Annotated in this window: 47 protein-coding genes and 2 riboswitches (1 of these 49 only partly in view); of the genes, 34 read left to right on the top strand and 13 right to left on the bottom strand. The window is 41.2% G+C overall.

Features of this window, described 5'->3' with window-relative positions; genetic code table 11:
- The 5 genes from DZC72_RS16190 to DZC72_RS16170 form a co-directional block, all read right to left on the bottom strand.
- On the bottom strand, positions 1–1,565 hold a 1,565-nt coding region (locus DZC72_RS16190), incomplete at its 3' end, for a PhoX family protein (RefSeq protein WP_125223963.1).
- Between the two features lie 138 nt (positions 1,566–1,703).
- A complete protein-coding gene (locus DZC72_RS16185; protein ID WP_125223962.1) occupies positions 1,704–3,170 on the bottom strand; it encodes a NupC/NupG family nucleoside CNT transporter in 1,467 nt (488 codons plus the stop codon).
- 17 nt (positions 3,171–3,187) lie between these two features.
- Entirely contained in the window at positions 3,188–3,817 is a 630-nt protein-coding gene (locus tag DZC72_RS16180) for a bifunctional nuclease family protein (protein WP_125223961.1), read from the bottom strand.
- Between the two features lie 85 nt (positions 3,818–3,902).
- Complete coding sequence (locus tag DZC72_RS16175; RefSeq protein ID WP_125223960.1) at positions 3,903–4,868, bottom strand: electron transfer flavoprotein subunit alpha/FixB family protein; 966 nt, start codon at positions 4,866–4,868, stop codon at positions 3,903–3,905.
- A 37-nt stretch (positions 4,869–4,905) separates the two neighbouring features.
- The gene (locus DZC72_RS16170; protein ID WP_125223959.1) at positions 4,906–5,646 is read right to left on the bottom strand and encodes an electron transfer flavoprotein subunit beta/FixA family protein; all 741 of its coding nucleotides are present in this window, start codon (positions 5,644–5,646) and stop codon (positions 4,906–4,908) included.
- A 278-nt stretch (positions 5,647–5,924) separates the two neighbouring features.
- On the opposite strand from DZC72_RS16170, the gene DZC72_RS16165 reads away from it, so the two are divergent.
- From DZC72_RS16165 to DZC72_RS16150, 4 genes are all read left to right on the top strand, one after another.
- A complete protein-coding gene (locus tag DZC72_RS16165; RefSeq protein ID WP_125223958.1) occupies positions 5,925–6,902 on the top strand; it encodes a pyruvate dehydrogenase complex E1 component subunit beta in 978 nt (325 codons plus the stop codon).
- 104 nt (positions 6,903–7,006) lie between these two features.
- Positions 7,007–9,508: a DUF5686 family protein gene (locus DZC72_RS16160; RefSeq protein WP_125223957.1), complete on the top strand. Its 2,502-nt coding sequence runs from the start codon at positions 7,007–7,009 to the stop codon at positions 9,506–9,508.
- 67 nt (positions 9,509–9,575) lie between these two features.
- Positions 9,576–10,103, top strand: a complete 528-nt coding sequence (locus DZC72_RS16155; protein WP_125223956.1) for an inorganic diphosphatase — start codon at positions 9,576–9,578, stop codon at positions 10,101–10,103.
- Between the two features lie 104 nt (positions 10,104–10,207).
- Positions 10,208–12,631: a sodium-translocating pyrophosphatase gene (locus tag DZC72_RS16150; RefSeq protein WP_125223955.1), complete on the top strand. Its 2,424-nt coding sequence runs from the start codon at positions 10,208–10,210 to the stop codon at positions 12,629–12,631.
- 69 nt (positions 12,632–12,700) lie between these two features.
- Here DZC72_RS16150 and DZC72_RS16145 read toward each other — a convergent pair whose 3' ends face one another.
- On the bottom strand, positions 12,701–13,402 hold the full coding sequence (locus DZC72_RS16145) for an energy transducer TonB (RefSeq protein ID WP_125223954.1): 702 nt from the start codon (positions 13,400–13,402) through the stop codon (positions 12,701–12,703).
- 97 nt (positions 13,403–13,499) lie between these two features.
- Between DZC72_RS16145 and DZC72_RS16140 the strand changes: the two genes are divergently transcribed.
- Positions 13,500–14,588: an App1 family protein gene (locus tag DZC72_RS16140; RefSeq protein WP_317127167.1), complete on the top strand. Its 1,089-nt coding sequence runs from the start codon at positions 13,500–13,502 to the stop codon at positions 14,586–14,588.
- 11 nt (positions 14,589–14,599) lie between these two features.
- Here DZC72_RS16140 and DZC72_RS16135 read toward each other — a convergent pair whose 3' ends face one another.
- Entirely contained in the window at positions 14,600–15,214 is a 615-nt protein-coding gene (locus DZC72_RS16135) for a deoxynucleoside kinase (RefSeq protein ID WP_125223953.1), read from the bottom strand.
- A gap of 334 nt (positions 15,215–15,548) precedes the next feature.
- Between DZC72_RS16135 and metK the strand changes: the two genes are divergently transcribed.
- From metK to DZC72_RS16040, 19 genes are all read left to right on the top strand, one after another.
- A complete protein-coding gene (gene metK, locus DZC72_RS16130; protein ID WP_125223952.1) occupies positions 15,549–16,805 on the top strand; it encodes a methionine adenosyltransferase in 1,257 nt (418 codons plus the stop codon).
- 103 nt (positions 16,806–16,908) lie between these two features.
- A complete protein-coding gene (locus DZC72_RS16125) occupies positions 16,909–18,849 on the top strand; it encodes a CocE/NonD family hydrolase (RefSeq protein WP_125223951.1) in 1,941 nt (646 codons plus the stop codon).
- Positions 18,850–19,234: 385 nt separating this feature from the next.
- A riboswitch (SAM riboswitch) is annotated at positions 19,235–19,351 on the top strand.
- A gap of 143 nt (positions 19,352–19,494) precedes the next feature.
- Positions 19,495–20,781 (top strand): O-acetylhomoserine aminocarboxypropyltransferase/cysteine synthase family protein, encoded by a 1,287-nt coding sequence (locus tag DZC72_RS16120; protein WP_125223950.1) that lies wholly within the window; start codon positions 19,495–19,497, stop codon positions 20,779–20,781.
- A 54-nt stretch (positions 20,782–20,835) separates the two neighbouring features.
- Complete coding sequence (gene thrA, locus DZC72_RS16115) at positions 20,836–24,222, top strand: bifunctional aspartate kinase/homoserine dehydrogenase I (RefSeq protein WP_125223949.1); 3,387 nt, start codon at positions 20,836–20,838, stop codon at positions 24,220–24,222.
- A gap of 164 nt (positions 24,223–24,386) precedes the next feature.
- Positions 24,387–25,550 (top strand): trans-sulfuration enzyme family protein, encoded by a 1,164-nt coding sequence (locus DZC72_RS16110; RefSeq protein WP_125223948.1) that lies wholly within the window; start codon positions 24,387–24,389, stop codon positions 25,548–25,550.
- Positions 25,551–26,277: 727 nt separating this feature from the next.
- Positions 26,278–26,811 carry a YybH family protein gene (locus tag DZC72_RS16105; RefSeq protein ID WP_125223947.1) on the top strand — a complete coding sequence of 178 codons (534 nt, stop codon included), beginning with the start codon at positions 26,278–26,280 and terminating at the stop codon, positions 26,809–26,811.
- Positions 26,812–27,120: 309 nt separating this feature from the next.
- Positions 27,121–27,720: a hypothetical protein gene (locus DZC72_RS16100; protein WP_125223946.1), complete on the top strand. Its 600-nt coding sequence runs from the start codon at positions 27,121–27,123 to the stop codon at positions 27,718–27,720.
- Positions 27,721–27,729: 9 nt separating this feature from the next.
- The gene (locus DZC72_RS16095) at positions 27,730–28,308 is read left to right on the top strand and encodes a hypothetical protein (RefSeq protein ID WP_125223945.1); all 579 of its coding nucleotides are present in this window, start codon (positions 27,730–27,732) and stop codon (positions 28,306–28,308) included.
- 275 nt (positions 28,309–28,583) lie between these two features.
- Positions 28,584–29,174, top strand: coding sequence for a hypothetical protein (locus tag DZC72_RS16090; protein WP_125223944.1), 591 nt, complete (start codon positions 28,584–28,586; stop codon positions 29,172–29,174).
- A 152-nt stretch (positions 29,175–29,326) separates the two neighbouring features.
- On the top strand, positions 29,327–30,091 hold the full coding sequence (locus DZC72_RS16085; RefSeq protein ID WP_125223943.1) for a DUF6090 family protein: 765 nt from the start codon (positions 29,327–29,329) through the stop codon (positions 30,089–30,091).
- A 187-nt stretch (positions 30,092–30,278) separates the two neighbouring features.
- Complete coding sequence (locus DZC72_RS16080; RefSeq protein WP_125223942.1) at positions 30,279–30,809, top strand: GNAT family N-acetyltransferase; 531 nt, start codon at positions 30,279–30,281, stop codon at positions 30,807–30,809.
- 153 nt (positions 30,810–30,962) lie between these two features.
- On the top strand, positions 30,963–31,478 hold the full coding sequence (locus DZC72_RS16075; RefSeq protein WP_125223941.1) for a DUF4304 domain-containing protein: 516 nt from the start codon (positions 30,963–30,965) through the stop codon (positions 31,476–31,478).
- Positions 31,479–31,836: 358 nt separating this feature from the next.
- Positions 31,837–32,304 (top strand): DinB family protein, encoded by a 468-nt coding sequence (locus tag DZC72_RS16070; RefSeq protein WP_125223940.1) that lies wholly within the window; start codon positions 31,837–31,839, stop codon positions 32,302–32,304.
- Positions 32,305–32,523: 219 nt separating this feature from the next.
- Entirely contained in the window at positions 32,524–33,813 is a 1,290-nt protein-coding gene (locus DZC72_RS16065; protein ID WP_125223939.1) for a TraB/GumN family protein, read from the top strand.
- A 512-nt stretch (positions 33,814–34,325) separates the two neighbouring features.
- Positions 34,326–35,435, top strand: coding sequence for a DUF6920 family protein (locus tag DZC72_RS16060; RefSeq protein ID WP_125223938.1), 1,110 nt, complete (start codon positions 34,326–34,328; stop codon positions 35,433–35,435).
- Between the two features lie 156 nt (positions 35,436–35,591).
- Positions 35,592–36,068: a hypothetical protein gene (locus DZC72_RS16055; RefSeq protein WP_125223937.1), complete on the top strand. Its 477-nt coding sequence runs from the start codon at positions 35,592–35,594 to the stop codon at positions 36,066–36,068.
- Between the two features lie 228 nt (positions 36,069–36,296).
- Entirely contained in the window at positions 36,297–36,881 is a 585-nt protein-coding gene (locus DZC72_RS16050; RefSeq protein ID WP_125223936.1) for an NAD(P)H-dependent oxidoreductase, read from the top strand.
- Positions 36,882–36,959: 78 nt separating this feature from the next.
- Complete coding sequence (locus DZC72_RS16045) at positions 36,960–37,649, top strand: uracil-DNA glycosylase family protein (RefSeq protein ID WP_125223935.1); 690 nt, start codon at positions 36,960–36,962, stop codon at positions 37,647–37,649.
- A 100-nt stretch (positions 37,650–37,749) separates the two neighbouring features.
- Positions 37,750–38,298, top strand: coding sequence for a GNAT family N-acetyltransferase (locus DZC72_RS16040; RefSeq protein ID WP_243641764.1), 549 nt, complete (start codon positions 37,750–37,752; stop codon positions 38,296–38,298).
- A 13-nt stretch (positions 38,299–38,311) separates the two neighbouring features.
- On the opposite strand, the gene DZC72_RS16035 is transcribed toward DZC72_RS16040, so the two are convergent.
- The 4 genes from DZC72_RS16035 to DZC72_RS16020 all read right to left on the bottom strand — a co-directional run bounded on the left by DZC72_RS16035 (position 38,312) and on the right by DZC72_RS16020 (position 44,036).
- The gene (locus DZC72_RS16035; protein WP_125223934.1) at positions 38,312–40,558 is read right to left on the bottom strand and encodes a xanthine dehydrogenase family protein molybdopterin-binding subunit; all 2,247 of its coding nucleotides are present in this window, start codon (positions 40,556–40,558) and stop codon (positions 38,312–38,314) included.
- A gap of 33 nt (positions 40,559–40,591) precedes the next feature.
- Entirely contained in the window at positions 40,592–42,868 is a 2,277-nt protein-coding gene (locus DZC72_RS16030; protein WP_125223933.1) for a xanthine dehydrogenase family protein molybdopterin-binding subunit, read from the bottom strand.
- Positions 42,869–42,879: 11 nt separating this feature from the next.
- On the bottom strand, positions 42,880–43,344 hold the full coding sequence (locus DZC72_RS16025; RefSeq protein ID WP_125223932.1) for a (2Fe-2S)-binding protein: 465 nt from the start codon (positions 43,342–43,344) through the stop codon (positions 42,880–42,882).
- A gap of 239 nt (positions 43,345–43,583) precedes the next feature.
- Positions 43,584–44,036 (bottom strand): nuclear transport factor 2 family protein, encoded by a 453-nt coding sequence (locus tag DZC72_RS16020; RefSeq protein WP_125223931.1) that lies wholly within the window; start codon positions 44,034–44,036, stop codon positions 43,584–43,586.
- Positions 44,037–44,249: 213 nt separating this feature from the next.
- On the opposite strand from DZC72_RS16020, the gene DZC72_RS16015 reads away from it, so the two are divergent.
- The gene (locus tag DZC72_RS16015) at positions 44,250–45,155 is read left to right on the top strand and encodes a helix-turn-helix domain-containing protein (RefSeq protein WP_125223930.1); all 906 of its coding nucleotides are present in this window, start codon (positions 44,250–44,252) and stop codon (positions 45,153–45,155) included.
- Positions 45,156–45,266: 111 nt separating this feature from the next.
- On the opposite strand, the gene DZC72_RS16010 is transcribed toward DZC72_RS16015, so the two are convergent.
- Both DZC72_RS16010 and DZC72_RS16005 read right to left on the bottom strand, forming a co-directional pair.
- Positions 45,267–47,498, bottom strand: a complete 2,232-nt coding sequence (locus tag DZC72_RS16010; protein WP_125223929.1) for a xanthine dehydrogenase family protein molybdopterin-binding subunit — start codon at positions 47,496–47,498, stop codon at positions 45,267–45,269.
- A gap of 26 nt (positions 47,499–47,524) precedes the next feature.
- Positions 47,525–47,992, bottom strand: a complete 468-nt coding sequence (locus DZC72_RS16005) for a (2Fe-2S)-binding protein (RefSeq protein ID WP_125223928.1) — start codon at positions 47,990–47,992, stop codon at positions 47,525–47,527.
- 226 nt (positions 47,993–48,218) lie between these two features.
- On the opposite strand from DZC72_RS16005, the gene DZC72_RS16000 reads away from it, so the two are divergent.
- The 9 genes from DZC72_RS16000 to DZC72_RS15960 all read left to right on the top strand — a co-directional run.
- On the top strand, positions 48,219–48,650 hold the full coding sequence (locus tag DZC72_RS16000; protein ID WP_125223927.1) for an RrF2 family transcriptional regulator: 432 nt from the start codon (positions 48,219–48,221) through the stop codon (positions 48,648–48,650).
- 179 nt (positions 48,651–48,829) lie between these two features.
- Positions 48,830–49,093 (top strand): DUF2061 domain-containing protein, encoded by a 264-nt coding sequence (locus DZC72_RS15995; protein WP_125223926.1) that lies wholly within the window; start codon positions 48,830–48,832, stop codon positions 49,091–49,093.
- Between the two features lie 7 nt (positions 49,094–49,100).
- Positions 49,101–49,724, top strand: a complete 624-nt coding sequence (locus tag DZC72_RS15990) for a phosphoadenosine phosphosulfate reductase domain-containing protein (protein ID WP_125223925.1) — start codon at positions 49,101–49,103, stop codon at positions 49,722–49,724.
- Positions 49,725–49,733: 9 nt separating this feature from the next.
- Positions 49,734–50,672 (top strand): sulfate adenylyltransferase subunit CysD, encoded by a 939-nt coding sequence (cysD, locus tag DZC72_RS15985; RefSeq protein ID WP_125223924.1) that lies wholly within the window; start codon positions 49,734–49,736, stop codon positions 50,670–50,672.
- Positions 50,673–50,754: 82 nt separating this feature from the next.
- Positions 50,755–52,002, top strand: a complete 1,248-nt coding sequence (locus tag DZC72_RS15980; protein ID WP_125223923.1) for a sulfate adenylyltransferase subunit 1 — start codon at positions 50,755–50,757, stop codon at positions 52,000–52,002.
- 116 nt (positions 52,003–52,118) lie between these two features.
- The gene (locus DZC72_RS15975; protein ID WP_125223922.1) at positions 52,119–54,209 is read left to right on the top strand and encodes a HEPN domain-containing protein; all 2,091 of its coding nucleotides are present in this window, start codon (positions 52,119–52,121) and stop codon (positions 54,207–54,209) included.
- Position 54,210: 1 nt separating this feature from the next.
- Positions 54,211–55,047, top strand: coding sequence for a uroporphyrinogen-III C-methyltransferase (gene cobA / locus DZC72_RS15970; RefSeq protein ID WP_125223921.1), 837 nt, complete (start codon positions 54,211–54,213; stop codon positions 55,045–55,047).
- Between the two features lie 60 nt (positions 55,048–55,107).
- On the top strand, positions 55,108–56,169 hold the full coding sequence (locus tag DZC72_RS15965) for an NAD(P)/FAD-dependent oxidoreductase (RefSeq protein WP_125223920.1): 1,062 nt from the start codon (positions 55,108–55,110) through the stop codon (positions 56,167–56,169).
- Positions 56,170–56,308: 139 nt separating this feature from the next.
- Positions 56,309–56,434: riboswitch (SAM riboswitch) on the top strand.
- A gap of 93 nt (positions 56,435–56,527) precedes the next feature.
- Positions 56,528–57,417 carry the 5' portion of a homocysteine S-methyltransferase family protein gene (locus DZC72_RS15960; RefSeq protein ID WP_125223919.1) on the top strand. The gene runs 115 nt beyond the window's last position, so the window shows 890 of its 1,005 coding nt (coding positions 1–890); its start codon is at positions 56,528–56,530; the stop codon falls past the right edge of the window.

Genomic DNA, 57,417 nt, shown 5'->3' with positions numbered 1-57,417 from the left:
GTATATCCCGTTCCTGGGGAGTTACAACTATCCATGGTGGAAGCGGCATATCCGTCCCCATCGGCATCTAGGTACCACGTAGTCGCTTCAAAAACATCTGGGTTTGTATCGTCGCAATCCGTGGTAGGCAATACATTTAGAGTATATCCGGGGCCTGGACTAGTGGGACTTTGAACTATGGGAAGAACGGCATAACCATCTCCATCCGCATCAAGATACCAATTATTTATAGTGACCGAAGAACCTAAATTATCTTTTAAGGCAATGACCAGTGTTGTGGCCCTGTCAAAAGCAATTTCCGCGCCAGCGGCATCAGTTTGTGTACTGCTATTATTGTTGGGTGAGGGATGTTGAATGGACATGAACAGGAACCTGTAGTCTGGAGAAAACGTAATCCCCGTGGGTTCTGCCCCATTTGGAACTATCCCGAATATTTCGACCTTTGGGTTACTTTGGGAATGTCCATTTTTAACTACCCAAATGTAGTTATTGTCCCCATCCTGCATTACCCAAAGATTGCCCTCCCCATCAAAAGCCAAATTATCATTTCCATAACCCCAATTCACATTGGTAGTGCCATTTTGGTGTGATATCGAGTAGGTGGTATTACCCACATATGTTTCCATATTGGCCACCGTTGTTCCAGTGATGGGATTGGAGTCAAGGAATCTATACACCCTGTCCTCATTTTTTACGGCGAAATACACATAACCATCCGGTCCTATTTCCACATCCTCAATCCCACTAAATACCGTTGCACCAATAGCCGCACTTTGGGCATTGGTGGAATTTCTTTCTTGTGGGGTGGTATTATCCAAAAGCACCCATTCACCAGAGCCGTTTTTTGATCCGCGATATACATAAAGTTTCCCGCTACTAAGGTCTTGTGGCATATCCGCCACGAATTTGAACAAATAACCTACTGTGGCATCGGCCCCTTGGTAGGCAGTCCTTTGATTATTATGTATTACCAAATTTTCATGCTTGAAATTTCCAAGAGCCCATCTCTTGTCGATAACGGTCTTGGTCACAGGGTCTATTTCCACTGCCCATCCAAAGTCATCATATCCATCAGCATTACTATCCCTAGGAAAAGGATATTGGTTGGCAATCTCTTGGGAGGTATATTCTTCACAGCTTATAATAGTATTCCATGGTGTAACAGTCCCTGAGCAATTGGCTATAGTTCCTGCCACCGGCGAAAAGTCAACTGCCATGGAATAGGAGGTGGACCATAATTTTGTATTGGGATTAAAGCTGATATCTAGAATGGAATTTGCTCCGGGTACATTTTCGTGATTGATGCTCAAATAACCATTTTCATTGCTGCCGGAAATAGGTACATATCCAGTGAAATCAGTATTTCTTGGTAATACGCCTCCGGCCGTTAGTGCATCACCTTCCAAAATTATTTTTTGGAAGGTATGTGAAGATGGTATGACAAAATTCGAGTTTTGGACAGTAGGTTCAACGGATTGAAAGTCGGCAATATTTTGACCAAAGCTTGTTTTCGAGCAAAAAAGGAGAACAAGCAAGGTAAGCTTAATATAGATTTTAATTGCCATGAGAACGTAAATTTTGATTAAGTACCTCTTGCCAAGGTAGTTAATTTAGTGTTCGATGGTCAAACATGTGGGCTAAACTGCAGTATTTATCGGGGTAAGCAGCCTAACGTAAAGGTTTGTTAAAGAAAGGAAGAAACCTTATCCCAAAATCATCCCAGCAATGGTAGCGGAAAGAAGTGACGCTAGTGATCCCCCTAAGACAGCCTTCATTCCAAATTCCGATAATGTCTTGCGTTGTCCAGGAGCCAGAGAACCAATCCCTCCAATTTGGATTCCTATGGAGGCAAAATTGGCAAAGCCACAAAGCATGTACGTGGCCATAATGATCGATTTTTGATACCCCAAACTTGGAGAGACGGCCAAGTCTTTTAATTCTGCCAATTGGGTATAGGCCACAAATTCACTAGAGGCAAGTTTAATTCCCAATAGTTGGCCCATTAATGATATATCTTCATTGGCTACACCTATTAGCCACATTAAAGGAGCGAATATCGTACCTAGAATTGCCTCTAATGATAACTTTTCAAAAGAGGAATGCTCAGCAACAAATTGATTTAGACTGGTAATATCCCCTACATACCCAAAGATACCGTTCAACATGGCTATGAAGGCTACGAACACCAATAACATGGCACCAACGTTAACTGCCAATTTTAGACCTTCTGTAGTGCCATTGGCGATAGCATCCAGTAAGTTGGTCCCTATTTTTTCTGTAGAGACTTTGATATTCGTATCCACTTCTTCAGTCTGCGGACACAATATTTTGGAAACCACGATGGCCCCAGGTGCTGCCATTACCGATGCTGCGATTAAATGGCGGGCAAATTCCAATCTGAGTGCTTCATCGTTCCCACCTAAAAATCCTATATAGGCCGCCAGAACACCTCCGGCAACGGTAGCCATGCCACCAATCATCACCAAAAGAATTTCAGATTTGGTCATACGTTCCAAATAAGCTTTAATCATTAGCGGTGCTTCGGTCTGACCCAAAAAAATGTTTCCGGCAACAGAAAGGCTTTCAGGTCCTGAGATTCCGAGCGACTTGGTCAAAAGCCACGCCAAGCCCTTCACAATTTTCTGGATAATACCCAAGTAAAAAAGTACGGAGGTCAATGCAGAAAAAAATATGATTGTTGGTAGAATTTGGAAGGCGAAAACATATCCGATATTTGGATTCTCGAGATTCATAAGATTCCCCAATAAAAATTGGCTACCGGCGACCGTAAAATTTAAGATTTCATTGAATATTTTACCAAGTACCGTAAATATAGCCCTGATAAATGGAACCTTCAATATACCAACTGCTAGGGCCAATTGAATGGCAAGTCCGATTCCTACGGTCTTCCAGTTAATTGCTTTACGGTTTGAGCTGAACAGAAAAGCCAGTCCAATTAATACCAGCATTCCAAGAATACCACGCCACAGGCTGTTGAAGGAAAAACCTTCATTAGGAATTACCGAGGTCAATTGATTTTCTGCAATGTCATTAAGTACGGTGCTATCAACGGACTTTATTATCACCCCTGAAGTATCTGGTGATTGGGAGAATAATAGAATAGGGAGAAAGAATAAAAAGAGAAAGGGTAGAAAGGGATTTTTTTTCATGCGCAAGGGCTTGACTATCAATTTCTTTTGGATATTTCATCCCTCAATTTTGCAGCTTTTTCATAATCTTCGTTCGCCACAGCTTTTTTGAGCTCTTCTTCCAGTTCGTCTATTGTCAATTCCGTATAACCGTCCGTCGCACCGGAATCGATTTCTACGGTCTCACCTTCCTGAAGTATTTCATCTACGACGATACTATCGTCGCTCTCTTTTTTTTCGGTTTCCTTGGAAGAGAATTTCAAGAAAATGCCCGCCTTGTCCAAGATGGTCTTGTAGGTAAAGATAGGTGCATTGAACCTAAGCGCCAATGCAATGGCATCGCTGGTCCTGGCGTCTATGATTTCTTCAATGCCGTCCCTTTCGCAGATGATGCTGGAATAAAAAACACCATCCACGAGTTTGTGGATGATCACCTGTTTGATGACAATATCGAAGCGATCCGCAAAATTTTTGAAAAGATCATGTGTCAAGGGCCTTGGCGGCTTTATTTCCTTCTCAAGGGCTATGGCTATGGACTGTGCCTCAAAGGCTCCTATAACGATGGGTAATTTACGGTCTCCCTCCACTTCATTCAATATAAGGGCATAGGCGCCATTTTGTGTTTGGCTGTAGGAAATCCCTTTTATTTTCAATCGTACTAAACTCATAAGTTTTATAAACTAAAAAAGCTGTTCAAACACTTGGGACCCCAACTATTCGAACAGCCCTTTGTGGGGCACAAATTAACAAAAATTAGCTGTTTTGAGCTTTAAATTCCTTTAATTTTTCGATTAACTCCGGCACGACTTCAAAAGCATCGCCCACGATTCCATAATCGGCAGCCTTGAAAAATGGAGCTTCCGGATCGTTGTTGATGACCACTTTCGTTTTGGAGGAGCTAACACCGGCCAAATGTTGAATGGCACCGGAAATCCCTATAGCGATATACAGGTTGCTTGCAACGGGCTTGCCTGTTTGTCCAACATGTTCTCCATGTGGTCGCCAACCTAGGTCGGATACAGGTTTGGAACATGCGGTGGCTGCGCCCAGTACATCGGCCAAGTCCTCTATCATTCCCCAATTTTCAGGTCCTTTAAGGCCCCTTCCAGCGGAAACGACTATATCCGCATCGGCAATGGTCGCTTTACCAACGACCTTGTCTATATCCGTTGACTTAGTTTTAAATTCGGCATCAAGGGATATGCTAAAATCTTCGATGGATGCATCGGTAGGTGTCTCAACCGTTCCAAAGGCATTGTTGGATACCCCTAGGATTTTTATATCGGTTTTAATTTCGGTATGTGCAAAACCTTTGTTGCTAAAGGCTGTTCTTTTTATTTTGAAAGGGGTTGTACTTTCAGGGGCCGCCACAATATTGGGAACATAACCCGCCTTCAATCGTGCCGATAGAAGGGGAGCCATATATTTTGCATCGGAACTTGAACTGATAACCACCACACTTGCCCCTTCAGCTTCTAAGGCTTTGGATACGACCTCTGCCGCGGCCTTGGCATTGAAAGGTTTCATTTTTTCATTCTGGACGTTCAACACCTTGGAAATACCATAGGTTCCCAAGAGGGCGTTTTCCATACAATTAATGGAAACGGCCGTTGCCGTGGTGCCCATCTGCCTGGCCACTTCCGAAGCATAGGAAGCGACTTCAAATGCGTTCTTCTTAAATTTTCCGTTTTCGGATTCTGTATATACTATAACTGACATTTCTTCTATTTTTTGAGTTTACAGCTTCAAAAAGCTATTAAATTACCTTGGCTTCATTATGTAGTAAGGAGACTAACTCATCTACCGTTTCTACGAGTTTTATTTCGCCCTTGGGAGCTGGTTTGTCGAATTTTACGTCTTCTGTGGCTTTAATACCTTCTACAGGTTCCACAACGCTCAATTTTTTCTGCCTTGCCATCATAATGCCGCGCATGTTGGGAATTTTAAGGTCACTTTCCTCCACGAGGCCTTTTTGTCCTCCTACAACCAAAGGCAAAGAGGTGCTTAGAGTTTCCTTTCCTCCATCAATTTCCCTCACCGCGGTCACATTATCCCCATCTATCTCCAATTTTACACAAGTATTAACGAAATTCATGTCCAGTAGGGAAGCAAGTATACCAGGGACCATTCCGCCGTTGTAATCGATGGATTCCCTACCTCCAATCACCAAGTCATAGCCACCGTTCTTTACGATTTCGGCCAACTGTTGTGCCACAAAAAAACCGTCGGTAGGTACTGCGTTCACCCGTATGGCCTCATCGGCACCAATGGCCAATGCCTTTCTCATGGTAGGCTCCACACTCGCGTCCCCAACAGTCGCCACGTGAACGGTGGCACCTTGTTTTTCCTTAAACCACATGGCCCTCGTAAGTCCAAACTCATCATTTGGATTGATTACGAACTGCACTCCGTTGGTGTCAAATTTGGTATCGCCATCTGTAAAGTTTATCTTGGAAGTAGTATCCGGTACATTGCTTATACAAACTAGTATTTTCATGTGTGTATTTTTAGTTTTTTAATTTACAAAGGTAACCTCTAACTATTAAAAGTATCATCAATATAAGGCTCTAATGATTATTTTAATCGTATAGGTTTCATTGAATGAAACTCCTTTTTGTGTTGATCACGAAGATAACCAATATTTTCTAAATTTACTATGCATGCATAGTAAATTTTATTACTTTTTTTAAATCGGGCATCCGTTTAATTGATATATAATTTCCTATTTTTGCTTGCTTTCAATTGAAAGGTTAAAGACTAATATTTCTTATAGACATGAAAACACTACAGTTTAGAGAAGCTATTGCGGAGGCGATGTCCGAGGAGATGCGCAGGGATGAATCCATTTATCTAATGGGAGAAGAAGTAGCGGAATACAATGGTGCTTACAAAGCTTCTAAGGGTATGTTGGATGAGTTCGGTCCCAAAAGGGTTATCGATACGCCCATTTCAGAACTTGGTTTTGCCGGAGTGGCGGTAGGTTCTACCATGACCGGCAACAGGCCCATTGTGGAGTTCATGACCTTTAACTTTGCATTGGTCGGTATCGATCAGATTATCAATAATGCGGCAAAAATCAGACAAATGTCCGGGGGGCAGTTTCCATGTCCCATCGTGTTCAGGGGTCCTACGGCATCCGCGGGCCAGTTGGCAGCCACGCACTCACAGGCCTTTGAAAGTTGGTACGCAAACTGTCCTGGACTAAAGGTAATCGTTCCTTCCAATCCTGCAGACGCCAAAGGATTGCTGAAATCTGCAATCAGGGATGACGACCCCATTATTTTTATGGAATCCGAACAAATGTACGGGGATAAAGGAGAGGTTCCAGAGGGGGATTATACCATACCAATAGGCGTTGCCGATATCAAAAGGGAAGGCAAGGACGTAACCATAGTCTCTTTTGGAAAAATAATCAAGGAGGCCTATAAAGCAGCGGATGAACTGGAGAAAGAGGGTATCAGTTGCGAGATCATAGACCTAAGGACCGTAAAACCGTTGGATTATGATGCCGTGATCAAGTCCGTGAAGAAAACAAATAGATTGGTAGTGTTGGAAGAGGCATGGCCTTTTGGGAACGTGGCTACGGAGATTACCTATCATATCCAGGCCAATGCCTTTGATTATTTGGATGCTCCCATCATAAAAATCAATACGGCAGATACTCCAGCACCGTATTCCCCTGTATTGTTGGAGGAATGGCTGCCCAATCACGAAGACGTTATCAAGGCCGTTAAAAAAGTGTTATATAAGTAATTAAGACATAATGTAAAGGTACCTTAGCTTCTTCGACCAATGTGTTGAAGAAGCTTTTTTATTGGAACGTTATTTGCCAAAAGGCTTAAGGGAACATCTTGTACATGAATAAATTCTTTTTCCATTTTTTTCTGCTATTTACCGTAGGTCTTCTGGGCCAAACCAAGGTAGGGGGTCTTGTAACGGATGAAAACGGAGAACCCGTTGCCTTTGCCAACGTTTTTTTCAAAGGTTCCACGGAAGGCACCATTACAAATGACAACGGAAGGTTTTATATGGAGTCGGACAATACTTATAAAGTCCTGGTCGTATCATTTATAGGGTATGAGAACAGGGAAATGACACTTGCCTCCAGAGTGAACTACGATATGGAAATTACCCTTACCGAAGCCGCAGAACAATTGAACGAAGTGGTACTAATATCGGGAAAGCAATCCAAAAAGAACAATCCTGCCGTGGATATCCTACGAAAAATATGGGCCAAGAAACGGGAAAATGGCATCCGAAAATTTAACCAATACGCCTTTGATAAATATGAGAAGGTGGAATTCGATTTGAACACGATAGACAGTGCCTTGATGAAACGTAAGATTTTTAAAGGGCTGGAGTTTGTGTTCCAGGATTTGGATACATCAAGGATTACAGGTAAAACCTATCTTCCTATCTTTTTGAACGAAACTTTTTCCAAGGTATATGGCGATAATGTTCTAAACGAGGAGAAGGAAGATGTGTTGGGGAACAAAAATTCTGGTTTTGAGAATAATCAGGCTATTATAGCCTTTGTAAAAGATCTCTACCAGAGTTATGATATTTACGATAATTACCTAAAGTTTTTTGATAAAAGCTTTACAAGCCCCCTATCCAGAACAGGAATCGATACCTATAATTATGCCCTTCGTGATAGTGCCTACATCGATAACAAATGGTGCTATAATATTGTGTATTACCCAAGGAGAAAGAACGAACTGACCTTTAAAGGGGATTTCTGGGTAAACGATTCCACTTGGGCCATAAAGAACATTAACCTGGAAGTCACCAAAAGCGCCAATATCAACTGGGTGAAGGAGATTTATATCGAGCAGGATTTTGAAGTGGTCAACGATTCCCTTTTTCTTTTAAAGCGCGACTATATGTTGAGCGATTTCAGTTTCCAAAAAAAGGAAACTTCCAGAGGCGTTTATGGGAAACGGACAACCGTTTATGACAACTATGAATTCGATAACAAAAGACCCAAAGAATTTTACCGAAAGGATTTAAACCCATTGGATATTAACTTAATAGTGCAGGACGATGCCTTTTGGCAAAAGAACCGGCTGGAATCCCTAAATAAAGATGAGGCAGGAATTTATACCTTGTTGGATACCTTAAAGACGGTCCCAAAGTTTAGATCCTATTATAATTTGGTCAGTATTTTAGGGTCTGGATATGTTGAAATTGACAAGTGGGATTTAGACATTGGCAATGTGTATGATGTATTTGGGTTCAATCCTGCCGAAGGTCCACGGCTTAGGTTGGGAGCAAGGACCTATAGAGGCCAGAATGATCTATGGCGATTAGAGGGGTACATGGCCTACGGTTTTACCGATCAAAAAGTGAAATATGGTTTCAGCGGCAAGTTTCTTGTTGAACCTAAGACCCGTTTGATAATTTCGGGTGGGAACCGGCGGGACATTGAGCAATTGGGGGTTAGCCTAACGGCCACCCGCGACGTTTTGGGGCGTAGTATAGCCTCCTCCTCGCTTTTGACCGTAGGAGCCAACAATAGGTTGACCAACATTAACCTGAGTGCGTTAAATTTTGAGGTAGAACCCGTTACAAATTTTAGGATTTCCTTAGGTGGGACTTTTAGGACACTTAGTTCCGCGCTCCCCAATGATTTCAGTTTGGACTTTATAGACACGGAATCCGCTTCCGGCGTTTCCTCTGAAATAAGACAGTTTGATTTTAATACCCTCTTAATATATACTCCAGGTAAAAAAACAATAGGCTATGGCGTCGAAAGGCGGGATGTCAACGATACCTACAGCACCCTATTGCTCAATTATACAAAGGGTACGGATGGTGTTCTGGGAAGTGACTTTAATTATCAGAAATTACAGTTTTCCTACAGTCAACCTTGGCAGTTGGGCGGCTTTGGTAGATTGATGAGCACTGTGGAATTGGGCAAGACCTTTGGTGAGGTTCCTTTAGGACTCTTGAGCGTGGTTCCAGGCAACCAGACCTTTTTCACCAATTATGGAACGTTTCCCAATTTGGACTTCTACGAATTTGTGACCGATACGTATGCATCGGTCCATTTGGAGCATAATTTTAATGGAAGGCTCTTTTCTAGGATACCTTTTTTACGTAAATTGAACCTGAGGGAAATATTGGGATTAAGAGGCGTTTGGGGAAGTCTATCGGAAGGGAATATAGCCCTAAGTGCCCCTGCATCTTTGAATACGCCCTTAAGGGCACCTTCGGAAAAAATGTATTATGAATACTCTATTGGAGTAGGGAATATATTTAGGATTTTTAGAATCGACTTTAACTTTAGGGGCAACTACTTGGACAATCCCAATGCCAGGCCCTTTGGTATAACCGGATCTTTTGGTTTTAGTTTTTGATTTGCCAAGGCAATCTTCGGAAATAGGTTTCGTTTCATAAATAAAAGTAATTACTATATACACAGACATGGCCAAAAAAAAAGACATAACATTTGATGTACTGATTGAGATTCCCAAAGGGAGTAGAAATAAATATGAATATGATTTTACCCTGCATAAGATCAGGTTCGATAGAACGCTTTTTTCATCAATGATGTACCCAGGCGATTACGGATTCGTTCCTGAGACCTTGGCCTTGGATAAAGATCCCTTGGATGTATTGGTTCTTGGAACGGAACCTACTTTTCCCATGGTGGTCATGGAAGTTAAGCCAATTGGTGTTTTTCATATGACCGATGAAAAAGGGCCCGATGAAAAAATTATTTGTGTTCCTGTATCCGATCCTATTTGGAGCAAGAGGGACGATATCAGTGATTTAAATCCGCATAGGCTTAAGGAAATAGAACATTTCTTTCAAGTATATAAAGACTTGGAAAAAAAGAAGGTCGATACCGGTGGCTGGGGCAATCATGAAGAAGCCATAAAAATTTATGAGGAGTGTGTAAAACGGTATCAGGAAAGTGAACACAAGGATAAGCGCACCTTTATGATATAGCTATTTTTTAGGAAGCCAAAGCCCCCTTTTAATATAATTAAGGGGGCTTTTTTTATTATATTCTATTTTACTACTTTAGCAGCCACAAAAAAATAACTAATCAAATGGAATTAATCGTAAAATTTTTACCTGCTTTTGGTGGCTTGGCCCTTCTGTACGTATTCATTAAAAGTGCTTGGGTATCCAAACAAGAAGTGGGTAATGAAAAAATGGCGAGAATAGCCAAAAATATTGCTGATGGGGCAATGTCCTTCTTAAAGGCCGAGTACAAAATATTGGCCGTTTTTGTAGCTGCTGTGGCAGTTCTTTTGTTTTTTAAGGGCAGTAATGAGGTAGGATCAAATGGAATGGTAGCTGTTTCATTCATCGTAGGTGCAATATGTTCCGCTTTGGCCGGTTTCATTGGAATGAAGGTGGCGACCAAAGCAAACGTTAGAACTACTCAGGCCGCTAGGACTTCGCTAGGAAAAGCCCTTGAAGTAGCTTTTGCCGGTGGTGCCGTTATGGGACTTGGTGTTGTAGGATTGGGAGTACTTGGTCTAAGTGGTCTTTTCATGATTTATAGTGGGCAAGGTTGGTCCTTGGGTGAAGTGCTTAATGTATTGTCCGGTTTTTCTTTGGGAGCCTCTTCCATTGCGCTTTTTGCCCGTGTTGGTGGCGGTATCTATACCAAAGCAGCGGATGTTGGTGCCGATTTGGTTGGTAAGGTAGAAGCCGGTATTCCTGAGGATCATCCCTTAAACCCCGCTACGATTGCGGATAACGTAGGAGATAACGTAGGAGATGTTGCCGGTATGGGAGCGGATTTGTTCGAATCCTATGTAGGTTCAATTATAGGAACCATGGTACTGGGTGCCGCATTTGTGCAAATTCCTGCTTTTGCAGGTTCGTTCGATGGTCTTGGTGCTGTGTACCTTCCGTTGGTACTGGCAGCTGTCGGTATCATTATGTCCATTATTGGAACCTTCTTCGTTAAGGTAAAGGATGGCGGAAATCCACAGACCGCATTGAACATCGGGGAATTTGGATCCGCTGGTCTGATGTTGGTCGCCTGTTATTTTATCATTACCAATATGTTACCGGAAAGCTGGACTTTTGGGGGTGTAGAGTATGGTTCATTAGGTGTTTTCATAGCCGTATTGGCCGGACTTGTAGCCGGACTTGCCGTAGGTAAGGTTACCGAATATTACACTGGAACAGGTACAAAACCTGTTAATAGCATTGTAAGACAATCAGAAACTGGAGCCGCTACGAACATTATCTCTGGATTAGGTGTGGGTATGATGTCCACGATGTTCCCTATCCTTTTGATTGCCGCCGCGATTTTGGTTTCGCATCATTTTGCGGGATTGTACGGTATTGCGATTGCTGCCGTAGGTATGTTGGCCAATACGGGAATCCAATTGGCCGTGGATGCTTATGGACCGATTTCCGATAACGCCGGGGGTATTGCCGAAATGGCCGAATTGCCAAGTGAGGTTAGGGAACGTACCGATAAATTGGATGCAGTAGGTAACACAACGGCTGCTATTGGAAAAGGATTTGCAATCGCTTCTGCTGCGTTGACGGCTTTGGCGCTATTCGCTGCTTTTATGCAAACTGCTAATGTAACGGCTATCGATGTTTCAAAACCGACCGTTATGGCCGGTCTCTTGGTTGGTGGTATGTTACCTTTCGTATTTTCTGCATTATCGATGAATGCGGTGGGTCGTGCCGCTATGGCCATGATAGAAGAAGTACGTCGCCAATTTAGAGACATTCCCCAATTGAAGGCTGCATTGGAAGTAATGAGGTCTGTAGATTCTGATATGAGCAAAGCTACACCGGAACAACGTGCAATTTTTGATGCTGCCGATGGAGTTGCAGAATACGATAAGTGTGTTGCTATCTCAACACAAGCTTCCATTAAGGAAATGGTATTGCCAGGTTTATTGGCGATTGCCGTTCCTGTAGCCGTTGGTTTTATTGGTGGAGCGGAAATGTTGGGAGGTCTTTTGGCAGGTGTCACCACGTGCGGAGTTTTAATGGCTATATTCCAATCGAACGCAGGTGGAGCTTGGGATAATGCCAAAAAGACTATAGAGAGTGATGGCCGTAAAGGTACGGATGCACATAAAGCTGCCGTAGTTGGTGATACTGTTGGTGACCCGTTCAAGGATACCTCCGGTCCTTCTTTGAATATCCTTTTAAAGTTAATGTCCGTTGTTGCTTTGGTAATCGCACCTAGTATTGCTATGAGTGGCGATAGTATGACAGCATATAACGAAACAAAGGTCGCAACTGAGGTTGTTTCAAAACAAGTCGAAAGAAAGGTTGAGGTGAATATGGAGAAAAGTGATGCGGGGACCGTTAAAGCAACTGTAATAACTACTATTGCCAACAATGGCGAGGAATCTATTTCCGAACAAGTTTTTGAAGGAACTGAAGAAGAAGTAAATGCTAAAATCGAGGCTTTCAATAAAACTTCTGAAGGTGTTAAAGTTCAGATTGAGAAAGTTGTAGAGGAAGTTGAGGAGAAAATCCAATAAAAATTCTTCTTGAACAATAATCATATTTAAAAAAGGGCTTACCAGAAACGGTAAGCCCTTTTTTATTTTTTATTGAAGTACAAAATTAATGGGAATACTAAAAGAGACCTTAACAGGAGTTCCACGCTGTTGTCCTGGAGTCATTTTAGGTAATTTGGATAGGATACGAGTAGCCTCCTCCTCCAAAATCTTATGGGGCCCTCTTTTTTGGATGGTTCCAATGGAGCCATCACTTTTTATTTCGAATTGGGTACTTACCCTACCTTGAATACCCATTTCTTGAGCAAGTTCTGGATACCTGAAATTTTTTCGGATATGCTTTTGCATCATTTCGTTGAAGCACGCCCTTTTATCCTTGACATTTTCACAACCTGGGAAAATGGGAACTTCCTCAATGGTAATCCAATTTACATGTACTTCCTCTTCCGGTTCATCAACCGCAATGTCATCAATTTCAAGAATTTCGGTATCAGGATTCGGTTCCGTGGATAGGATTTCGGTTTCAATAATTTCCGCATCATCTTCCTCAATTTTTATTTCTGGAGGAAGTATCTGTTTAATTTTGGGTTGTTCAATTTTAAATTTTTCTACGGGTTCTTCTTCTATTTCACTCGGAGAAACATTCATGCTAACATCATAAATGGACTTCGGTTCATAGCTTTTCCATTCTAGGGCTATAAATGCCAGCCCTAAAACGAGCATGAGCCCTAAAACAAAGAAAAGGCCGCTTTTTTTGTTGAGGTCTTTCGTGGGGTTCTTTTTTGGTTTCATTTTTTTAAATTTTTGGCTTTCGTGGTACAAGCCTGGTTACACTTGAATTTTGCTTTGATTTAAAACTATACCATTTAATTCGGACTCAAAATGGGCATTGAGTAACAGTGACCTTTGGCTGAGTGAACAATCCATTTTTACACTACTTGTAGTTCATCGAACTGAAAATGATCGTATTTTTGACTATATGGGACTTTTTAAAAAAGATAAGCTTCAAATAATTGCCTTTAATGGTTATGGAACTCCAGACAGATTTTATGTTCGCGGTAGGGCATTGGAAGATGAGAACATCGATCTTGGAAACAAGGGAGCGTTTAAACTTTTAATAAACACATGGAAACGTTTCGAAACCGATGAGATAAAAAATACACCAATACGGGTAACCATTGGTAATCATATCACCCTTCTAGGAAAGACCGACCATGAAGGGTATTATCTAGTAAATGAGAAGGTAGAAAGCCTTTCCAAATATATTAACGAAGAAGGATGGGTGAAATTCGAGATTTCCTTTTTTGACACGGAGCTAAAGAGGGAAATTTTAAACCAGAACAGCTTTCCCGGAAAAATGTTGATCCCTAGTATCAAGTCAAAGTTTGGTGTCATTAGTGACATTGATGATACGATTTTGCACACAGGGGTAGTTTCTTCACTAAAATGGAAGGTAATCATCAATACTATATTTAAAAGGGCAACAAGCAGAAGGCCCTTGGAAGGAGCAGCCGAGTTTTATCATCTGCTTCATCAAGGTAAAACGGGGCAAGAGGCCAACCCTATTTTCTATGTGAGCCATAGTCCCTGGAACCTGTATAGATATTTGGAACTTTTTCTTACGACCAATAATTTTCCAAAAGGACCCATTTTATTGCGAAGTATGTCAAGTTTTACCCGAAGAAAAAGAGATGATAAGCCTCAGAAACAAAAAGAAATAACGGGAATCCTAAATACCTATCCGGAGCTTTCCTTTATTCTCATTGGTGATAGTGGCGAAAAGGATGCGGATATTTATATTGAGATTTCAAAACTGTTTCCTAACAGGGTAAAGGCAATTTATTTGAGGAGTGTATCGGACGGGCGAAGAATGTCAAGGGTATCCAATTTGTTCTCGGCCCACAAAAACATTCCTTTTTTAATGGTAAACAAAACGGAAGAGGCAATTGCCCATGCCAAGGAGCAAGGATTTATTTGAATTAGGAAAGGTTAAAACAATCCATTGATTTCGGCATCTATTTTATTGATTACCCTACCAAGGTCTTCAGGGTTGTCCACAAAGTCAAGTTCATCTACATCAATGACCAACAATTTCCCTTTATCATATCCATGCACCCATGCTTCATAGCGTTCGTTCAATCGGCTTAGGTAATCTATGGAAATACTGTTTTCGTAATCCCTGCCTCGTTTTTGGATTTGTTTGACCAGATTGGGGATCGAACTTCTAAGATAAATGAGCAGTTCAGGAGGCTCTACCAAAGATTCCATCAATTCAAAGAGACTCGAATAATTTTTAAAGTCCCTATTGGTCATAAGGCCCATGGCATGAAGGTTGGGGGCAAAAATATGCGCATCCTCATAGATGGTTCGGTCCTGAATTACATCCTTTCCCGTCTCCCGGATCTGCACGATTTGCCTGTACCGACTATTTAGGAAATAGATTTGGAGGTTAAAGCTCCAGCGTTCCATTTGGGTATAAAAATCATCCAGGTACGGGTTGTCCACAACATCCTCAAAATGCGCTTCCCACTTGTAATGTTTGGCCAATAATCTTGTCAATGTGGTCTTACCTGCTCCAATGTTTCCTGCTACGGCAATGTGCATTTTGGTCTTGTTTAACGGTTAGTTGTTCTGAAAAAGTTGTAGCGTACAATATACGAAGTATATTAATTTTCAGAAAAAATAGTAGTTGAAATGCCTACATAATTTTTGGAGTTTTCCATACTAGGAATTGGAATCATAAAAAGTATTTAAAACATTTTAAAAAGAAACTATTTTTATACTTTTGCCCGGAACAAAGAGGAAGGATTTGACTGATTGCAACCTCGTTAAAAATGCTAAAGCAGTTTTGTGTCGGATTGTTTCCGTCGCTCTCCTGAGAAAACAATTCCTCCTTTAGTAAGCGCAACTATAGAATCCTTTTTTAAACAAAAAAGAAATGGCGTATTTATTTACATCAGAATCCGTAAGTGAAGGACATCCGGATAAGGTGGCAGATCAAATTAGCGATGCCCTGTTAGATCATTTTTTGGCCTTTGACCCAGAAAGTAAAGTGGCTTGTGAAACCTTGGTCACTACGGGTCAGGTTGTATTGGCTGGAGAAGTGAAAAGTCATACCTATCTAGACGTTCAGAATATTGCAAGGGATGTAATCAACAAAATAGGATATACCAAAGGCGAGTACCAATTTAGTGGCGATTCCTGTGGCGTAATTTCCTTGATCCATGAACAGTCACAAGACATTAATCAAGGTGTGGACAGAGGCTCCAAAGAGGAACAGGGAGCTGGAGATCAGGGGATGATGTTCGGTTATGCTACCAAGGAAACGGACAATTACATGCCTTTGGCATTGGACATCTCGCATAAAATATTGCACACCTTGGCGGAACTTCGTAGGGAAGGGAAGGAAATAAAATACTTAAGACCGGATGCCAAGGCACAGGTAACTATCGAATATTCAGATGAAAATGTACCCCAAAGAATCGATACCATTGTGGTGTCTACCCAGCACGATCCCTTTGATTCCAACGATGAGGCCATGTTGGCGAAAATTAAGTCGGACATCATTTCCATTCTTATTCCCAGGGTAAAATCGCAACTCCCATTGGATATTCAAAAGTTGTTTGATAGTCAGATAACCTATCATATCAATCCCACGGGAAAATTTGTTATTGGTGGGCCGCATGGGGATACCGGTTTGACCGGAAGAAAGATTATTGTGGATACATATGGAGGCAAGGGAGCACATGGGGGCGGAGCCTTTAGCGGAAAGGATCCCAGCAAGGTAGACCGTAGTGCGGCCTATGCGGCCCGTCATATAGCCAAAAATTTGGTAGCTGCCGGCGTGGCCGATGAAATTTTGGTTCAGGTAAGTTATGCCATTGGTGTAGTAGAGCCTACTTCCATCTTCGTGGAAACCTACGGTACTTCCAATGTTTCAATGCATGATGGCGAGATTGCTAAAAAAGTACGTCAGTTGTTCGATTTAAGACCTTTTGCGGTTGAGGAACGCCTAAAGCTTAGAAACCCCATTTATTTGGAAACCGCTGCCTACGGTCACATGGGCAAGGAATCCAAAAAAGTGGTAAAAGTTTTCGAATCCCCATATAATGGTCGGGTTGAAATGGAAGTAGAATTGTTTACCTGGGAGAAACTGGATATGGTAGATGATGTAAAAACGGCCTTTGGATTGTAGGCTTTCTAAGCATTATATAAAAAGGGAACCTAATTTAGGTTCCCTTTTTATTTTTAGAAATAGGCATTCTTTGCTAGCTTTAGGCATTCATAAATACTTCACCATGAAAGCTATCTTTAAAAGTTTCATTGCCCTCATTATTTTAATATCAATTGGCTATTCTTGTAAAAAAACCAATCAAACAGCCAAAGCTGATGAGGTTTCGGATACTTATGTAGCCGACAATTACACCAAAAAGGAGGTGGATATTGAAATGCGTGACGGTATAAAGTTGCACACTACCATTTACTCGCCCAAGGATACTTCCGTGGAATATCCGATCATCATGCAACGAACGCCCTATAGTTCAATGCCATATGGCGAGGGGCAGTTTAAGGAATCCATTGCGCCCAATAAGCATATGATGAAGGATGGTTACATTGTCGTATATCAAGATGTGCGGGGCAGATGGTTGAGCGAAGGACACTATGAGAATATGAGGGCCTTTATACCCAACAAGAAATCGGATCAAGACATTGATGAAAGTTCAGATACCTACGATACTATAGAATGGTTGGTGAACAATGTGGAAAATAATAATGGCAGGGTTGGTATTTGGGGAATTTCCTATCCAGGTTTTTATTCCACCTACGCCACAGTGGATGCGCATCCGGCTTTAAAGGCGGCCTCACCACAAGCGAGCATAGGCGATTTCTTTTTTGACGATTTTCATCATAATGGCGCGTATCTCTTGAGCTACTTTAGGGCAACCAGTCTGTTCGGTACGCCCAGACCCAACGGTGACCAACCCATTGACACGGCTTGGTACACCTTACCAGATTTGGGTACGGAGGACCAGTATCAATTTTTTCTGGATGCCGGTCCTTTGAAAAATCTGGATAGGTTCTTTGAATATGAAACAGGCGACACCCCAAGGATGGCCATTGACGGGCAAACGGACGATTTCTTTTGGAACGAGTTAAAAGAGCATCCAAATTATGATGAATTATGGGAAAGTAGAGGGTTAATTCAGCACTTAAAGGACGTTAAGAGTCACGTGGCGACTATGGTAGTCGCAGGAGAATTTGATGCTGAGGATTTATATGGACCCTTGGAAACGTATAAGACTATTGAAAAATACAACAAGGAGAACTACAATACCTTGGTTTTTGGGCCTTGGGACCATGGCGGATGGGCGAGAAGCCGCGGAAAGAACATTGTTGGGAACTATTATTTTGGAAATGGTATATCCGAATTTTTTCAGGAAAATATAGAGACCAAGTTCTTTCATCATTTTTTAAAGGGCGATGGGGACATGAACAGTGGTTTGCCCGAAGCCTATGTGTTCGACTCGGGGAGAAAGGAGTGGGAACAATACGAAACCTGGCCACCGGCTGGGGTCGAGAAGCAGGATATGTACCTGAGCGAAAATCAGGAATTGACCACTGAGAAGAAAGGTGAAACAGGTATTCAATTTATTAGCGATATCAAAAAACCGGTACCGTATTCTGAGGATATCAAATCCGTTTTCACCCCAAGAAAATATATGACAGATGACCAGCGCTTTGCCTCAAGGAGGTCGGACGTACTGGTGTTTGAGACAGATGTTTTGACAGAGGATCTTACCTTGGCAGGCGACATTATGGCGAATTTGAACGTGGCCACTACGGGAACAGCTGCGGATTGGATCGTCAAGGTCATAGATGTACACCCAGCAGATGCCGAAAATCATGAGGACATGCAAGATCATTTAAAGATGAGCAACTACCATTTGATGGTCCGTAGCGAGGTGTTAAGGGGAAGGTTTAGGAATAGCTTCTCCGATCCCGAGCCTTTTGTACCGAATCAAAAAACGGCCGTGAATATCAAATTGCAGGATGTTTTCCATACTATAAAAAAGGGACACAAATTACAGATTCAGGTACAGAGTACCTGGTTTCCTTTGATCGACCTCAACCCCCAAACCTATGTGGAAAATATCTTTAAGGCGGACGAAGCTGATTTCAAAACCCAGACCCATACGGTCTTTACGGATTCCAAGATTGAGTTTACTGTGTTGAGGTAACAAATCCCTCCGACCCGATACCTTGTATCGTGCCACCTCCCTTTTCCAAAGGGAGGAGCTTTTTTTTTGGGCTGAAATAACAAGGTATTTTTTTGTTTTTTCCGTAATAATAACAAGCACCCCTCTTTTCCAAAGAGGGGTGATTCGGCTGTGCCGAATCGGGGAGATTGGATTTGAGTTTGATTTTTCAATCCCTCCGACCCGATATTGCGTATCCCGCCACCTCCTTTTTCTAAAGGGAGGAGCTTTTTTTAGTATTGATGAATCGGGGAGATTGCTTAAAACCTATCATTTCACTAGGGTTTTGTTAATTTTTATGGTTTGATTAGGATTTTAAAACATTCCCCCCTTATATTTGCATCCATAAGTTCAAACATGTATTGAATAGTTATCAAGAAAGGTGGAGGGATTGGACCCTTTGAAGCCTTAGCAACCCTTGTTCACCCGATGTTTGTCGGAATCAAGAAGGTGCTACATTCTACCCATATGGGAAGGATAACAGTCATCGAAATTTCATCGATTTCACTTTCTTATAACTTATTTGATTTTACCTAACCGCAATGTCGGCAGGTTAGGGTTTGGCTTTTTTAATCATTTTTCGCGTCCCATATTGGAATTGGGCTTAACTATTAAAAAACAAAAATCATGAGTGATCAAAAATTAGCAACAAACGCCTTACATGCTGGGCATGACACAACGCAAACCGGTGGAACACGTGCCGTTCCAATTTACCAGACCTCGTCCTATGTATTCAATAATACGGAGCATGCCGCCAACTTGTTCTCCTTGGCAGAATTAGGGTTTATCTATACCCGTTTGAACAATCCTACCAACCAGATTCTTCAGGACCGTTTGGCCGCTGTGGAAGGTGGTGTTGGTGCAGTGGTCTTTTCATCGGGAACGGCTGCAATTTCTACCGGACTTTTAACCTTGTTAAAATCAGGAGATCATATCGTAGCTTCCAGTAGTTTGTATGGCGGTACGTTTAACCTTCTCAATGTAACATTACCTCGTTTAGGAATCCATACGACCTTTGTCGATGCTTCTAAACCGGAGAATTTTGGAAAAGCTGTAAAAGAAAATACTCGGGCCATCTTCGTGGAATCCTTGGGTAACCCAAAGTTGGATGTATTGGATTTAAAAGCGATATCCAAAGAGGCGAAAGCTGCCGGTGTACCCTTTATTGTAGATAATACGGTTGCAACACCAGCGTTGCTGAATCCGATCGAGCATGGGGCCAACTTGGTAATTCACTCCTTGACCAAATATATCGGGGGCCAGGGCACGTCTTTGGGTGGTGCCATCATCGATGCCGGTACGTTTGATTGGGCCAATGGAAAGTTCCCGGAATTTACCGAGCCATCGGCAGGTTATCACGGTTTGGTGTATCATGAAGCCTTGGGTGCCGCCGCCTTTACCTTTAAACTGATTTTAGAAGGTCTTAGGGATTTTGGTGGTGCCTTGAGTCCATTCAATGCCTTTCAAATTATACAGGGATTGGAAACCCTACCCGTGCGTATCAAGCAGCATAGTGCAAATGCCTTGGAGCTTGCAGAATGGCTGCAAAGTAGGGATGAAGTCGCTTGGGTAAAATATCCGGGTCTTAAAGGGGACGAGTATTACGATTTGGCACAGGAATACTTGCCCAAAGGGCAAAGTGGATTGGTCACCTTTGGAATCAAAGGAGGTTTTGAAGCAGCCAAAAACGTCACGGATGCCACCAAAATTTTCTCTTTATTGGCGAATATTGGTGATACAAAATCCCTTATCATCCATCCGGCGAGTACCACACATCAGCAGTTGACGGAAGAACAGCAGCTGGGTGCAGGCGTTAGTCAAGATTTGATTCGACTTTCCGTTGGCCTAGAGGATATAGATGATTTAAAGGCCGATTTGGAACAAGCCTTTGTTGCGGCCAACATCCAAGCATAAAAGAGCAGCAGTATTGTACGGCAAACCACTGATAATTAATAATTTTGGCATCCTATGCTACATCATTTACATATAAAGGAGTACACGACCCTTTCTGGTGTGACCCAGGATATTGAGCTGTCCTATGAACTCTTCGGAGCCAAGCTCCATACCGCACCCATTATTTTGGTGAACCATGCCCTGACGGGCAATTCCAACGTTACGGGTGAAAATGGGTGGTGGTCTGCCTTGATCGGTGAGGGAAAATGTATCGATACAAAAAAGTACACCATCCTTTGTTTCAACATTCCCGGAAACGGATATGATAAGTTTGTCATTGAAAATTACAAGGATTTTGTGGCGGGCGACATCGCCCGGATTTTCCTTTTGGGATTGGAAAAATTAAAAATCCAAAAACTCTTTGCCATCATCGGGGGTTCATTGGGTGGTGGAATTGCCTGGGAAATGGCGGCCATCAACCCTAATTTGACGGAGCATCTGGTGCCCGTAGCATCCGACTGGAAATCGACCGACTGGCTCATTGCCAATTGCCAGATCCAGGAGCAGTTCTTGGTGAATTCCAAGCAGCCTGTCCATGATGCGCGTATGCATGCCATGTTGTGTTATCGCACACCGGAGTCTTTTAAGGAACGTTTTAAACGAAGTACCAACGAAGAGCTTCAGGTATTCAATGTGGAAAGCTGGTTGATGCACCATGGGGAAAAGCTACAGGAGCGCTTTCAATTATCGGCCTATAAGCTGATGAACCAGTTGCTGAAAACCATCGATGTTACGAGAAACGGTGAAGAGAACTTCATAAAGCTTCAAAATAGCGATACCAATATTCATATTGTAGGAGTAGATTCCGACCTGTTTTTTACGGCAAAGGAAAACAAGGATACTTTTAAGCAATTGGCACAGGCCAATAGCAATGTAACCTATGGAGAAGTGCAATCCCTTCACGGACACGATGCCTTCCTGATCGAGTTTGAGCAAATGGAGAAACTGCTAAGTTCCATTTTCAATACCAATGGAAAATCTGGTAAGGTAAAAGTTCTGAAATTTGGAGGAAAGTCCTTGAGCAATGGTGAAGGTTTAGAACGTGTATTGGATGTAATCGCCACCAAGGTAAAGTCCGGGGAAAATATTGCCGTGGTCTTATCTGCACGTGAAAAAGCAACAGATCAACTGGAAAGTATTCTGTATAAAGCTTCAAAAGGAAAGCCCTATAAGGAAGACTTCGAGGCCTTGGAAAGTTATCAGCAACATACCTACGGAAACGTCAATTTGTCCAAGGAATTCAAAAGCTTGGCCAAACTGTTCGAGGGAGTATCCCTGTTGGGCGATTACAGTGCCAAGATCAAGGATGAGGTTTTGGCGCATGGGGAGCTGATTTCAGCCAAATTGGTGACCAAATTGTTGATTGGCAAAGGCGTCAATGCCCGCTTTTTGGATTCACGGGAATTGATTACCACCGATGCCACTTTTGGCGATGCCAAGGTCTTGGAACATATTTCCAAGGAAAAGGTGTTGTTGAAGTTTGCGGAATTGCCCCACGATGCCGTCCCGGTGATTACCGGATTTATTGCGGCCACGGAAGAGGGCGAAACTACTACCTTGGGAAGGAACGGTAGTAATTACAGCGCGGCCCTTTTGGCCAATTTCCTCGATGCGGAAGAATTGCAGAATTACACCCATGTGGATGGAATTTTTACCGCCAATCCAGATTATGTAAAGGAAGCCAAGCGCATCAGTAACCTGAGCTATGCGGAGGCGAACGAGATGGCCAATTTTGGAGCTACCATTTTGCATGCCAAGACCATAATTCCGTTGATCGAGAAAAATATTCCTCTGCGGATTTTGAATACCTATAATGACGATAATGAGGGTACGCTAATCAGTGCCAAATCCAGCAAGGAGGGTATCCGGTCCATTTCGGTCATTGAGGATGTGGCCCTGATTAACCTAGAGGGTCGCGGACTGTTGGGGAAAGTGGGAATAGATGCCCGTATCTTCAAAACTCTGGAAGCTATCAATATCAGCGTGAGCATTATTTCCCAAGGTTCCTCGGAACGGGGCATCGGTTTGGTGGTGAAGCGCGACAAGGCGGAGCGTGCCAAGCGAGCCTTGGAAAATGAGTTTTCGAGCGATTTCCAAAGTCAGGATATCAACATGATCAAGGTGGTGGCCGATGTATCGGTAATTTCCGTTGTGGGACAGGATCTAAGCACCTTTCACAAACCCTTTAATGCCCTGATCAAAAACCAAATCGTACCGCTGTTGTTCAATAATACGGTATCGGGTAAGAACGTGAGTTTGGTCGTTAGGAAATCGGATTTGACCAAAGCGGTTAATGTGATGCACGGTCAGATTTTTGGGGTCAGTAAAAAGGTCAATTTGGCGGTATTCGGACATGGAAATGTTGGAGGTACCTTAATCGACCAAATTTTAAAATCGGCAAAAAATATTGAGGATAGAAAAGGTATCGATTTAAGGGTCTTTGCCATTGCCAATTCCCGGAAAGTCTTGCTCAATGCTAAAGGGGTAAGCGGAAAGTGGAAGACCGATATCAACAGCAAGGGAAAATCCTATGTCGTAAAGGATGTTATCGATTTTGCCAAGAACAACCATTTGGAGAATCTGATCGTTATCGATAATACGGCAAGTCAAGATTTTGTGGCCCATTATTTCGATTTTGTGGAAAACGGATTCGATGTCGTTTCCTCCAACAAGATTGCCAATACCCTTGGGTTCGATTATTATCAATTGCTACGGGAGGAACTGGACAAACATCAAAAACAATATTTGTACGAGACCAATGTGGGTGCGGGATTACCTTTGATAGATACCATTAAGTTGTTGCACCTGTCCGGAGAGAATATTACCCGCATCAAAGGGGTCTTTTCAGGTTCCTTGAGTTATATTTTCAATACATTTTCAGAAGTGGATACCTCTTTTTCGTCTATTTTAAAGGATGCCAAATTAAAAGGTTTTACCGAGCCTGATCCACGCGAAGACCTTTCTGGAAACGACGTGGGTAGAAAGTTATTGATTTTGGCTAGGGAACTGGATCTAGGCAATGAATTTTCTGATATCAATATTGAAAATCTGATTCCTTCTACCTTGGAAAAAGGCGATGTGGATTTCTTTATGGAAAATCTGGAGGTATTGGACGATAAATTCAACGAGATAAAAAAGAACCAAAAACCGAACCATGTATTGCGTTATGTGGGCGACCTACATGGCGATTTGCAAAAGGAAAAAGGAATCTTGGACGTACAATTGGTTTCCGTTCCCAAGGAGAGTGCGCTGGGACAGGTAAAAGGGTCTGACTCCATCATCGAAATTTATACCGAGTCTTACGGTGAAAACCCCTTGGTCATCCAGGGTGCCGGGGCAGGCGCCGCAGTTACCGCCAGGGGCGTTTTTGGGGATATATTACGAATTGCGGAGAAGAGTTAACTTGAGGAGATAGGGGTTAGTAGTTAAAAGAGCAGAAAGTTTAAAAGGTCATTGAGCAGCCTGCCCTGAGCGCAGTCGAAGGGGAGTCGAAATGACCATGACGAGAATCTAGGAAATTTAAATAAGTGCCTTCGACTCCGCTCAGGCACTCATAAAGGAAAATAATGAACAAAAAATTCGAAACGAACGCCATACGCACACAGTTGAAACGAACGGAAAATTTGGAACATTCCGTTCCCCTGTACCTGACTTCTAGTTTTGTTTTTGAGGACGCCGAGGACATGCGGGCGTCTTTTGCTGAGGAAAAGGAGCGGAATATTTATTCCCGATATTCAAACCCCAATACGAATGAATTCGTGGAAAAAGTGTGCCAAATGGAAGGTGCGGAGCAGGGATTTGCCTTTGCCTCCGGCATGGCGGCCGTATTCTCCACCTTGGCTTCGCTGTTGGATAGCGGGGACCATGTGGTATCGGCGGCAAGTATCTTTGGGTCTACACATTCCCTTTTCAATAATTTTTTTCCAAAATGGAACATTTCCCACAGTTATTTTGATGTCCATGAACTGGATACAATTGACGGACTCATCCAACCCAATACCAAACTGATCTATGCCGAAACCCCCACCAATCCGGGTGTGGATGTGTTGGATTTGGAAGCACTTGGGCAGATAGCGAAGAAGCACAATGTATTGTTGGTTATCGATAACTGTTTTGCATCGCCCTATTTGCAACAGCCGATTAAATTTGGGGCCGATTTGGTCATTCATTCCGGAACCAAATTGATGGACGGTCAGGGCCGAGTATTGGCCGGAATCACGGTGGGAAAAAGGGAATTGATGGATAAGGTATACCGATTCTCTCGCATTACAGGACCTGCTTTGTCCCCTTTTAACGCTTGGGTTCTGAGCAAAAGTTTGGAAACCTTGGCCATACGGGTAGATCGCCACTGCGATAATGCCTTAAAATTGGCTGAATTTCTAGAAGGTCATGACCAAGTGAATTGGGTAAAATATCCTTTCTTAAAATCACACCCCAAATATGAAGTAGCCAAAAAGCAGATGAAGGCCGGTGGCTGTGTGGTCGCCTTTGAGGTAAAGGGCGGACTTGAAGCGGGACGTAAATTCTTCGACTCTATAAAACTGTTGTCGCTTTCTGCCAATTTGGGGGATTCCCGTAGTATCGTTACCCATCCTGCTTCCACTACCCATAGCAAGCTGTCCGTTGAAGAACGTGCTGCCAGTGGTATTACCGAGGGTATGGTGCGTATCTCGGTAGGTTTGGAGCATATCGATGATATCATTGCCGATATTTCCCAGGCACTAGGGTAATCCAGACATTCGTAAAAGTTGTCAGTTCGAGCACTTGGAAAAAAATTTCGTTGAAATGTGAATGACATTTTTTTGAACGGATTGTGTAGATTTCAATGCCGGTTCTATTCTTATAAATTAGAGTTGGTATTGTCCGTTGAAAATCAGCAATAATGAACGTAGGGTTGGAAGTGCGGTGCGTTAGCACAACGCATGTAAACCCGATAGTGAATGGTGCGCAGCAATTGCCTATTTTCAACTTGATTTTTTTGCTTCGTTTTTTTATCAAGAAAAAAATGAAGGGAAAGCCACGAGTATAGATGCAATCTAAATATCAGGCAATTATTATGTTAATAATTATGTCATTGGTAGTGTTTTTCGATAGAAAATCGTATCGAGAACAGATTTCTCATTAGCGTGTCCTACTTCTCGATACAAAATCGCAATGCGATTCCACTCGAAGTGATAAAAGTGTCAGGCCATCCATTTTGAAGGCTCTGGGGTTGTTAAGCATGGGAGTTTGGAAAACATCAAAGGCATGCACCACAGTCTGTAATTTTCATTTTTTCACTGTGAATAGTTATTTTTTTTTGGCAAAAAAACTATATTTAAAGACTTCCCCCTGTTAATTATTTTCGAATAAAAAAAAGCGTTGACCACGTTTGAGGACGGGCGTAACTTGATTGTTTACCCGTTCGGAAAGTTTTTGAAAGTTGTAGTAACCGTTTATAAATAAACCATCTTAATTATGAAAAAGCAATTCGTGCACGCAATCATCGTTCTATTTGCAATTTCCTTATGCTGGAGTTGTAAGGACACCCAGAAAATGGAAATGCCAGTCGGAACGGAATATTCAGAGGAGATCAAAGAGATTATCATGGCTAAAAATGCCGAAATAGAAAAATTGTATGCGGAGGGACTGGTAGACTCGGCGGCCACCCATTTTGCCGAGGACTGTATACAGTTACCGCCCAACCAACCGGCCATCATTGGGAACGAAAATTACAAGGCGGCCTGGAAGCAGAACATGCAATTTGGTGCGTGGGATTTTGAATTGAATACCGAAAGGGTAAAGGCCAGCGGCGATTTGGCCACGGAATACGGTTCTTATACCTTAACCTTTAGTCCGAACGAAAATTCCCCTATTCCCGCCATGAAGGACATGGGCAATTATGTAGTGCTATGGGAAAAAATCGATGATGATTGGAAGATCCTTTGGGATGCCCCGGTAAGTTCCGTACCCATGCCCATGCCAGCGTCGGATTCCATTCCCAGTGAATAGCATTCATTTTCTTTTAACTAGATCAAATTACAACCATTAGTTAATGGACGGGTTTGTCCATTTCTTTTGAGGGTTCTGGGATGGTAAAGGTAGTGTCCTTGAGTAATACCCAAGGCCACCACCACTTTCTACAAATTTCTCCCTTTTAGGTAAAACCGTAAATGTATTTTATAGGAAAAAACTTAAATTTATGGACTCCCCCGTAGGTAAAAAATGAAGATAGATTACATTGATATACCTCCTTTCTGGCGGTATATCAGTGTAAAATACATATATATAAACGAGTTGTAGTGCATTTGAGAGCAGCCAATGAAAATTAAAAAAATATTATTAATAATGGGATTTTTAAGTAGTGTTTTCGGCTTTGGTCAAAACAATAATCTGATTGAATTGACTTCTAAACAAGACACTGAAGAAGGTTGGCAAGATTTAATTTTCTCAATAACGAAAAAAGAAAAATTAGACAACGGATTTTGGAGTTTGACTTGTAAAGCTAAATATGAAAACCAAATTGTCGGACTGAAAATAAATATTGCTGACGGAATTCCTGCAGGAATTGTAAACGAAGAGATTGATAATACGAGTTTCGCTTCAAAAGGAGTTGAAATTCACTCAATCGGAAAAGAGAGTGACCATTTAATCGAAGTCATTTCAAAACTTTACGGACAACCTAAATCATCGGAATTTACAAGAGAAAAACTGACTTTTACAGCTTTTCCATTAAATAAAGAGAAAGCTAATTTAGAAAATGGACGATTTCATTTCAAACTATTCTTTGACGAAAATGATGAACGGAATTTATATGCAGAAATATTCCTAAATCCTGACTTAAAAAACGGAACAGTTGAATTGAATGAAAAGGACGAAGAATACCGAGCAAATATTGTAAAGTTATTGTCAGAAAAATAAAATAACATAATGAATATAATTGAAAAAGAAGCTGAAGAATTTTATGAATATGGTTTTCTAAACTCTGGAATTCATCAAGATTTAGAGAATATAAAATCATCTTTGACTTCTAAACTTTACAATTTCAATCGAGATAGAGACAAGTTGGACTTTTTAAAAATTGTTCGTGTAAAAGCGATTAATGACAAAGAGGAACATATGAAATCTTGTACTGGATGTGGTTACGATGAAGCAAGAGATATTGCTGTATTTGCAATTGACCAGGAGATAGATGACATAAATCGTTTTTACACATATGAACCTAAAGAAGAAGATGAATTTAATGTTGAAGAAGAATCAGAATTACATAAAAAACTCAACGACATACTTGAAAAACTAGAAAAGCAAGGTTTCGGACAGCAAATCATATTTGAAGAAATTGAGGATTTAAAAAACCACTTTAATCTAGGTAAGAAAAATTGGTTTCAGCTTTTAAAAGGAAAAGTTGTTGACCTTACTCTAAAAAAAGTACTTGATAAGACAATTGTTCAAGAAATTTACAATCAATTGAGTGAGGGTTTTGACCAAGCAATAAAAATGATAGAATAAAAACGCACTACAACAATGGCTATAAGTAATTGCTTGTTCTCGCCTACTTCTGAAAATCCTCTCGGATTTTCAGTTTGGTGTGTACTTGCAAAGTTAAGTGCTAACCCACGCAACTACTCATAGCCGAGACCGTTAGCCACAATAAACACAATTGAAATTTACAGCCCATAAATATAAAATTATCAGGTACAAAGCTTCAATTACAAAGCTGTTGTTTTGGGCTGGTCTTTTATTTTTTTCTATCGGATTTTTTTTTGGTGTTTTTAAATTATAAAATGCCTCTTTTTGATAATATTAACAACTTAGTTTTATCATTCATATTATTAGGAAGTATTCCCTTCATAAGCTCCCACATTTACCAATATTTTGACTATGAAAGAATCGTTTTTAAAAAAGACGGCCATTTAGAAATTAATGAAGAGGCAATTGTTATAGACCATTCTTTAAATATACTATATCATGAAATTAAGGACATAAGTTTTGGAGTAGTTGCCTATTATGGTCAAAGAATTAATATGATTTATAGAAATCCAGTAGAACAAAAAAGTCTGGGAATTAGAAACTATATTTCAATTGCCACGGATTCCCATAATTATAAATACAATTTTAAACTTGAAAGTGAGGTTCAATTTAAAGAGTTCGAACAAACAATCTTTGAATTAGTTCAAAGCGAAAAGTTGGACCATATTGATTCAAAAAGAAGAATAAAATTAGTTCCTGCCCGATTTAAAAAGACTAGCGATTATAAAAATTTCGTGATTAAACAGATTGTTGAAAAAAGGATAGGCTGCACCGAAGGACTATTATTGCACGGTTATAACACGGACGATGAAGCTATTGAATTAAGAAAAAAATACTGTGGCTAACACCGGCTATAATTCATTGCTGCATTTTCGCTAAATTTAAAACTATAAACCTTTAACAGGCCCCGATTTCTTACCGACAATTTCCTGCCGGAAATCGCCGCAACGAAATCATAGCCCAACCGTTGTGCTTCATTATAACCAACCAATTACCAATGATAAAATTCTTCCGAAAAATTAGACAAAAACTGCTCTCTGAAAACAAATTCAGTAAGTATCTGATTTACGCAATCGGAGAAATAGTTCTTGTTGTTATTGGAATTTTAATTGCATTACAAATTAACAATTGGAATGAAGCTAGGAAAATTGGAAAAGTTGAAAAAGAAATTCTGAATGTATTACTTGAAGATTTAAATTCGGCAAAAGAATTTTCAAAAGAGTATATCAGAAGTGAGCAAAATTATCTTGACATCATTGAAACAATACTACATAATGACTCATTAAAAACAGTATTAACCAATTCAGATAGGACAAAAGAATATTTCAACAAAGCGTTTTGGGATTTTGAAATTAAATTTCCTGTAATTAATACTTATTCGGATTTAAAAAATGCTGGGAAAATTGCAATTGTACAGAACGATTCTATTCGAGAACGACTGAGCGTCTTAGAAGCAAATATTTATAATCTAGACAAACTAATTCAGGATAGAATGAATGTTCATCAAATTAGAATTGATGAAATTTGTGTGGAATATGTTAACTTCCTTCCACTTCTAAAATTTAAGATACCTGATTATAATATTTCATTAGGTGCGCAAAACGACTATATTGAAATTATGGCTCATCCGAAAGTGCGGAACTTAATGGGAATCAAGTCTGTTCTAACGAATGAAGCATTAGGTTATCGAAAAGACCTTGACAATGAAATAGAAGCAATTATAAAGTTGATAAAGACCGAACTGAACGAAGGTCAGAACTGAAGAGTACAAATAACGAAAGCACAACAATGGCTATAAGTAATTGCTTGTTCTCGCCTACTTCTGAAAATCCTCGCGGATTTTCAGCTTGGTGTGTACTTGCAAAGTTAAGTGTTAACCCACGCAACTACTCATAGCCGAGACCGTTGTGGTGCATATAACAGGAACGCATAAGAAACTGAAAAAGTAAATGAAATTAACGATAAGAAAAGAAAATACAGAAGACTTTAAAACAGTCTTTAACCTTATAGAAAAGGCATTTGAAAATGAACAAATGAGCGACCAAAAGGAACAGTTTTTAGTGGAACGATTGAGAAAGTCAAATGCTTTTGTTCCCGAACTTTCAATAGTAGCCGAAACCGAAAACAAAATTGTTGGACATATTCTGTTGACAAAACTTAAGATTAAAAACAAATCGAACGAATTTGACTCATTGGCTTTAGCACCTGTCTCTGTCTTACCTGAATTTCAAGGAAAAGGAATTGGCGGGAAATTGATAGTCGAAGCCCATAAAAAAGCTAAAGAATTAGGACATAAATCAATCGTTTTACTTGGACACGAAAATTACTATCCAAGATTCGGTTATGAACAAGCTGATAAGTATGGAATAGAATTGCCGTTTGAAGTTCCGAAAGAGAATTGTATGGTAATTGAGTTGGTTGAAGACGGACTAAAAGGAGTAAATGGAATGGTTGAATACCCTAAAGAGTTTAATGAATAAAAAAATACGACACCACAACAACAGCTATAAGCAATTGGGGTTTAAGTGCTTAGTCGAAAATCAAAACATTAAATAAAGGTCTGTGCTAAACTGAAAAGTAAGAGCGAAAAATCCCCAACTGCTCATAGCCAGACCGTTACCTGCAAGCTTAAAATGAACGCAAAAGAAAAACAGACTGAATTCATAAAAAGTTACTTAAAACCAAAACTGAAAGAAAACGGATTTCGGACTTCAGGAAATAACTGGTGGAAACTTAATGACAATTTTTTCATTCTAATAAATCTTCAAAACTCACAATGGAACAGTAAAGATGAGTTGAGTTTTTGCTTCAATATGGGAGTTGGATTGACCGAAAAGATGATTGACATAAAAAAGAAAAAACCTACTTATTTTGACCTCGCCACTCAATTGAGAGAAGACTCATATTTATCGGAATCAAGAATAAAACACAAATACAGACAAGATGGTTGGCTTGGATATTCGATTACTGACAAAACTGATTTGAGTGATTTTACAAGCGAATTGTCAATGGATTTTGAAAAAGACATTCTACCTAAATTAATTGCACTTGAATCAATTGAAGACTGTTTAAATTTTTATGAAAAGTTTGACTTTTTGGGAAATACACTAAAAATGCAAGTCGAAAAATTAAAAATTAAAAATGAATAAAAGCCAGCAGGTAACAATGTATCCTATGAAATGCCCTAGTCCAGTTCTCTAAAGCTAATTAATAGTTTCTTTTTGCCTTAAACCACCTTTTTTCTTTTAATTTAACTTGCCCGGCATCCTATATGTGATACACTTATTTTTGTGTTCACCGGCATCTGTATGATCACAAGTTATAATAGGTTTGGCCACTTGCTAACCGGTGTGATTCCCAATAGCTATTGGAACTTTCGGATTTTCAGTTTGGGGTGTACTTGCCAAAGCCACTACCAAACGAAAAATTAAATTAACTGAATTCGTAACTTACGGGTAAACTTCACCGTTGCAGTTAATACAAAACGACATTCCCAAAACAAGGAAAATGACGCAATCTGAACTTATACTTTTAAACTTCACGGAGATTAGGAGAAGAAGCATAAAACTTTGGAAGGGACTTCCGGAGCGCTATTATGATTGGAAACCAGACGAGAAAGCCATGACGGCCATAGAAATGGTAAGGCATGTCTTGGAAGCCGATTATGGTTGGAATAAAATCATTAACAATAGGGGTATGGCAGATTATCAAACACCTTGGAAAAACCGACCCTTTATTAGCGTTGCTGACGAACTTGAATTTGCCCAACCCCATAGAAATACCTTTTTGGAAAGCGTGCGCCAATTTACAGACAGGGAATTGAACGAAACGGAAATCATTCACCCCGGCAATGGAAACAAAAAAATCCTTGGGAACTATTTATTACGGATTGGATACCATGAATCGGTCCACGCAGGACAATTCCTTTCGTATTTGAGGGCAATGAAAATTAATCGCCCAGAAATATGGGACTGAAAAACAGAAACACGACAACCAAAAATGGGTGTATCGTAAAGTTCTAACCTGGGATGGCGTAAGTTTTCGGTTCTTAGCAAGTTTTGTTTTGGGGGACAAGCAAGTATCTTTGGAATGTTCTACTTTTTATACCCGCAACCTTTTGGCAATAGGTAAGAAAATTTTGTTGAAGATTGTAACATTTTAGGATTTGGGCTATCTATCACAAAAACAAACCCAATGAAGCATAGTATCCTCGTTCTATTTACACTTTTAAGTCTGATCGGTTTTTCCCAAACTAAATTGGAATACCTACAAAATAATAGATTTGATTTGACGAAATCAGGATTTGATTTCCCTCAAAAAAAATTTCAGCTTATGGGCTTTGGCGCCTATCACGGTAGCCAAAAAACGGAAACTACTGAAATTGCCTTAATTGAATCTTTAACAAAAGATGGCACCATCAAATACTACCTACCTGAAACGGATTTTAGTATAGCCCACTATTTTAATGAATATCTTAAAACTGGAGACACGCTGTTGCTCAAGGAACTGGTGGAACATTATGGAAGTAGGGTTCCACAAGATAAAAGCATCGCCACCTATACCAAATGGAAAAACCTTAAAACCTTAAACGATGGTTTATCTGAAAAAAACAAACTTACCGTGGTAGGCGTTGATCTTTTAGTAAGTTATAAATATACTGCCAAACACGTGTTGGAATTAATTGACAGGAAAGAACACGACCGAAAATCAGTCAAGGATTTGGCCAAAATGGTTGAAAATGATACGGTCAATTTTTTTCCATATTCCGCTTCTTTCTCAAAGAGCGTATTAGAAAACTTCGTTGAAGATTACGAAAATCATAGCACCGAATTTGAAATTAGTATTGAGGACAAATTTGCTTTTGCCCACATCATAAAAAACCTAAAGGAAACCTTTGTGGACTTTGATAACCCATTAAAAAGGGAAAGGCTCATGTATGAAAACTATGTGGCATTACGTAAACACTACCAGTTTGAAAAAAAGCCACAGTTCGCTCGGTTTGGTTTCTTCCATTTGGAAAAACAATGGGAAGGAAAAAATCCATCTTTTTTTGTTCAATTAATTGAAAACGGCATTATAGATAGGGATAAAATTATTTCGGTTATCGGTTATTTAACAGAAAGTAGGGTGCTTTGGGGAAGGGTTTTCGATGATAACGGAAATTATAAGGATTATAATACGGAAGGGGGTTATGGCATTGGAGATTATGAAAATGAGTATTTCCTTGGCATTGACAATCTAAAGGAAAGCAAGGTTTCGGATATTACACTATTTCGATTGAACCAAGCGCAAACACCCTATTCTGATGGTATCCCTGACTTAATGGAGATTGTCATGACGGATGAGAAATCAAATGGGGAATTGGTCAAGGGAAAATCCACGACGGAGTATTTGGATTATGCCGTTTTGATTTCCAATTCAGAAGCAAGTATACCCATTGAAGAAATGGATAAAAAAACGTTGCCTATCCAAGTCCATAATTAATAGCCTGTTCTCGCCAGTACCGATTCCGTTTGCTATTGATAATGCCTTATTTTTTGTTAGGGGTCTACTCGGCTACCTGCAGGCAGGCCTGTTACCCGCCCGAACGTGCCGTATGGTGCGGGCGGGAGATTATCAAAAAACCAGTCGGTTGTCCAAAGCAGCAGCGGAGGTGAGGTAAACTATAGGTCCAAGAGGCCAAAAATGCCAAGGAACTTAGTATACTTGCAATATACCGTAGAGCTATGAAGAAATTTTGGATATTGAGTTAAACAGTTAGCAACCCAATGGAAATATAGAAGTATGTACCTTCAAAATTCTCTGACGAAATATCCATCCTTATGTGGAAGTTGATTCAGAATCAGGCAAGCCTAACGATAAAAATTCAATTAGTACATTCCTATCTAACTCCTCTATGCTAATAATCAATTGTTTAGATACCGATAAAATGAAAAATCATTAACTTCATACGGGTTTTGCTTTTTGGATTAATAAGTCCTAATCAAACATCGACAATGCGAATAGCGCTGATCTTATTCATTGGAATACACGGTATAATCCATTTATTTGGTTTGCTCAAAGCCTTTGGATTTTCAGGATTCAATGCCATAAGTTCACCTATTTCCAAAACTTCTGGGGTTATTTGGCTTTTGACCGCTTTGCTTTTTGCCACTGCTTTGGTTTTATTGATTCTTCAATCAAATTATTGGTGGATTTGCGGTTTTTTCGGGGTAATTATTTCCCAAATTTTGATTTTCAACTATTGGTCCGATGCTAAATTTGGAAGCATAGCGAACCTTATCATACTTGTATCCGTATTAATTTCCTTTGCTGGCATCCGTTTTCAAAAGAAGGTTGCCGCAGAGCAAAAGGCATTATTTGAAGATTCAAGGGTTAGCGGGGAAATTATTACGGAAGCTTCTATTAAGGGATTACCTACAATAGTCCAAAAATGGCTTATAAACAGTGGGATACTTGGTAAGAAACCGATTTCCAATGTGCATTTAGTGCAGGAATTACAATTAAAATTAAAACCTGAACAGGAAACTTGGAATCAGGGAATAGCTGAACAATATTTTACGGTAAACCCACCCGCTTTTGTCTGGAACATAAATACGGAAATGAACTCGGTTTTGAGTGTTGTTGGGCGCGATAAATTTGTAAACGGACAAGGAGCAATGACCATTAAACTATTGTCGTTAATTACCGTTGCCAACGCTAAAAATAGCGAAAGGGTGGACCAGGCCACTTTACAGCGATACTTGGCGGAAATGGTTTGGTTTCCAACGGCATCCTTAAGTAACAATATTACCTGGGAGGCTGTAGATGGGAATTCTGCGAAAGCGACCATGGAGGTCAATGGTACCAAAGGAGATGGGATTTTTCATTTCGACGATGAAGGAGACTTTTTAAAATTTACGGCCAACAGATACAAAGATGAAAAAGAGCAGAACCCAACCCTATGGACGGTATCGGCTTTAAAATCTGAAAAAATAAATGGCATACAAATTCCTGTTGAATTACAGGCAGACTGGCAATTGGAAGATGGGAAATGGACATGGCTTAAACTAACCATTAAAGAAATCGATTACAACCTAAACGGATTTCCAATAGGTGAACATTGAACATAATAAGAACATGTTGGAGTTACCAGAGCCTTTGAATGCTTTAAAATGAATGAGCGGTAGATGGGTAAACAGATGAACAATAAAAGCATGGATAAAAAAGGCCTATGAACAATCTGTTTAGAATAGAATGCTACTTATAAAACTACTAGAGAAATGAGATTCGTAAAAATGTTAGGTCTTCAAAGGTTTGTTTTAAATATTTGTGTCTTGGGTATGATTTCACCATTATTTGGGCAACAATTTTTATGGTCAACAGAACTTGAGAGTGATGTACCTCATATACCTTTGGAAAAGGTCACTGAGGAAGTACTAAAGTATTATGACCATTATGAATTCTATTATGATGGGGCAGGGTATAGTAAGGATAAATTTTTGGAAACCATATTGAATTATGGAGATAAATCTGAAGGTTGGAAGCAGTTCACAGATAGAATTCAGGCTATTAAAAAAGTAACGGTTTTCGCAATTCGTGATAACCTTGGTCGTGGTTCAGTCATTTTGGTTGCAGCCATAAGTGAGAAAAATGTAAACATGGTTGTTTTTTCAAACTACTATGAGAATGATCCCATACTAACAGTTCCTTTTGAAAGGGAAAAATTTTCTAATTGGTTTGGATCTCTTCTTGAATAGTATTTCTGAAAATTATTATGAAAATAAGAAACACTATTTATTCGATTTCCAAAAATACCCACCGGGTACAACTTATAGGATTGTCCCAAGTAGATGATAGACTCAAAGCCTGGATTAAAGAGGCGTATGAGCAATCTGTTTAAAAATATTATGGGTAGTGGTTTTAACCAATAGCTGTATAAATTGCAACAGTCCACTTCTGAAAAGTGAATCGCTAAAAACCTAAATATGCCACCCAAAAAAATACTGATTATCAACGGCCATCCGGACAAGGAAAGCTACAATTTCGCCATAGCTGCAGCCTATAAAAAGGGGGCCGTAGCCACCGGTGCTGAAGTTAAGGAGCTCATAATAAGGGAATTGAGCTTTAATCCCAATCTGGAATTTGGCTATAGAAAACGTACGGAGATGGAACCGGATATAATAATGGCCCAAGAGTGTTTGAAATGGGCGGATCACCTAGTTTGGGTGTATCCTGTTTGGTGGGGTTCCGTGCCCGCTCTGTTAAAAGGTTTTTTGGATAGGGTATTGCTTCCGGGTTTTGCCTTCAAAAAACGGGAAGGTTCCCTATGGTGGGATAGGTTATTTCTAGGCAAGACGGCAAGAATCATCTGTACCATGGACCAGCCCCCCTGGTATTATAGGTTGTTCAATGGGAGTCCCAGCCATACGGCCATGAGAAAACTGACCATGCAGTTCATTGGTGTAAAATCCGTAAAGGTTACAGCCATTGGCCCCATTAGGCTTTCGTCGGAATCTTTTCGGGAAAAATGGTTGCGAAAGGTGGAGCGTCTTGGGGAGAAAAATAAATAGTTCATTAGTATCAAATTCCAAGTCGCTTTGGGGAACTGCGGATCGTTTCGTAGTTTATCCCCCAAAATCAATCCTAACATGGCCACTTTTGCGGAAAAAGTCATCACCTTTCATAAAAACCTATCGTTCAACGTACCCTTAGGAGAAAACATCCAGGTGATGAATCCCTTTGAGGAAAATGAAACGGTGCTTGGAATTCTGGAAAAATTCTACACCAAATTTTTTAGCGATAGCCAATCTCGAAGGATACTATTGGGGATAAACCCTGGAAGATTGGGGGCGGGTGCTACGGGTATTCCTTTTACGGACACGAAACGTTTATCAGAGGAATGTGGCATTGAAACTGCATCCCTACAGACCCACGAACCGTCTTCCGTTTTTGTCTATGATATGATCAAGGCCTATGGCGGCAGTGAAAAATTTTATAGCAAGTTTTACATCAATTCCATCTGTCCGTTGGGCTTTATTGAAAAAAATAAAAAAGGAAATTGGGTCAATTGCAATTACTATGATTACCCGCAATTGTTTGAATCCACCAAGGAATTTATCGTTTCAACACTGCGGCAACAAATAGCCTTTGGCATTGATACTTCCGTATGTTACATCTTGGGGAAAAGGAACGAGAAATTTTTTAAGGAAATAAACGAGGAGGCACGATTGTTCGATTCCTTTGTGGTCTTTGACCATCCTAGGTATATCGTTCAGTATAAGGGTAAACAAAAGGAAGCATATATTGAGAAGTATTTAAAGGAACTGAAGAGAGTTTAAAAGGAAGAAAAAATACCAATGCAAGACATTCCTCATGTTTTAAACTTAGTATCGGGGTCACCTTTGTACCGTTTAAATCATTCAATGAACATAGTCAACAATGAAGAAACCTCTTTTGAACGTTTTGGCAAGTAATAGAATGGAGCTATATACTGATAGATTAATAATAGATGAGGCGACTATCACGGATGCCGATTTCTTTTTTCAACTCTTGAATAGTCCAACGTGGTTGGAACATATCGGGGACCGTGAGATAAAAAATAAGGAAGATGCTGTTTGTTATATTGAAGGAAGGTTAATGAAATCTTACCGTGAAAATGGATTCGGACTTTGGAAAGTCTCGTTAAAGGAATCGATCAAACCCATTGGAATCTGTGGATTTTTGCAACGGGATTATCTGGATGCTCCTGATATTGGTTTTGCCATGTTACCTGAATTTGAAGGGTTCGGTTATATGATGGAAGCGTCCTTGGCGGTTATGCAATTCGGAAAGAATACCCTGGGTTTTACCAAAATCCTTGCGGTTACTACAGAAGATAACGAGCGCTCGAAAAAATTACTAACCAGATTGAACTTAATGGAAGTTGGACCTGTAAAGGCCCATGATAAGGGCCTTCCTTTTTTACTGTTCACAAATCAAATCCAGTAAAGGGAATAATCTTTTATCCTAAAATTTCTCGGTCCCTTAAAAAAGGTTGGCGATAGGAACGTTTGCCCGTGGCTTTGTATATGGCGTTGGCAAGGGCCGCAAAAACAGGAGGAAAGCTGGGTTCTCCCAATCCCGTAGGATTAATTTTGTTTTGAACAAAATGCACGTCTATTTCCTTGGGGGCCTCGCCCATCCGAATCATGCGGTAGGTGTCAAAATTATTTTGCTGGGGAACACCGTCCTTAAAAGTAATTTCCCCATAGAGCGCATTTCCTATCCCATCAACAATACCACCCTCGACGAGATTAATGGCTGCATCTGGATTGATGACGATGCCACAATCGACGGCGCAGGTTACTTTTTCTATTACGGGTTTATTATTCTCCCATTTGAGGTCCAATACTTGTGCTGCGTAGGAATTATGGCAAAAATAGGCGGCAACTCCTCGGGACAATCCCTTCTTGTTTTCCCAACCCGATTTTTCCTTGACCAATTTCAGTACCCCTGTATAGCGCTCGGGCTCATAGTCGTTGTTTTCTCCAACCGGATTGTTTTGGGCTCGTTCCAATAATTCCAATCGGAAATCAATGGGGTCCTTTCCGGCCGCTTCGGCTACTTCATCCAAAAAGGATTGTTCGGCACAAGCGATAAAATTGGAACTGGGCGCCCTGAAAGAACCTACCGTTATATTGGAATCTATAGTCCAATCCTCGGCCAAATAGTGTTCCACGGCACCTGCGGGAAATCTGTTTTCATGCAAAGGGCTTTGAGGGATACCGCCCGCAATCACATGAAAGGCGATGAGGTTGTTATCGGCATCCAAACCTGCCCTATACGTAGCTTGGTAGGAGGGACGGTAGATTCCATCCGTCATATCATCTTCCCGTGAGTAAATCAGTTTAACCGGAGCTTTCATTTTTTGGGAAATGAGAGCCGCTTCCACGAGCCAGTGTGCATAGGACCTGCGTCCATAACCCCCGCCCAAACGGGTCATTTGAATATCGATATTTTCAATGGGCATACCTAATCTGGCCGAGAGGGTCTGTTCCGTCAATTCCGGTTTTTGCAATGGACCAATGAGCACTGCCTTATCATCCGTGACATTAGCGAAAAAGTTCATAGGCTCCATACAATTGTGGGCAAGAAAGGGAGCGGTATAGGTGGCCTCGATAACCTTCGTGGCATTTTTGAAGGCCATTTCCGGATTACCATCCCTACGTTTAACGGTAGCCTTTTTGGAGGCTAGGCCTTCCATTTGTGCATAATGTTTGGAGGTGCTTTCCAATCCGGCGGGGGTATGTTCCTTCCATTTTCGGCCAAATCGGTCTCTGTTGTCCGTACTGCTTTCTATTGGTTCACATTCTATTTTCAAGACCTTTTTGGCATTCATGACTTCCCATGTGGAATTACCTACAATAACCGCTACTTCGTTAAAGGTCCGCGTATCAAAGAAGGCCTTTTCATAGTCGTCGTTGAAAACCTTTATGGTAAAAATATCTTGGATGCCCGGCATGTTTTTCGCTGTGCTATCATCGATGGATGTTAGCTTTAATCCGAAAGCAGGCGGATGTACGATCATGGCGGTCAGCATGCCCTCTTTATAGGTGTCTACCCCAAATAGAGGTTTTCCGGTAACTATTTTGTGTCCGTCCACATTTTTTTGTGAGGTACCAATGATTGTAAAATCCTTGATGTCCTTTAGAGTAACTTCTTTTGGAACTTCCAACTGCGCTGCAGCTGAAGCCATTTCACCGTAGGAGATACTTTTATCGCTACCATTATGTCGCAATATTCCGTTTTCGGCAATAATTTCATCGATCGGTACTTGCCAAGCTTGGGACACCGCGGTCACCAACATGGCTTTTGCCGAAGCGCCGGCCATACGGAGTCCGTCCCAACCGCGACGGATGGATTGGCTTCCTCCCAAAAATTGGAAGGAAAAGGCATTTGTGTCCAACGGTGCTTGTTCAACAATGACATCCTTCCAGTCTACTCCAAGTTCATCGGCTACGATCATGGGCATGGAGGTCTTTACATTTTGGCCCCCTTCCGGATTGGGTGATAGAATGGTCACCTGACCATTGTCCGCTATTTTTAAGTATCCATTGATTTTAAACCATTCTTTGGGTAGTTGGTTCACTTCTTCAGTAGACATTTTGCAGGAAGCCAACCAGCTAAAGCCCAACACCAATCCGCCACCGGCCAAGGTGCTGTTCTTTATAAAAGATCGTCGGCCTATTTTGGTATTAACGGTATTCATGCTTTTGGGGTATTAACTATGGTCATTATCCTCTTATCCAACCAATGGCTGTTTGCCCGTTATAAAGGGTTGCTGATAGTGCCGTTGCCCCGTGGCTTTATAGAGGGCGTTTGCCAAAGCTCCGAAAATAGGAGGAAAGGGTGGCTCACCCAGGCCAGTGGGGTCTATTTCATTCTTTACAAAATGCACATCGATGGTTTCAGGTGCCTCCTTAAACCGAATCATTTTGTAGGTGTCAAAGTTTTTATGGTCGGGAACACCGTTTGTGAAGGTCATTTCCCCAAATAGGGCGTTTCCTATCCCATCAACGATGCCGCCTTCGGCCATATTAATCGCGAAATCTGGGTTTATGACGATACCACAGTCGATTGCTGCCGTTACCTTTTCCATTTTGGGCATTTCACCGTCCATGGATAACTCCAAGACTTGCGCTACATAACTGTTATGGCAGAAATAAGCTGAAACCCCTCTATGGATTCCCGGTTTTTGACTTTCGTTCCAACCGGATTTTTCCTTTACCAATTCCAATACCCCTGCATAGCGTTCCGCTTCGTAGTCATTGTTTTCGCCTACAGGATTCTTTATGGCCCTATCCAAAAGCTCCAATCTAAAATCAATAGGGTCTTTCCCCATCAATTCTGCCAATTCGTCTAAAAAAGACTGTTCTGCCCCGGCAATAAAATTAGATCTGGGTGCCCTAAAGGCCCCTATGGTTATGTTGGATTCCAACGCCCATCCTTCGGCCAAATAATTTTCAATGGCTCCTGCCGGAAAACGGTTTGCCGCAACGGGATGCTCAGGGATTCCACCTCCGCGGACATGGAAACCTATGAGGTTGTTGTCCTTATCCAAGGCAGCCCTATAGGTTGCGGTGTAGGTAGGCCTGTATATTCCGTAGGTCATATCGTCTTCTCGGGTATAGACCAATTTCACCGGTGCCTTTATTTTTTGGGAAATAACGGCTGCCTCTACCAAATGGTGACCGTAGGCCCTTTGACCAAAACCGCCCCCCATACGGGTCAGGTTTATATGTATGTTGTCCTCAGGAAGCCCCAATCTGGCTTTCAATGTACCGGAAATAAGCTCAGGTGCCTGAATCGGTGCATGCAGAACAGCCTCATTTTCTGTCACGTGTGCAAAGCAAGTGACCGGTTCCATGCAATTATGGGCCAAATAAGGCGCGGTATAGGTTCGCTCCAATATTTTGTCCGCGTTTTGAAATGCCGCTTCGGGGTTTCCATCCCTTCTCAGGACATTCGCTTTTTTCAGGGACATTTCTTCCATTTTTGCATAATGATCGCTGGTACTTTCAAGTCCGGCAGGTACTTTGACAGTGGTTTTGCCCCTAAAACCGGCCATCACGAATTCAGAATCCGAAATTGGTTCCAGCTCCATTTTCAATTCCTTCTTTGCCTGCATCACCTCCCAAGTACTATTTCCAACAACTACGGCGATTTCGTCATGTGTAAATACATCGAAGCCATTACGATCGTAGTTTTCGGGAATGGCATTTATGGTAAACACATCCTTAATTCCTGGCATTGATTTCGCTGCCGAACCATCCAAAGATTTAATCTTCATACCAAAAGGAGGAAGTGCGACCATGGCCACTAACATGCCTTCTTCCTGTAGGTCTATGGTAAAAAGTGATTTTCCGGTAATAATGTTTTTGGTATCGACATTCTTTTTGGAAACACCTACAATCTTAAAATCGCTCACGGCCTTTAAAGGAATTTCTTTTTCCTCGGGAATAACAATATTCTTTGCCAGTGAGGCCAATACACCATACGATAATTCCTGACCACTAGCTTCGTGGTGAACGGTTCCATTATTGGCGCTCAATTCATCTACTGGCACGTTCCATTGTTGGGCAGCTGCCATAAGCAACATTTGTCGGGCGGTTGCTCCGGCCAACCTTAGACCTGGCCAACCTCTTCGGACCCCTTGGCTTCCACCTGTAAATTGCCTGTCGAATTTCTCGGGGTGGAAATTTGCTTGTTCAATGATGACCATTTTCCAATCCACATCCAATTCCTCGGCCAAAATCATGGGGAGGGAGGTTTTTACATTGGAACCGAATTCCGGATTGGGCGCCATTAAGGTCACCACCCCGTTTTCGCCTATTTTGATATAGCTGTTGAATTCTGACCATTCCTTGGGCATTTCCAAGGCCATCTCCAGCTCTTTTTCAGATACTGCCTTGGGTTTACAGGAATTCAACCAACTAAAACCAATGATCAATCCGCCGCTGGCCAGACCGGTATTTTTTAGAAATGCTCTTCTTCCTAGTGGTGTTTTTACGTGTGTCATGGTTTTTGTTTTTAGGCTATTTTGCTATTAGCCGCCATTTTGATGGCTTTTTTGATTCGGATATAGGTACCGCAGCGACAAATGTTTCCGTTCATGGCAGCTTCAATCTCTTCATCTGAAGGGTTGGGATTCCTTTTTAATAAGGCGGACGCGGACATTATCTGTCCCGCTTGGCAGTAGCCACACTGGGGAACATCCACTTCCAACCACGCTTTTTGCACAGGATGGTCGCCGTTTTCCGATAGCCCTTCGATAGTTGTTATTTCTTTGTCGGCAACTGCCGAAACTGGCAATTGACACGAACGAACTGCATTGCCATCTAAGTGTATGGTACAGGCACCACATTGTGCGATACCGCAACCGTATTTCGTGCCGACCAATTTGATGTGGTCTCGTAAAACCCAAAGCATGGGGGTGGATGGATCTACATCTACGCTGTGTTCCTCACCGTTTATGTTTAAATTGAAAGTTGCCATAAAAAGAATGTTTATCTAAAATTATAACTAATATTTTTCTTTTGTAGAAGTAAATCAGGACTCTTTATAGGCTCTCGTGTTAAATTTCTATCGGATATAAATATTTGAAAATCAATTTTTTAATTATCGATACAAGTTTTTGTTTGATTCTATCCGCATAGATTGACATTTACTTTTGTAGAACAGGCATACTACCTAACTAAATTGGATTATAAGGTACGATTTTTTTCATCCACAAATTAATGTTCGATTTCATGGGTGTCACGTACACTGCTAAAGGTCAGGTCAAGCAATTTCCAGTCGCCCTCTTCTTTTTTATAGAATTCCGTTACAGTAAACTCCGTAGTAACATCGTTTCCCCTTACATGGGCAGTAAGCGTAATACGGTTCCAAAGTACCACAGTATCATCCCCAAAGGTCTCTACTGCAACATCATGTACCTCGGCATTTTTGTACCAAATGCTTCCTGTCTTAATTATTTCAAGTTCCCTGTCCTTTTTCCAGGATCCACTCATGTGTACAAATTTTGATTTGTCATGGAACAGGTCGGCCAGTTTGTCAACATCCTTGTCTGCCATCCATTGCCATTTTTGTTTGGATAGTTCCTTGATTTCATTTTCAATCGTGCCATTTTGGGCAAACGTATTGGCGCTACTTACTACTAAAAAAAGTGCGAATACTAAATTTTTCATTTTGTGTGTGTTAAAGGGTTTGCTTTTAAAATTTTATCAGAGATAAAAAATCGCTCGTTGAACTCGACATAAACAAGCATTTCAAACTTAGGAATTATTTAGAACGGGTAAGTTACCTTATTTATGGAATAACGTACCATTTTTACTGATTTTGAAGTGCTAAATGGTTTGTTCACAAAACTTTAACTACTTTCGGAGAAAGTAAAATATCGTATGGCCTCAATTAAAGATTTGGTAAAAGTGGATGATTATTGTTCCAAATTTAATCTATCGACCTTACACCCCCTCGTAAGTGTTCATGATCTTTCTGAAGGTATTATGGATGGACAGGATAATGCGGAGGCTGTCCGCTACCATTTCTATGGAATTTTCCTGAAACAAGGGGAGGGCTGTATTTTAAGATATGGTCGCCAAAACTATGACTACCAAGATGGGACCTTGGTTTTTTTGGCACCTGGACAAGTAGTGAATGTTGGGCATATCGATGCAAGTTTTAAACCATCGGGCCATGCGCTTTTGTTTCATCCAGATTTGCTTTATGGAACCCATTTGGCAAAAACAATCAGCGATTATGGATTTTTCTCTTATCTATCTCATGAAGCACTTCATATCTCAAAAAAGGAAAGGCAATTGGTGTTGGATCTTTTTGATAAGATTCGAACGGAGCTTTCATACGGAATAGACAAGCACAGTAAGGAACTTGTAGTCGCCAGTATTGAACTATTTTTGAAATACTGCATGAGGTTCTACGATCGGCAGTTCATTACCCGGGAAAAGGAAAATCTTGGGGTGATTCAGAGGTTTGACATTTCCTTGAATTCTTATTTCCAAACTGGTAAGGCCAAGGAGTTGGGAACCCCATCGGTCAGCTATTTCGCAGAGGAACAAAATTTGTCTTCCAATTATTTTGGCGACTTGGTCAAAAAAGAAACTGGGTATTCCGCTCAAGAGTACATTCAGAATCGGCTAATCGATGTAGCAAAAGAGAAAGTGTTCGACCCCGGTAAATCAGTTAGTGAAATCGCCTACGAATTGGGTTTTAAATATCCGCAACATTTTTCTCGTCTTTTTAAGAATAAGGTGGGCCATTCTCCTCAAGAGTTTAGGCAATTGAATTGATTGTTCACTTTACTGATAATAAAAAAGTGTCCGTGGATTTTCCATGGACACTTTTTAAATTACGGCCGTGGGGTCGTAACGGTAATACCTAGCAATAGGCCAAGCAATATGTTATCCCACTATTTCTTTTTCAAGGATAAATGGTTGATTGTAGACACGTTTTCCGGTAGCCTTATACATAGCATTTGCCAATGCCCCGATGACCGGTGGCAACGAAGGTTCTCCCAGTCCGGTAGGGTCTATACCGTTGTCCACAAAATAGGATTCTATCTGTTTGGGCGCCTCACTATTTCTGATTAAATGATAGGAGTCGAAATTCTGCTGCTGGGGAACTCCGTCCTCAAAGGTCATTTGAGAATAAGTAGCGTGTCCAATACCATCAATAATACCCCCTTCAATCTGGTTTTTGGCACTGATTGGGTTGATTACAATTCCACAATCAACGGCACAGACAACCTTGTCTACCATAGGTTTATTACCGTCCATGGTAAGATCCAATACCTGGGCTACATAGGAATTGTGGCAGTAATATGCCGAAACTCCCCTTGCTTTTCCATCATTGGTATTACCCCAGTTAGATTTCTCTTTGGCAAGTTTTAATACTCCTGCATAGCGTTCCGGGTCATAATCATTTTTCTCAGGTGGTCCCACGGGGTCTTTTATGGCCCTGTCGAACAATTCCAAACGGAATTCGATGGGGTCTTTTCCCGCCAATTCGGCTACCTCGTCCATAAAGGACTGCTCCGCACCGGCCATAAAGTTGGATCTAGGTGCCCTCCATGCCCCGGTGGTAATTTTGGTCTGGAGACTTGTTTTTTCGGCCAAATAATTATCTACCGCACCCGCAGGGAATCTATCTTCAAATACTAAATCGTCATTGGTACCAACTCCCTTCACGGACCAGGCTATTAGATTGTTGTCCTTATCCAACCCGGCCTTGAACCTTACTTTGTAAGCCGGTCTGTAGGTCCCTTGGGTCATATCGTCCTCACGGGTATACACCAATTTTATCGGTGCCTGCACCTTTTTGGAAATAACGGCTGCCTCTACACCAAAGTGTCCGTAGAGCCTACGCCCAAATCCACCACCCATACGGGTCATGCCAACATCTATTTTATCAATGGGCAATCCTAATACCGAGGATAAGGTCTTTTCCAAAAACTCAGGAGTCTGTATAGGACCTTTGACTTCGGCCTTATCCGCAGTTACGTTGGCAAAAAAGTTCATGGGTTCCATGGTGTTGTGCGCCAAGAATGGAGCACTGTAGGTTCGTTCTATTACTTTAGCGGCCCCTTTTATGGCCTTGTTAAAATCACCGTCGCTTCTAGCAGGTGCCTCAACTGGAGCCTCTATCAGTTTCTCGAGGTCCTCTTCGTAGGATGCCGTGCTTTCCAAGTCGGACGGGCTTTCCCATTCTACCTTCAACGCTTTTTTGGCCTGCATACATTGCCAGGTACTTTCACCAACAACGGCTACCAATTCAGCGATTCCTCCACCATCAGACCATTGTTTTTCAACACCTTCCGGATATACTTCCACTGGAAATACATCTACGATTCCCGGCATAGATTTAACGGACTCCGCATCCATGGATTTATAGGTTTGACCAAAGGCGGGGGGATGTATGATCATAGCCGTTAACATACCTTCTTCCTGAACATCGATTCCAAACAGTGGTTTTCCGGTGACTATTTTTGGTCCGTCCACATTTAATCGGTCCGTACCTATTATCGTAAAATCTTTAATATCCTTTAATTCCACTTCTTCCGGAACTTCAATGTTTTCTGGTGGGTCGTTGGGAGAAGTGACCCCAACAGCGGCGGATGCCATTTCCCCATACCCTGCAGATTTGTTGCTGGCTTTGTGATAGAGAGTGCCATTAGAGGTGGTAATTTCACTTTCTGGAACTTCCCATGCCTTGGCGGCTGCCTGTTTCAACATTTTTCTGGCCGTAGCCCCCGCCATACGTAATCCTTCCCAACCAGCCCTAATGGATTGACTACCACCGGCCAATTGGCGCTGGAAAACATCTAAATTTAAAGGTGCCTGTTCTACGATTACATTTTTCCAATCCACATCCAATTCGTCAGCTACTATCATGGGCATGGCCGTTTTTACGTTTTGGCCTATTTCCGGATTGGGTGACATAATGGTCACCATGCCATTGTCCCCTATCTTTAGAAATCCATTAATTTCAAACCATTCCTTGGGAAGACTGTTTACTTCTTCGGGTGTCATTTTACAGGAGGCCAGCCAACTAAAACCAACCATCATTCCGCCTCCAGCGAGTGCGGAAGTCCTAATAAAGGAACGTCTACCTATTTTTGTTTTTACAAGTGTCATTTTTTTAAGTTTTTACCTGGTTCGAGTTATGCATTCTGTGTCGCCGAGGCGGCCGTTTTTATAGCCTTCTTTATACGCACATAGGTTCCACATCTGCAGATATTTCCGTTCATGGCCGCTTCTATTTCTTCATCCGAAGGGGAAGGGTTCCTTTTTAATAGGGCCGATGCACTCATTATCTGTCCCGCCTGACAATATCCGCACTGGGGAACATCAATTTCCAACCAAGCTTGCTGTACTGGATGGTCGCCGTTATCGGACAACCCTTCTATGGTTGTGATTTCTTGGTCGCCTACAGATGAAATTGGTAATTGACAGGAGCGGACCGCATTATCTCCCAGGTGAACGGTGCAGGCCCCACATTGGGCAATACCGCAACCGTATTTGGTGCCTACCAATTTGAGATGGTCCCTAAGCACCCAGAGCATGGGTGTATTTTCGTCCACATCGACCTCTTGGGTCTTTCCGTTTATTTTTAAGCTGAATTTTGACATAATGAGTTTGTTTTGAATCGGATGTTTCAAGATAAGAAATAATCACTAGTAATGGAACAAGTAACGTGTAAGATTAACATTATTTATCAACTTAATTTTAATCATTGGAAAGATACACACTATGAAGGGGTTGCATCGCCTCATTTTTTCGCTATTTGAGTTTTTCTTAGATTGCCCAAGGTTCCATTTTAAGTCCTCAACCCTTAATTTTAATTATCTTAGCGTCATGCTTTCCAAAAAAACAAAATACGGACTAAAGGCACTGGCCTATTTGGGAAACCAAAAAGACAGAAAGCCCGTTCAGATTTCCGAAATTTCAGCGCATGAGAACATCTCCCAGAAGTTTTTGGAAAGTATTTTATTAAGTCTTCGCAAGTCGGGTTTCCTGAGTTCCAAAAAAGGTAAAGGTGGGGGATATTATCTTTTAAAGAATCCAGACCAAATTTACATGACCGATGTTATGCGGGTACTGGAAGGCCCCATAGCCATGGTACCCTGTGTAAGCCTTAATTTTTATGAAAGCTGCGACGACTGCCCGGATGAAGCGCGTTGCTCCGTCCACAAACTGATGCTCCAAGTGCGGGATAGTGCCCTTACGGTATACCGAAACAATACCTTGCAGGATATTCTTTGCGATACTCCCAAGGATGTAAAATAGGATATTCCCAAAAGGAATCCATGTTGAGAATATCTTATTTTTAGCCTACTTTTGTTAATAATCTACTAAATCTATAGGGTAAATTAATATTTTTAGGATTTCATTATTGACAGGTAAAATTTAAATTCTATTTTTGAAAACTCTACTAAGTAAGTAGGGTAATAAAATTTAGTATTTAGATGATTGCAGATCAACTTGTTTTAGATAGGAAGACCACAAAAACAACCTACGCCGAGGATAAAAAATCCGAAAAGCCCATTCGTAGTATTGCCAAGGCATTTAGCTGGCGAATCATAGGAACTCTGGACACCCTTGTTATTTCATACATTCTTACGGGTAAGATTTCAATTGCGGCATCCATAGCCTCAATAGATTTTGTCACGAAAATGATTCTCTATTTTTTCCATGAAAGGTTGTGGAACTTAATAAAATGGGGCAAATAAATAAGGTATGGCATTTACAACATCTCAAATTCAACAATTGAACGCCCAATTCAAGGGTATACCACCAGAGGAAATCATCTCTTGGGCCGTAAAACATGGTAATACGCCAGTGGTTACTACCAATTTTAGGCCTTATGAAGTCGCTATTTTACATGCGGTATCGCAAGTAAGTCAGGATATTCCTGTGATTTGGTGCGATACGGGGTACAATACCCCAAAGACCTACAAACATGCGGAGGAGCTAATTGAAAGGTTACAGTTGAACATCAAACTATATGTTCCAAGACAGACCTCTGCCCATAGGGATGCCATAATGGGAATTCCACAAATTGATGATCCCCTCCATGAGGAATTTACCAAGCAGGTGAAATTGGAACCTTTTGCCAGGGCCATGTCCGACTTTAAGCCGGATGTTTGGTTTACGAACTTGCGCAAAGGTCAGACAGCCCTGCGCGATAGTTTGGATATATTAAGTTTGAGCAAGGACGGAGTGCTAAAAGTGAGTCCTTTCTATCATTATAGTGATACCCAATTAGATACCTATTTAAGGAAGTTCGATCTTCCCAATGAACATAACTATTTTGATCCCACTAAGGTTTTGGCCAATAGGGAGTGCGGATTACATACATAAAAAATATCTATGGAAGTTAAAGAATTGGAAGTGCCAACGGAAATCATTGAGAATACTGCCCATATCAATGCCTTAGAGAACGAGGCCATTTATATTTTGAGGGAGGTTGCGGCACAATTTGAAAAACCCGTTTTATTGTTTTCTGGAGGAAAGGACTCGATTACTTTGGTAAGGTTGGCCCAAAAGGCCTTCTGGCCCGCTAAAATTCCCTTTCCCTTGATGCATATCGACACGGGACATAATTTTCCTGAGACCATAGAATTTAGAGATCGCTTGGTGAAGGAACTGGGATTGGAACTTATCGTTAGAAATGTTCAGGACTCCATTGATCAGGGAAAGGTCAAGGAGGAATCCGGAAGATATTCTAGCAGAAACAGTTTGCAAACCACCACATTATTGGATGCCATTGAAGAGTTTAAGTTCGATGCTTGTATTGGTGGCGCCCGTAGGGATGAGGAAAAAGCAAGGGCCAAGGAAAGGATATTTTCTGTTCGTGACGATTTTGGACAATGGGACGAAAGAAACCAAAGACCGGAATTGTTCGATATGTTAAACGGTCAGATTGAGTTGGGTCAGAACGTACGTGTTTTCCCTATTTCCAACTGGACGGAGCTAGATGTTTGGTCCTATATAAAGGATGAAGGCATAGAGATACCTTCCATCTATTTTGCACATAAGCGTAAGACCTTTCTTAGGGACGGTATGATATGGTCTGCCGAAGATGGAATTGTATTCAGGGACGAGGATGAGGTTGTGGAAGAACGAATGGTTCGTTTTAGAACGGTAGGGGATATGTCCTGTACAGCGGCCGTTCTATCTGATGCCATAAGTATAGATAAGGTGGTAGCGGAAATTAGGGATTCTTCCATTTCAGAACGAGGTGCTCGTATAGACGACAAGCGTTCCGAAGCGGCCATGGAAAAAAGAAAACAACAAGGATATTTTTAATCTGGTTGATAGTAATTGGTTCTTCGTTGATAGTATTCTTCGAATATCACCAACAACTATGAACTAACAACGAAAAACGAAATTGGAAGTACTAAAAATAGCAACGGCAGGTAGTGTAGATGATGGTAAAAGTACCTTGATTGGAAGGATACTTTACGATACCAAATCCCTGACTTCGGATAAACTCGAAGCCATAGAAAGGACCAGTAAGCAAAAAGGATATGATTATTTGGATTTTTCCTTGGCTACGGATGGGTTGGTAGCCGAGCGGGAGCAGGGAATTACCATAGATGTAGCCCATATCTATTTTTCCACTGCGAAGAAAAGCTATATCATCGCCGATACCCCAGGACATGTGGAATATACCCGAAATATGGTAACGGGTGCCTCTACCTCTCAGGCGGCCATTATATTGATCGATGCCCGCAAAGGGGTCATTGAGCAGACCAACAGGCATTTTTTCATCAATAATCTTCTACGTATAAAGGAAGTAGTGGTAGCCATCAATAAAATGGATCTGGTCGATTTTTCGGAAGAGCGATACAATGAAATTAAGGCTGATTTTGAAAAATTGATGGAAAAGCGGGATTACGCCGATCAAAAAATCACGTTTGTTCCGGTGAGTGCCCTTAAGGGGGATAATGTGGTGAATAAATCCGCAAATACTCCGTGGTACAAAGGGGAAACCTTGTTGGAGCATTTGGAAGGACTGGATTTGGCAGCCGTTTCCAATGTAGGTACGCCGCGCTTTCCAGTGCAATATGTCATTCGTCCAAAAACGGAGGAGCATCATGATTTTAGGGGATTTGCAGGTAAGGTTTACGGTGGCGAGTTGAGTGTAGGGGATGAGGTTATCGCACTACCTTCCCAAACAAGGTCGAGAATCAAGGAGATTTATGTATACGATAAAAAATATAAAACGGCTTCGAGAAGATCATCTGTGACCATTACGTTGGAAGACGAAATTAATTTAAGCAGGGGTGATATGTTGGTCAAAGCGAATGACTTACCCACGATTGAAAAGCAATTTACCGCGACCATCTCTTGGATGGATTCCAAGCCGTTGACGGCAGGGAACAAATATGTGGTGCAACATGGGGTCAATAAAGTATTGGCCAAGGTAGATCAAGTGCATCATAAGATTGCGCCGGATTATTCCGGGGTGGATGCGGAAGCCCAGTCGTTGGATATGAACGATATTGCCGAGGTGAGTTTTAGATTGAATAAACCTATATTTTATGATAAGTTCAAGAATCATAGGACCAATGGTTCCTTTATTCTAATCGATACACAATCAAATAATACGGTAGGGGCCGGTTTTATAAGTTAGTCCTAAATTTCTTCAATGAATTAAAGGTTCAAGATAATTTTGAATTAAAACATATAAAGCCGATAGGGTTAATATTATAATAAAGGAAGCGGGACAAGATCAAATTAAAAATAGCAATGCAAAGTTTTAGAACAGAAATAGAAAATCCTATTGTTGAAAAGGATATCCTAGAGTTGGAACGAAAGATTCATGAATTCCATGGAGGTAAGCTGGATGAGGAGAAATTTCGAAGTCTTCGCTTGGCCAGGGGAGTTTATGGACAGCGTCAACCAGGGGTTCAGATGATCAGGATAAAGTTGCCTTACGGAAAGGTAACATCTAAACAATTGCATCGTATTTGTGAGGTTTCGGATGAATATTCTAGGGGAAGACTTCATATCACTACTAGACAGGATATTCAAATTCATTATGTGGATTTGAACAGGACCCCAGAGTTATGGGCCGAGTTGGAAAAGGATGATATTACCCTCAGGGAAGCCTGTGGTAATACGGTACGCAATGTAACGGCCAGCGAAACCGCAGGAATCGATATAAACGAGCCTTTTGATGTATCGCCCTATGCTCACGCACTTTTTCAATATTTTTTAAGAAATCCTGTGAGTCAGGAAATGGGACGAAAGTTTAAGGTATCCTTTTCCGCTTCGGATGAAGATACTGGACTTTCCTACATGCACGACCTTGGTTTTATAGCCAAAATCAAAGAGGGTATTAAAGGTTTTAAGGTTATGCTTGGTGGGGGATTGGGATCTCAACCGAGGCATGCGGATGTTTTATATGAGTTTTTGCCCTCGGATAAAATAATTCCTTTGATGGAAGTAGTGGTACGTGTTTTTGACCGCTTTGGAGAACGAAAAAGCAGGGCAAAAGCCAGGCTGAAGTTCTTATTAAAAGATGTGGGCTTGGATGGTTTTAGAAAACTGATTGATGAAGAATGCAAGGCAATTCCTTTTAAAACCTATCCCATTGATGCTTTAGCATACCCTAAGATAAAAGTTTCCGAACTCGAAGCTCCAATAGCAGATATCGACGATATCAAGGAATTTGAAAAATGGAAGTCTACCAACATCGTACCACAGAAGCAAGGTGGTTTTGTGGCAATAGGAATTAAGGTTCTTTTGGGAGATTTTTACACGGACAAGGCCAGATTGTTAGCGGATTTGGTACAGAAATATGCTGCGGGGGAATTCCGGTTGACCTTGAGACAAAACATATTGATTCCCTATGTAAAGGAGGATGCCATTCCATTTTTCTACACGGAACTAAAAAAATTAGGCTTTGCGGAGGCCGGTTATAATAAGGCCTTGGATATTACCGCCTGTCCCGGAACGGATACCTGCAACCTGGGTATTGCGAGTAGTACGGGAATAGCGGAAGAGTTGGAACGGGTGATAAAAGCAGAATATCCACAATATATTGAGAATCCGGATGTGGTTATTAAAATAAGCGGCTGTATGAATGCCTGTGGGCAGCACAATATGGCCAATATAGGTTTCCAGGGGATGTCGGTCCGCACTAAGGACAAATTAGTGGCCCCGGCCCTACAGGTATTGTTAGGTGGAGGAAACGACGGTAACGGAAATGGCCGTTTTGCGGATAAGGTTGTAAAAGTGCCAAGCAAGAGGGGACCTGAAGCATTACGATTGATATTGGACGATTTTGATGCTAACGGTAACGGGAAAACCTTTCCGGATTATTATGCCGAAAAAGGACAAATGTATTTCTACGATTTCTTGACCCATTTATCCAGTGTCGATGATTTAACTGCCGATGATTTTATTGATTGGGGAAATACTGAAAAATATGAAAAAGCTATCGGAGTTGGTGAATGCGCAGGGGTAGTCATTGATTTGATAGCCACCTTACTTTTTGAAAGTGAGGAAAAAATTCAGAATGCCCAAGAGAAATTTGAGGAGGAAAAATGGGCTGCCAGTATTTATTATGCCTATGCCTCAATGGTCAATTCGGCCAAGGCCTTATTGACATCAGAAAATACCAAAGTGAACACCCACGCCAGTATTATCAAAGATTTTGATGAGAAGTTTGTTGCCGATGGTAGAATCGAGGTTTCGGGTGGTTTTGAGAACATGGTTTTGCAAATCAACAAAAATGAGCCTACGAAAGAATTTGCCACATCCTATTTGAAAAATGCAAGATTGTTTTTAGAAACCGTTGAAAAGTATAGGGAACGAGAATTAGCGCAAGTTTAAAATGCAGTTTAACAAACAACCCAATCAAAAAACAATCGCAGCGGCAGTAAACACTCCCTTCCAAACGGGGGGGAGGTTAACTGTTGTGGGAGCAGGACCGGGTGACCCTGAATTGATTACCGTTAAGGCAATAAAGGCCCTTCAAAGCGCCGATGTAGTTTTGTATGATGCTCTTGTTAACGAAGAGCTTTTACAATATGCCCCAAAAGTAGAAAAGATATTCGTTGGAAAAAGAAAAGGTTGTTACACCTATCAACAGGACCAAATAAACGAGCTTATTGTTTCCAGGGCCAAATCCCACGGGCACGTAGTCCGGCTAAAAGGAGGTGATCCCTTTGTTTTCGGCCGTGGTGCGGAGGAAATGGAATTTGCAGCTTTCCACGGTCTGGAAACGGCAATGGTTCCCGGAATTTCGTCCGGTTTAAGTGTGCCGGCCTATCAAAATATCCCAGTTACTAAAAGAGGGGCTTCGGAGAGTTTTTGGGTCATTACGGGAACTACAAAACAGCATAAATTATCAGGAGACGTAGCCTTGGCAGCTAAAAGTAATGCTACGGTTGTCATTCTCATGGGAATGTCCAAATTACCCGAAATTGTTTCTTTTTTTAAAAAGGAAGGGAAGGACGAAACAGCTATTGCCATTATCCAAAATGGTACTTGGAAAGACGAGAAAATAGCGGTAGGGACTATTTCCAATATAGAAGACGAAGTAAAGAAGAATAGGTTGTCCAATCCTGCCATCATTATAATTGGTGAAGTGGTTGGACATCGGCAAAAGCTTATCGAAATAAAAAAACGATATGTAGATAGTAAAGAGTTAAAAGTTCTAAGTGAATAGATAAAAGATTTTTTTTATCTAAACAGCTAACTCCTAACCACTAAATCCTAATTAAGAAGTATGATAAAAACAGATATTGTAATCATAGGTGCAGGCCCAACAGGATTATTTACCGTATTTGAAGCAGGACTGCTAAAATTAAAATGCCATCTTATCGATGCATTGCCACAGCCTGGTGGTCAGTGCTCGGAGATTTATCCCAAAAAACCGATTTATGATATTCCAGCTTTTCCGGAAATATTGGCGGGTACATTAGTGGATAATCTTATGGAACAGATAAAGCCATTTGAAGCCGGATTTACCTTGGGAGAACGGGCGGAAACCTTGGACAAACAAGAAGATGGCTCCTACATAGTTACCACGAACAAAGGTACACAGCACCATGCACCCGTTGTGGTGATTGCAGGCGGTTTGGGCTCTTTCGAGCCAAGAAAGCCTCCCATTTCCAATATTGTGGATTTTGAGGATAAAGGCGTGGCTTATATGGTTAAGGACCCGGAGGTCTATCGTGGTAAAAAGGTGGTCATTGCCGGTGGAGGAGATTCTGCCCTAGATTGGGCCATTTTCTTGGCCGATGTCGCTTCGGAAGTATCCTTGGTTCACCGTAGAAATGAATTTCGAGGAGCCTTGGACTCCGTTGAGAAAGCATCGGAATTGGCCAAATTGGGTAAAATAAAATTATTCACGGAAGCCGAGGTTAAAAAATTATATGGTGATGAGAAGTTGGAAGCCGTTGTCATCAAACATAACGACGCCGAAAAGGGTGAAACCTACCTAGAGGTGGATAATTTTATTCCCCTTTTCGGACTTTCACCGAAATTGGGTCCAATCGGTAATTGGGGATTGGAAATTGAGAAGAATGCTATAAAGGTGAACAATGCCAAGGACTACCAAACCAATTTACCCGGTGTTTTCGCTATCGGTGACGTAAATACCTATGAAGGAAAGTTGAAATTGATTTTATCAGGGTTTCATGAGGCTGCCGTCATGTGTCAGTATGCGTATCAAATCATCAATCCCGGTAAGCGGTATGTTATGAAATATACTACTGTGGGTGGGGTAGAAGGATTTGACGGCTCCAAAAAAGAGGCTAAAAAAGAAGTGGTTCAAAGTATAGCATAGTAATTTTTAAAACGACTAAGGAACCCTTCAAGAATACTAATTGAAGGGTTTTTTGTTATGGAAAAGTCTTTACAAAAATGATTATTTGGTTTTGAACGGGTAGAGCCGTTACTTTGCCCCAGTTCTTTTAAAAACTGTATTGTTATCAAGAAAGGTGGAGGGAATAGACCCATTGAAGCCTTGGCAACCCTTAGTCTAGTCTGATTTGGTCAGTAGGTAAGTAGGTGCTACGTTCTATCCCGAATACTATCGGGAAAGATAACCCCAAAAGGCTTAGCCCAAATTCCTTGTCTTGATTCCTTGCGTAACTTTTAATTGATTTAAAATAGGAGGTTTTAACGTCCAACATGAAACAGAAATGAGCAATATAAAAGTAGAGCTTCAAAAGCGGATTTTAGTGTTAGATGGTGCCATGGGCACTATGTTGCAGCAATATAGGTTTACTGAGGATGATTTCCGAGGGAAGCGATTCAAGGATTGGCATATTGATGTTAAGGGTAACAACGATATGTTGGCACTTACCCAACCTGAGGCATTAGCGGAAGTGCATAGGAAATACTTAGAAGCAGGGGCGGATATCATTGAAACCAATACCTTTTCCAGCACCACCATCGCCATGGCGGATTATGAAATGCAGGATTTTGTGTATGACTTGAATTATGAATCTGCGGTCATCGCCAAAAAAGTTGCCGAAGAGTACACGTTGAAAACCCCCGAAAAACCACGTTTTGTGGCGGGTAGCATGGGGCCTACGAATAAAACAGCCAGTATGTCCCCGGATGTGAACGACTCCGGTTACAGGGCCATCACTTTTGAGGAATTACGCATTGCCTACAAGCAACAAGTTGAAGCCCTTTTAGATGGTGGTGTGGATGTTTTGTTGATAGAGACCATTACGGACACCTTAAATTGTAAGGCCGCTTTATTTGCTATAGAAGAAGTGAAAGAAGAACGAAATATAGACGTTCCTATCATGATAAGTGGGACGATTACGGATGCATCGGGCAGAACATTGACGGGTCAAACCGCGGAGGCATTTCTTATTAGCGTATCCCATATTCCTTTGTTAACTGTGGGATTCAACTGTGCCTTGGGAGCTAAGGACTTAGTGCCCCATTTAGAGGTCCTTTCCAAGAAGAGTGAGTTCGGAATCTCGGCCCATCCCAATGCCGGACTGCCCAATGCTTTTGGAGAATACGACCAAAATCCGGAACAAATGGCAAGTCAAATTAAGGAGTATCTGGATAA

Origin of the sequence: Maribacter algicola (assembly GCF_003933245.1) — a bacterium.
In the GTDB taxonomy this organism is placed as follows: domain Bacteria; phylum Bacteroidota; class Bacteroidia; order Flavobacteriales; family Flavobacteriaceae; genus Maribacter; species Maribacter algicola.
Note: the sequence above shows the minus strand (reverse complement) of the source record. Positions and strands in the feature narration are given on the sequence as shown.

Excerpts from the sequence above, each read along its gene's own strand:
- DZC72_RS16185 (WP_125223962.1), bottom strand. The coding sequence starts at position 3,170 with ATGAAAAAAAATCCCTTTCTACCCTTTCTCTTTTTATTCTTTCTCCCT.
- DZC72_RS16180 (WP_125223961.1), bottom strand. The coding sequence starts at position 3,817 with ATGAGTTTAGTACGATTGAAAATAAAAGGGATTTCCTACAGCCAAACA.
- DZC72_RS16175 (WP_125223960.1), bottom strand. The coding sequence starts at position 4,868 with ATGTCAGTTATAGTATATACAGAATCCGAAAACGGAAAATTTAAGAAG.
- DZC72_RS16170 (WP_125223959.1), bottom strand. The coding sequence starts at position 5,646 with ATGAAAATACTAGTTTGTATAAGCAATGTACCGGATACTACTTCCAAG.
- DZC72_RS16165 (WP_125223958.1), top strand. The coding sequence starts at position 5,925 with ATGAAAACACTACAGTTTAGAGAAGCTATTGCGGAGGCGATGTCCGAG.
- DZC72_RS16160 (WP_125223957.1), top strand. The coding sequence starts at position 7,007 with ATGAATAAATTCTTTTTCCATTTTTTTCTGCTATTTACCGTAGGTCTT.
- DZC72_RS16155 (WP_125223956.1), top strand. The coding sequence starts at position 9,576 with ATGGCCAAAAAAAAAGACATAACATTTGATGTACTGATTGAGATTCCC.
- DZC72_RS16150 (WP_125223955.1), top strand. The coding sequence starts at position 10,208 with ATGGAATTAATCGTAAAATTTTTACCTGCTTTTGGTGGCTTGGCCCTT.
- DZC72_RS16145 (WP_125223954.1), bottom strand. The coding sequence starts at position 13,402 with ATGAAACCAAAAAAGAACCCCACGAAAGACCTCAACAAAAAAAGCGGC.
- DZC72_RS16135 (WP_125223953.1), bottom strand. The coding sequence starts at position 15,214 with ATGCACATTGCCGTAGCAGGAAACATTGGAGCAGGTAAGACCACATTG.
- metK (WP_125223952.1), top strand. The coding sequence starts at position 15,549 with ATGGCGTATTTATTTACATCAGAATCCGTAAGTGAAGGACATCCGGAT.
- DZC72_RS16125 (WP_125223951.1), top strand. The coding sequence starts at position 16,909 with ATGAAAGCTATCTTTAAAAGTTTCATTGCCCTCATTATTTTAATATCA.
- DZC72_RS16120 (WP_125223950.1), top strand. The coding sequence starts at position 19,495 with ATGAGTGATCAAAAATTAGCAACAAACGCCTTACATGCTGGGCATGAC.
- thrA (WP_125223949.1), top strand. The coding sequence starts at position 20,836 with ATGCTACATCATTTACATATAAAGGAGTACACGACCCTTTCTGGTGTG.
- DZC72_RS16110 (WP_125223948.1), top strand. The coding sequence starts at position 24,387 with ATGAACAAAAAATTCGAAACGAACGCCATACGCACACAGTTGAAACGA.
- DZC72_RS16105 (WP_125223947.1), top strand. The coding sequence starts at position 26,278 with ATGAAAAAGCAATTCGTGCACGCAATCATCGTTCTATTTGCAATTTCC.
- DZC72_RS16100 (WP_125223946.1), top strand. The coding sequence starts at position 27,121 with ATGAAAATTAAAAAAATATTATTAATAATGGGATTTTTAAGTAGTGTT.
- DZC72_RS16095 (WP_125223945.1), top strand. The coding sequence starts at position 27,730 with ATGAATATAATTGAAAAAGAAGCTGAAGAATTTTATGAATATGGTTTT.
- DZC72_RS16090 (WP_125223944.1), top strand. The coding sequence starts at position 28,584 with ATGCCTCTTTTTGATAATATTAACAACTTAGTTTTATCATTCATATTA.
- DZC72_RS16085 (WP_125223943.1), top strand. The coding sequence starts at position 29,327 with ATGATAAAATTCTTCCGAAAAATTAGACAAAAACTGCTCTCTGAAAAC.
- DZC72_RS16080 (WP_125223942.1), top strand. The coding sequence starts at position 30,279 with ATGAAATTAACGATAAGAAAAGAAAATACAGAAGACTTTAAAACAGTC.
- DZC72_RS16075 (WP_125223941.1), top strand. The coding sequence starts at position 30,963 with ATGAACGCAAAAGAAAAACAGACTGAATTCATAAAAAGTTACTTAAAA.
- DZC72_RS16070 (WP_125223940.1), top strand. The coding sequence starts at position 31,837 with ATGACGCAATCTGAACTTATACTTTTAAACTTCACGGAGATTAGGAGA.
- DZC72_RS16065 (WP_125223939.1), top strand. The coding sequence starts at position 32,524 with ATGAAGCATAGTATCCTCGTTCTATTTACACTTTTAAGTCTGATCGGT.
- DZC72_RS16060 (WP_125223938.1), top strand. The coding sequence starts at position 34,326 with ATGCGAATAGCGCTGATCTTATTCATTGGAATACACGGTATAATCCAT.
- DZC72_RS16055 (WP_125223937.1), top strand. The coding sequence starts at position 35,592 with ATGAGATTCGTAAAAATGTTAGGTCTTCAAAGGTTTGTTTTAAATATT.
- DZC72_RS16050 (WP_125223936.1), top strand. The coding sequence starts at position 36,297 with ATGCCACCCAAAAAAATACTGATTATCAACGGCCATCCGGACAAGGAA.
- DZC72_RS16045 (WP_125223935.1), top strand. The coding sequence starts at position 36,960 with ATGGCCACTTTTGCGGAAAAAGTCATCACCTTTCATAAAAACCTATCG.
- DZC72_RS16040 (WP_243641764.1), top strand. The coding sequence starts at position 37,750 with ATGAAGAAACCTCTTTTGAACGTTTTGGCAAGTAATAGAATGGAGCTA.
- DZC72_RS16035 (WP_125223934.1), bottom strand. The coding sequence starts at position 40,558 with ATGAATACCGTTAATACCAAAATAGGCCGACGATCTTTTATAAAGAAC.
- DZC72_RS16030 (WP_125223933.1), bottom strand. The coding sequence starts at position 42,868 with ATGACACACGTAAAAACACCACTAGGAAGAAGAGCATTTCTAAAAAAT.
- DZC72_RS16025 (WP_125223932.1), bottom strand. The coding sequence starts at position 43,344 with ATGGCAACTTTCAATTTAAACATAAACGGTGAGGAACACAGCGTAGAT.
- DZC72_RS16020 (WP_125223931.1), bottom strand. The coding sequence starts at position 44,036 with ATGAAAAATTTAGTATTCGCACTTTTTTTAGTAGTAAGTAGCGCCAAT.
- DZC72_RS16015 (WP_125223930.1), top strand. The coding sequence starts at position 44,250 with ATGGCCTCAATTAAAGATTTGGTAAAAGTGGATGATTATTGTTCCAAA.
- DZC72_RS16010 (WP_125223929.1), bottom strand. The coding sequence starts at position 47,498 with ATGACACTTGTAAAAACAAAAATAGGTAGACGTTCCTTTATTAGGACT.
- DZC72_RS16005 (WP_125223928.1), bottom strand. The coding sequence starts at position 47,992 with ATGTCAAAATTCAGCTTAAAAATAAACGGAAAGACCCAAGAGGTCGAT.
- DZC72_RS16000 (WP_125223927.1), top strand. The coding sequence starts at position 48,219 with ATGCTTTCCAAAAAAACAAAATACGGACTAAAGGCACTGGCCTATTTG.
- DZC72_RS15995 (WP_125223926.1), top strand. The coding sequence starts at position 48,830 with ATGATTGCAGATCAACTTGTTTTAGATAGGAAGACCACAAAAACAACC.
- DZC72_RS15990 (WP_125223925.1), top strand. The coding sequence starts at position 49,101 with ATGGCATTTACAACATCTCAAATTCAACAATTGAACGCCCAATTCAAG.
- cysD (WP_125223924.1), top strand. The coding sequence starts at position 49,734 with ATGGAAGTTAAAGAATTGGAAGTGCCAACGGAAATCATTGAGAATACT.
- DZC72_RS15975 (WP_125223922.1), top strand. The coding sequence starts at position 52,119 with ATGCAAAGTTTTAGAACAGAAATAGAAAATCCTATTGTTGAAAAGGAT.
- cobA (WP_125223921.1), top strand. The coding sequence starts at position 54,211 with ATGCAGTTTAACAAACAACCCAATCAAAAAACAATCGCAGCGGCAGTA.
- DZC72_RS15965 (WP_125223920.1), top strand. The coding sequence starts at position 55,108 with ATGATAAAAACAGATATTGTAATCATAGGTGCAGGCCCAACAGGATTA.